The following is a 57,671-nucleotide window of genomic DNA, read 5'->3' as shown; positions in this document are numbered from 1 at the left end:
GAAAGCAAAAATGGCACAATCACCACACTTGCCGCTTTTACTCCAGCCAAAACCACTACGGTTGCAGCCAAAATAAGCATTCTTTTGCTGATCCCAGAAAAATTGGGTTGAACCATAATTATTCCTTGTTATAAAACTGCGGTTAAATCTAACTGCAATACAAAATAAATTTATAAATATCATGCTGTAACACATCATAATGTAAATTCAGTTAAAGCTCGATAAACAAACGCCAAATTGCGCTATTTTAATCGAAGCCGAGTTTGATCGACCCTATCGCTTACTACGTAAAATCAAACTAAGTACACCGTAATGCACAAAGATTAAAAAACAACCAAACATTAACTACACTTAGGGACAAATACCGTGGTAATAGAAGCTGACAAAATGAATATTCTCATCACTGGTGGTACAGGTTTAATTGGTAAAGAACTAATAAAATTTCTTAATAATCATCATAATGTCACCGTTTTTACCCGTTCAATTAGTAAAGCGTATAAATTAAATGGCCATCAAATTAATGCCGTGAGTGATCTCAATCAGCTCGATTTTAATCAGCTTGATGTCGTTATTAATCTCGCAGGAGAACCGATTGCTGATAAACGCTGGACTCAACAACAGAAAGAAAAAATAGAGCAAAGCCGTTTTAACATCACACAACAATTAGTTGACCGCATAAAACAGGCTGATACTCCACCTCATACCTTTATTTCTGGCAGCGCGATTGGTTTTTATGGCCGACAAGCACAAGCAGTCGATGAAAGCTGGGATAATTGTCATCCCGAATTTAGCCATTACCTGTGTAAAAAGTGGGAAGACATCGCCAATCAAGCACAAAGTGAGCGTACGCGGGTTTGCTTATTACGTACCGGCATTGTATTGAGTGATAAAGGCGGCGCACTTAAAAAAATGTTGCCCGCTTTCAAACTTTGTTTAGGCGGACCTATTAGTCATGGTGAGCAAATGATGTCGTGGATCCACATTGATGACATGGTGAGCGCGATTTTATTTATTTTGAACCAAGCCTATTTACATGGCCCAATCAACTTAACGGCACCAAATCCTGTTTCAAATGCGTGTTTTAGCCAAACCTTAGCTAAAACAATTCGCCGCCCAGACTTTTTTACCATGCCAGCAAAGGTGCTTACCTTACTGTTTGGTGAAATGGCTGACTTATTGCTACATGGTCAAGCGGTTAAACCAACTATCTTGCTTAATGCAGGCTTTCGCTTTCATCATCAGTATATTGAAGAAGCATTACGTAATTTATTACAAAAATAGCGCTATTTTTAAACGTTGAACATAAAAAAGGTGAGCCATGCTCACCTTTTTGCTCTTTAAACGAACACTCAGATTAGCTAAGTGCGCGTAATAACCCTTGAGTATTTTGGCGCATGGTTTTTGCCACCATACTATAGCCAACTAACGCTACAAATACCCCGCCCGATAACGGACCAAATAACCAAATTTTTGGGTGTAGCTTTCCAGGTAATTCAAAGACTTGCTGTTGAATAATTAAAAGCGTGACATCGCTTACTATCGCAGCGACTAAACCGGCAATTAAACCGAGTAATAAAAACTCATACAAGGTCGCTTGCTTAATTAAACTACCGCGCGCGCCTAAGGTTCGTAAAATAACAATTTCTTGCATCCGCTCAGCCAAACTTGCTTGTACTTGTGAAATCAGTACTAAGGTGCCACAAAGCACTACAATGGCCAATACAAAACCAATCGCTAGCGATACTTGGTTAATAATAGATTGGGCCTGTAACAATCTATCTTGAATATCAACTACGCTAATGGTCGGATATTGCATCAATAGTTGGTTAAATACTTTGTTTTGCTCACTACTAACATGGGATGCCGTAAAATAAGTAGCCGGAAAATGCGCTAATGCCTCAGGATTTAAAATCATAAAAAAGTTAGGTTGCATGCTGCCCCAATCGACTTTTCTAAAACTCGTGACCCTAGCACTTACTTCTTGATTATTAATCAGTAATGTCAGCTCATCACCTAGTTTAATTTTTAACCCTTCAGCCATGCCTTGCTCAACCGAGACTTGTGCACTGCCATCATTATTAAACCACTCGCCCTCTACTAAGTCGTTCGTAGCTGGCATTTCTTGCGCCCAGGTTAAATTTAGCTCACGCCCAACCCCTTGTTTTGCTTCTTCGTCTTTTTTCTCACCTTCTTGCAAAGACACATCACGGGCATATTTTTCATTATTTAAAGCTTGAACGCGACCACGGATCACCGGATAAAATTCGCTTGCCTCAATACCATGCTGCTCAAAATACGCCGAGATAGGAGCCACTTCGTCTTTAGCAATATTAATTAAAAAAGCATTTGGTGCATTTTGTGGCACTTGCGCTTGCCAATCGGCAATCATGTCATTTTTTAATACCACTAACAGCAACATTAATTTGATTGCTAATGCAAAGCTAATTAATTGCACCGCATTGGCATTGGCTCGTTTTTGAATCGTGGCCAATGCCAATGACCAACTATTAGCAGGGCTTAAACCTAAACGACGACCGCCGCCAAAAATAAGCCGTGAGATCCCAAACAAAACCGCAACAACTAACGCAGATGCGCCATACAAAATCACACTCACTTTTAAATTGCCGCTAAAAAGCCACATTAAGCCAAATACAGTTAATGCCGACATTGCCATGTGCATACGACCAATAGCCAGCGTATCACCTAAATTACGGCGCAGCACGCGAAGTGGTGGAATATCAAATAAATCGAGTAATGGTTTTAGCGCAAACATCACCGCACATACTGCCCCAATAAAAATTGCCATAAACCAAGGTTTCCAACCTGCATTTGGTAACGTTGTTCCCATCGATTGAGCTAGGTAATCTGCACCAAGTGTTTGCAAGCCAAAGCCTATTAGCAATCCTAAACTAATTGAAAAAAAGCAAATAAGGCTCAAATGTAAGAGATACATTTTACGAATAGTACTGCGCGACCCACCTAAGGTTTTCATCATAGCCACAGGATCGTATTGGCGTTCACAATAGCGTTTTGCCGAAACCGCCATTGCCACTGCGGCTAAAATAATGCCTAACAAACCCGCAATAAGTAGAAATTGGCTTGAACGCGTTAAATTATCACCTAACGGCGATTGGCGATCTTTAATGCCCTCCCAGGTTTGATTATCTTTTAATTGTGGTTTTATCCAGCTGTAATAATCGCTCAGTGTGGTTTCATCCCCAGCAAACAAGAAACGATAAAAGACTCGGCTTCCGGGCTGAATCACTTTCGTCGCCGCAATGTCATTTTGATTAATAATGATGCGACGATTACCTGTAAAGGAAAATAGTGCGCCATCAGGCTCGCGTACCAACACATGCGAAACCACAAAACGACCAGCCCCAATTTCAACCTCATCACCGACTTGCAATTTCATGCTATAAAAAATCGATTCACTCAACCAGACCTCACCTTTTTTCGGGCCTGAGCTCACTTCAAATGTGTCACCATCAAGAGTATTTTTTATAATGACTTTGCCGCGTAACGGATAACTTTCTGTCGCCGCTTTCACCGAAACTAACAACATGTCGTCGTTAGCAAACAGCATGGTATCAAAATAAGTCAGTTCAGCCGTTTGCAGCCCGCGCTGTTGCGCCTCATTCAAAAAAGCAGAGTCAATCGCATGATTACTGTCTAAACGACGGTCTGCTGCAATAAATTCCGTTGATTTTTGTTCAATGTTGAGCCGAATACGGTCAGTTACGGCTGATAAGGTAAACACAGTTAATACTGCCAAGGCGATTGCAGCACTAATAATGGTGAGTTCGCCACGCTTTAACTCACGCATAAATAATTTTAAGGCGAGCTTAACCCACATGAGCGCGTACTCCTTGGGTTAGTTTTTCAAGTTCACCCCCTTCAATGTGCAAAATGTGATTACACTTTTGCGCCAAATGTTCATCGTGCGTCACTAAAACTAAGGTTGTGCCATTTTGCTCATTCAACTCAAACAGTAATTTTTCAATCAACTGGCCATTTTTACTGTCTAAGTTTGCCGAAGGTTCGTCGGCAAATAAAATTTTAGGGCCACCAACAAACGCGCGTGCAATTGCTACACGTTGCTGCTCACCGCCAGATAATTGCGATGGGTAATGGCCAATACGATGCGAAAGCCCTACTTTTTCAAGTAATGCCAGTGCTTGTTCTTTAGCGTTGGTTTTTCCGGCAAGCTCGGCAGGCAACATCACATTTTCAAGGGCGGTTAAACTTTGTACCAGCATGAAAGATTGAAAAACAAACCCAATTTTTTGGGCACGTAGCGCTGCTCGGTCTTCTTCATCTAAGGTATGAAGTGGTGCACCATCTAAAAATATTTCGCCTTCGCTGGCCACATCTAAGCCAGCTAATAAACTTAACAAAGTAGATTTACCAGAGCCTGATGCACCCACTATTGCAACCGAATCGCCAGACTTGACATTAAAGCTGATGTCCTTGAGGATGGCTAAGTCCCCTTCTAAAGTGGTGACTGTTTTAGCTAATCCATTGACCTGTATTACATTAAGTTGAGAAAGCACTGACATATGACTCCTACAATGATCCGTATATTTATCTTATTAGTTTTCATTTTTACACCTTTAGGTGCATCGGCAAAGCAAACAATTTTAATTGTGGGTGATAGTTTAAGTGCCGCCTATGGCCTAAAACAATCTGAAGGATGGGTCAATTTGTTACAAAATAAGTTTGACCAAGAGCAACACGCTATTGAATTAATTAATGTCAGTGTCAGCGGCCAAACAACTGGTAACGCCCTACTGACTTTAAACGAGCACCTTAAACGCTATCAACCAAGCCACGTTTTAATTGAGCTTGGTGCTAACGACGGCCTCAGAGGCTTTCCAATCAAGCAAATAAAACAAGACCTAAAGCAACTCGTTGAAACAAGCCAGGCAACCGGAGCACATGTTGCCGTAATGGAAATCCAAATTCCGCCAAATCTTGGCCCGCGTTATACTTCGCTGTTTACAGCTGTTTTTAGCGAAACAACCCAGAAAACCAATACCACGCTGATGCCATTTTTTATGCTAGCAGTGGCAGGTAATCCCGAGCTCATTCAAAACGATAATCTACACCCAAACCTTCAAGCTCAGCCTATCATACGGGATTTTATGGCCAAGGAGATCACTATTTGGCTAGAGAAAACCGCACCTTAAGCGCATTTTGGTATAATTACTAGCCAAAGTGACTCCCAACTCCTTCGCTTTGGCTGGTAATTATAAAATTGAAAAAACAAATACCCTCTAGCAACTAATGCTTTGATACCTAAATGTTTTTAATTGAAATGATTAAACTACAGTAAGTCGTTCACAACTTTTAGTATTATATAAATAACTCAACACATCACTTATCAAGCTCAAAGAGCATAGCAACCTTGTTTGGTTTTTGTGCAAACGATTTTAACCGTATTGATTTTTATATAAAATTGAGTAGTATTGGCTTCGGTCGTCGGCATATAGCGCAGCTTGGTAGCGCACTTCGCTGGGGGTGAAGGGGTCGCAGGTTCGAATCCTGCTATGCCGACCATTTTCTTGATAATAGCGTTATGATTTGACAACAAAACTGTAATTTTCATTACATACTGTACTCTCGCCCTTCACTATAAAACACTCACTGATTAATATATCCCATTGTTATAAAAAACTTAACACCCCCTCAATGAAGCCATCAATTCGCATCAATACTAAGTAGAAATACACCTCTCAGATCCAAAAAATAATTGAACTGAACAAAAAATCTAGGCAAAAAATACCGCACCGAATATACTGTATATAACTACAGTATATGGTTGTTGTTATGTTTGTCATACCTATTTACATTGAAGCGGGGATCACAGGGTTTGAGTCTCCTGCTGCTGAATACAAAGAACTTGGCCTCTCACTTGATGAGCTATTAATAAAACACCCATCGGCGACTTTTGTTGGCTTGGCTTCAGGTGCCTCGATGCAAGACGTAGGAATTTTTGATGGTGATATTTTAATTGTCGACAGAGCACTCGATATTAATAATGGTGATGTAATAGTGGCTAGTTTTAATGGATCTTTTGTCTGTAAAATCATAGATAAAACAAATCAGTTATTAATTTCTGCTTCTCATAATTACGCTGCTGTGGCTGTCAATCAAGATGACAATTTTAAAATTGAGGGAGTAGTAACTTGCTCAATTCGCTTACATAAGCACACAACCGAGCTCACAAAATGTATGCGTTAGTCGATGCTGTTTCATTTTATGCCAGTGCTGAAAAAGTATTTGACCCTGCAATACGATTTAAACCCGTAGTGGTATTAACTAACAATGATGGCTGTATTTGCGCTGTATGCCCTATCGCTAAAAAATTAAGCATTCCAAAGTTCCAGCCGTATTTTAAAGTGAAACCTTTTTTAGATGCACATAAGGTAGTGGTTCGTTCTTCTAATTATGAGCTTTATGCGGATTTAAGTGAGCGCATGATGACGGTGATCAACCGATATTGTGATAATCATTATGTGTATTCTATCGATGAATCATTTTTACAGTTTACAGGTTTTCAAAATATCATCAGTGATTGGTTTACCTATGGCAAAACCATTCGCAGAGCTGTATGGCGTGAAACGGGCTTACCTGTTGGGGTTGGCTTTGGCCCAACACCGACTCTTGCAAAAGCAGCCAATCATGCCGCCAAAAAGCTGGCTGGGTTTCGAGGCGTAGCCGTGATTAATGATGAACAATCACGGAAAAATATTTTGTCACAAATGAGCGTAACCGATGTTTGGGGGATTGGCTCACGCCTTGGCAAAAAGTTAACGTTTTTAGGCATCCATTCTGCGCTCGATCTCGCCAATCAAAACCCAAAAATGATGAGACGACAATTTAGCGTGGTGGTAGAGCGAACCATCAACGAGCTCAACGGAATAACCTGCTTAAGTTGGGATGATGTTAAACAAAATAAAAAAGAGATTTTTTCAACTCGCAGTTTTGGTGAACGAATTTTTGATGCCCACACTTTAAATGCAGCACTGGTTACTCATGGCTCAATTGTTGCCAAAAAACTTCGAAATCAGCATTCGTTAACCAAAAAACTGCTGATTTTTGCATCCAGTTCGGTTCACGAAGACAACTATTATAAAAAATCCATTCTCTATGATTTTGCAGTGCCCACCTGTGACACTATTGTAATTGCCAACGCTATCGCCGAAGTATTGCCACAAATATTTAAAGCCAATACGCGATTTTATCGTTGTGGGGTTGGGGCGATTGAACTGGCCGATAGCAAATTTCAGCAAAAAGATCTTTTTGCAACAACCACAGATCAACCAGAACTCATGAAGTGCTTAGATTCGATTAATAAACGCTATGGCACAGGTACTCTTTCTCTTGCCTGCGAAAAAAAAACGCAGCACTGGCAAATGAAACGCGCATTATTATCGCCACAATACACCACCCGCTGGTCTGATATCCCTGTAGTCGACTGTAATTAGCATCAACCAAAAACAATTGGCGACCCTATACAATACTTTTTAAACCTGTCCTTGCCGCTCATCGCCAATGTTGCACTTAAAGCAGCTGCGGATATGGCACTGTATTTGAACTCGCCTTACAAAAAGGAGCACTCACACAAGCTCAATTATTCGACTCAAATTACCAGCCCATTCCTAATACCGATATGGAAGAAGTCATGCACGACTTCTCAGCACTTATTTAGGCACATAGCAAACATTGGGGAGGTTTTCGAATTGGTTAATAAAGCTGAAATAATTAAAGAATTACGTTTATTTAGCTCAAAAACGCTGCCTTAATCTAAACGACCTTCAATAAAAAATGCTAATTTTTCAATTCTCTAGTGTGTGGTACAATTTTTACTTAAGTGATGCGCTATTATCAACTAAACTAAAAATCACGATTGAAAATAAGGTGACAGAATGCGACATTGGATGTTTTTGCCGTTACTACTCGCGCTTTGCCCTCTCCTTTTTGCTGATGAAGCCCGTTTAACGCCCTCAACATCGGCCGATACAATTGACATTATTTACCCAAGACCTTCACGGGATGAAGATTTAGAAACTTGGTATCCATTAATTTTACTCAAAAAAGCACTTAGTCATAGCCAATTAGATTATTCATTACGCCATACCAACAATGTGATGGTACAAAGTCGCGCACTTAAAGAACTCACCATAGGTAAAAATCTCACCGTAACTTGGACCATGACTAATCAAGAGCGCGAACAAGATTTGTTACCGGTACGAGTACCAATTTATAAAGGCTTATATGGCTGGCGTTTATTATTGACCCAAGCCCAAAGAATTGAAGAGCTTCAAGGTTACAAAAATCCCGAGCGATTTAGCAAATTAGTGTATTTACAAGGCCATGATTGGCCTGATACCGAAGTTTTAAAAGAAAATGGCTTTACTGTAAGCACGGCTGTAAGTTATGAGGCCTTATTCAATATGTTACTAAAAGGCCGAGGAGATGTATTTCCCCGCAGTATTATAGAAATCAATTGGGAGTTAGATCACCGCAGTGATAAAGACGAATTTGCTGTGGTGCCACACATTGCATTGCACTACCCCTCTGCGATGTACTTCTTTTTTAATAAAAAAGATAAAGACTTAGCTAAGGCTGTCGAGCAAGGCCTGATGTTAATGCATGAAAATGGTGAATTCACACAGTTATTTGAACAATTTTTTGCCAACGAAATAGCCAAAGCCAAATTAACCGAAAAGCACATAATCAAACTCGAAAACACACAATTACCGAGCTTGACACCCCTTAATAATCCACAATTATGGTTTTCACCTTACGCAGCGGCTAATAAATCTTAAACTCTTGATATTGCTTTAACTGCACATAATCCCATGCAACAGTTAGAACATCAGCAGTTTTAGGCCCTTCTTCAAGATATTGAGCAAAATTAACTAATTGAGATTCTGTACCTGTGGCTTCAATTTCAACCTCGCCATGAGCTAGATTTTTCGCATACCCACTTATTCCATGGTTCAATGCATAATGCTGTGCTCCAGCACGAAAACCAACCCCTTGTACTTTACCGCTCACAATCACTCTAAATGTTCTCATTGTCATAACACATTAGCCTTTTGATGATTATTTAAGCAAAGCTAGCTAAGTAATGTAAAAGTACCAAGTGTAAGCACGGATATTATAAAAAACAGTTTCCATTTGGGGGATTTTTCATTAACCTAAACTAGGTAATCTTTAGGATTAAAACCCTATAAATTTACACTCTCTTTTAAATGAAAAGGATATTCTATGCGCACATTATTTATCATCGGTTCTTTGTTATGCGTCCCAGTAATTAGCCAAGCTAATACATATTTTGGTGATGTTAATTTTACGCATATAACTCCCTCTAGTGAGCAAGCAATTTGGCAAGCAAGCAGCCAACTACCACTTAAGTACCCTGTTGAATTAGCAAAACAAATGATTATCGGCTGTGGCATTTTTAATGTTGAAATTTCAGCCGAGGGCAAAACAAACAAAGTGAGCTTAATCTCAGAGGTAACGAACAAAAAATCATTAGCTAAAGAGACGATTAAAACGTTAAAACGCTTTAAGTGGCAACCTCAAGCAGGCCAAGTTGCAGCAGCGAGCGAGCAAGTTATTCGTTTAGATTATTGTTTGGGGGGTGATAGCATTGAAAGCGCTCAAGCTCGGTGTCAAACACAAGCAAAGCTACCTTGTTCAAAAACATGATCGTTCACCTTACTCCTCTTACATAAGTTCCAAGTATAATTAACCTCAATTCTGGATAAGATATTTACCAATACTTTGAATTAAAATTAGATATCTAATTTTAATTCATCTCTAGCAAGCGGCTTTTCAAGGGTAACGAGGCGGATTGGTGCGTCAATAGCGGATCTATTGCAAGCGAATTCAACGCTGTTAGCGTTAAAAATAGCTGCCTGAGATAGATTTATACCCAGTATTGAGGTTAATTAGCGTTATATTATAACAGCTCGTCGCAGAGCCATTGACGTCAATAGCGCAATACACGTACCCTAAATGAGATATAACAATAAGGAACAAAAAATGCGCTTAAAACCTCTTGTTGCAACGCTATCGCTTGCACTTTGTGGTACAGCTATTGCCGATGAAGGCATGTGGCAACCACACCAACTTCCTGAGCTTGAATCAATATTAAAAGCTAAAGGGCTTGAAATTGATGCTAAATCAATTTCAAAACTGACTGAATTTCCAATGAACGCCGTTATCAGCCTAGGTGGTTGTACTGCTTCATTTGTATCACCACAAGGGTTAGTTGTCACCAACCATCACTGTGCTTATGGTTCAATTCAATATAATTCAACACCTGAAAATAATATTTTAGAAAATGGATTTTTAGCCAAGTCACCTGCAGAAGACTTACCTGCAGCACCTGGCTCGCGTGTTTATGTAACAGAAACTGTGACTGATGTGACCGATAAAGTAATTAAAGGCACACAAAAGCTCAATGCAAAAGCTCGTTATGATGCCCTAGAGAAAAATGAAAAAGCCTTAGTGGCAGAATGTGAAGCCGATAAAAACTACCGTTGTAATGTGTATTCATTCCACGGCGGATTAGAGTTTTACTTAATTAAATCGCTTGAAATTAAAGACGTACGCTTAGCGTACACCCCAGCAATGGGTGTAGGTAAATATGGCGGCGATATCGATAACTGGATGTGGCCGCGCCATACCGGTGATTTTGCCTTTTACCGCGCTTATGTTGGCAAAGATGGAAAACCAGCTGAGTTTAGCCAAGATAACGTCCCATATGTGCCAGCGTCTTACCTCAGTGTGAGTGCTAAAGGTGTACAAGATGGTGATTTTGTTATGGTAACGGGCTATCCAGGTCGCACCAATCGCTATCGCATTGCGGCTGAGGTTGATTACACCTTTAATACCAGTTATCCAAAATCACGTGAACATAACTCAAAATATGTATCACTGATTGAAGAAAACTCAGAAGATGGCAGCAAAGCTCGTATTGCTTATGAAAGCACTATCGCAGGCTACAATAACTACATTAAAAACTACGGCTCAATGATTGAAAGCTTTAACAAAGGCACCATGTTTGAACGTAAAAAACAGTTTGAGCAAGAGCTAAGTGCGTGGATCAATAGCGACCGAAAACGTAAAAAACAATATGGCAAAGTCTTAAAGGAATTGTCAACGTTAGTGGCACAATCACAAGAGCATAATGAACGCGACCGCATGTTAGGGTATGTTCATCGTTCACAAATGATTAGCACAGCCCGTGGTTTATATCGTTTATCATATGAAATGCAAAAACCTGATGCCGAACGTGAATCAGGCTATCAAGAACGTGATTTACCACGTTTTGAAGCAAGTTTAAAACGCATGACTCGCCGCTTTGATGCGACAGTTGACCAAGCTATTTTACTGCACTTTTTAGAGCTATATGCTGCGTTACCAAAAGAAGAGCGTTTTGCTGAAGTCGACAAAGCGTTTAAATTAGAAAACGGTTTTGATAAAACAAAACACAGTGAATTACTTGCACAAATGTATGCCAGCTCAGCACTTAATGATGAAGCGGCACGTTTAGCCTTGTACCAACAGCCATTTAATGAGCTTAAAAACAGCCAAGATCCTTTCATCCAATACGCAAATGCAATTTTTGCGGTAATGAAAGCTGAGGAAGATAAAGACAAAGCACTTGCAGGTAAATTACAAGCTGCTCGCCCACAGCTTATGTCGGCTATTATTGCCTTTAACAAAGCACAAAATAAACCTGTCTATGCCGATGCCAACAGCACATTACGCGTCACATACGGCACCGTGGGTGGCTATTCGCCACAAGATGGTTTAGTTGCCACTCCATTTACGTCTTTAGAAGGTTTATTAGCCAAAAACACCGATGTAGATCCATTTAATGCGCCGAAAAAACAGCAAGATTTGATTAAAGCAAAATTATTTGGTGACTACACCGGTGGCATGAACACCGTACCAGTGAACTTCTTATCAAACGTAGATACAACCGGTGGTAACTCAGGTTCCCCAACCTTAAATGGTAAAGCTGAACTTGTAGGCTTACTGTTTGATGGTGTGTACGAAAGTATTATTGGCGATTGGGATTACAATCCTGAATTTAATCGTTCAATCCATGTTGATTCACGCTACATGCTGTGGGTGATGGATAAAGTAGATAATGCACAAAATTTATTAGATGAAATGAATATCGTTAAATAACAATAAAGGGCGCACAAGCGCCCTTTTTAATTTCTGTAAGCCAAATACGAGCACAATATAACTCGTGTTGGCTAAGCTAAGCTAAAGAATTACAGCTGCTTTGGCCCTTGTAGCTTTAAATTCATTTTAGGGTCTTTTAATAAAATCCCCTTTTTAAAAAGTAACTTATGCAGTTGTTTTTGTAATTTAGTTTCAACATGGCTATCAAGTGCAATACGCAATGTTTGTGTATCCGTAAAATGATAATGCACTAATAAACTACCCGGAAAACAATCAAACTCAACGGTATGGCTTAAATGGCTAAAACCCTCTATTTGTTTTGCCTCTTCGCTCATGTGTGCAAGTACCGCTAATAGTTTTTCGTTTAAACGCTGGCAAATTTTACTCATTTTCATCTTTTGGACTCACAACTTTAATCACTAATTTATCTATGCGCAGTGTAACCTGTTTGCCATCTATTTACTGCATAATTCCAATTAATGCCCCCTTTTTTCACCATGATGAGCATAGAACTAAGTTCATATTGAATGAATTAAATTAATAGTAGCAGCATCAAAAAATGATGATTTTAAAAACACACTGGATGATAACCAGGTAATAATTGCACAATAAATACGCCAAAAAGGCTATTTTTAAGAGCATTTAATGTCACAAAAAACTCGCTGTTGTTTTTGGATACAGTTGGTTTGAAAACAAAGTTTTACGGGACATCAGCTAAGGATTAAAAATAGGTAAATCAATTGTAACCAACCATTTTTATAGGACTTTTATTATACCGATTACATTTGATTACATATCAAGTTATAACTATTACACTTGTTTCAATTGCCATTTAAAAATTATCTAGTATGATGAATCTAAAGTGTTTTTATTTGTACAAATAATTCACATTCAAACTAAAAACCACTTTAATTGTGTAAAACAAAATAATAAGAACAATAAACAACCTACCATTCATTTGCCGTTCAGTTTCAAAATCCTACTTTGCGTGTCGTCTCCAACAGTCTCTCAATAAAATCACACTCTGTTGGCTCTGTTTTATTAACAACAAGTAGGTCCAAATGAACAAAACGTCTCTGAATTTAGCAGTGCTTGCTGCACTTCCCCTTTTTTATAGTACCGTCAGTGTTGCAGAAACATCGTCTCTTGATGCCATTGAGACAATTCAAGTAACAGGCTCTCGCATTAATCGTACGGATATGGAAACCGCAAGCCCTGTAACAGTAATTTCAGCTGAGTTAATCGCACAAAGTGGTTATGCATCTGTTGAAGAGATTTTATCAAAGCAACCTGTTGCGGCAGGTATGAACCTAGGTGCTACATCAAATAATGGTTCAGGTGGCTCTGCCACAGTTAACCTTCGCGGTATGGGCACTAATCGTACCTTGGTATTATTAAATGGCCGTCGTATGGTGGCATCAGGCACAGGTGCTGATTCATCTGTTGATTTAAATACCATTCCTGTGGCGATGATCAAATCAATCGAAATATTGAAAGATGGCGCATCTGCGGTATACGGCTCAGATGCTATTGCTGGTGTCGTTAATATCATCACAAAACAAGATTTTGAAGGCACTAAAATCGCCGCGGATGTTAGCGAAACAGCTCAAGGTGATGGTACAAGTGGTGGCGTGAGTATATTGCATGGTGTTGAGTTTGCCGGTGGTAACTTGGTCATTGGTGCACAATTCTCAGAACGTGGCAAAATTATTCAGGCCGATCGTGATCATGTTGAACCTGGTTGTTCATCATTTATACCTGAAGGTACATTAGGTGGCAAAACACCAGATGGTCAAGGTGGCTTTAAAAAACGTCAACACTGCTATGACTTTACTCAAGATAGTTACGCTCAAACACCTAACGAATTATTCAGTGCATTTTCAAGCTTCACCACTGAATTAGACGCAGATACACGCATTAATGCAGACTTAATGTACACTCGTCGTGAATCAAATCAACAAATGGCACCACAACCAGCCAACATCGATTTATTAAGCGCTAAACTTGCCGATAAATACTCGCAACTTTTTGCAGACACCGATGGTAATGTAGCGCAAGAATTAAACTACCGCCGTCGCATGACCGATGCAGGCCCACGTATTTCGGAGCAAGTAACCGATACATACCGTTTCTCTTTAGGTATTACAGGTGAGCTAGAGTCAGATGCAAGCTGGGATGTATCTGTCACCTATGGTCGTAATGATTCTGAAGATAAAGTACAAAACTCAATTCACGCCGGCAACATGGAAAAGAGCATTTATGCTAACCAAGATTTATGGTTCAGCGGTGATGCACTCTCGCGCGACTTTTTAGCCAGCCAAGGTACCATGTACACCGAAACCAACAAAGGTGGCAATGAGCAATTCATCATGGCAGCAGGATTAAGCGGTGTGACTTCATTTGACTTAGGCTATGCCGTAGGTATTGAAAACCGTTTTGAAAGTGGTTTTTATACCCCTGATTTAATTACTCAAGCAGGTGAAAGTACCGCAGCACAACAAGACCCTACTTCAGGTAACTACTCGGTACAGTCTGTTTATGGCGAAGTATCAATGCCAGTGAACGATCAATTATCACTTGAAGCGGCAACTCGCTTTGATAACTACTCAACCTTTGGTACAGCAGTAACTTGGAAAGTGGGTGCAACATACCGTTTCAACGATGAGTTTATGATGCGCTCAGTTGCAGCAACAGGCTTTAGAGCACCAAATGTTGCTGAACTTTACGGCGGTAACTCAGGTTCGTTCGATTACTTAGACGATCCGTGGGGCAATGCACCCGATGCACAAATTTTAGTGAACTATACGGGCGATTTAAACTTACAACCTGAAGAAAGTGAATCATTCACCTTTGGTATGGTGTGGGAAATCACTGATGGTTTATCAAGCACATTAGATTACTGGTCATTTGATATTACCGACGCTATCAGCCGTTTAAATGTACAAAACCAAATGAATAATTGTTTTGCCGGTCAACAACAAGCATGTGATTCAATTAACATCACACCTGCTGGTGATTTATCGGATATGACATCGGTTTTAACCAATGTTGGTTCGCAACAAACATCTGGGATTGATTGGAACATCGGCTACCGCCAAGATAGTTACCGTATCACGTTAGATACTACTTATTTAATTGAATTTAAAGAAGATGGTATTAATTATGAAGGGACTATTGATGGCAATATGGGTGGATACTCAAAACTAAAAGCCAACTTTACGGTTGATTACAATCTAACTGATGCAGTGACGCTTGCCTATAACGCGCAGTATATTCAAGGTATGGATGGCAATAACGATGGTGATAAATACACTACCGATGATGTGGTTTATCACAACGTAAGTGCTGCCTACGAAGTGAATGATCAATGGCGTATTAACGGGGGCGTTAAAAACCTGCTTGATACCGATCCTGAATACGTTCCAGATGGTAACGATATGAATACAATCCCAAGTTTATATGATGTTGTGGGTCGTACTTTCTATCTCAGCACCAGCTACCGTTTTTAAGTAATTTATTTAAAAAACGATACCTTTAAAGACGACTTCGGTCGTCTTTTTTATAAACGACAAAAAATAATAATCCATAACAAACTATTTTCAGCTCCTGCACGACTAACTGATAAACGGCCTAACACCATTAACCACACAGGATAGTCAGCATGAAACACTTTAATCCATTACTAATCGCACTCCCGTGCATCCTCATTGCGCTTGCGGCAACAGCATCAACGACCTATCACACTGCCAGTGATACGGCAACCGAATATCGGATACAAGCCTACAATAATTGCAACCAAGTCGCCGATATACCAATGACAGCACCTCAAATTACGCTCTATCAAAAACTGGAGACAGCACAAAAAGCGATTGAAATAGCTCAGTCGCCAATTGAAAAAATTGAACAACAAATAAATGCCTACTCAACTGAAATATCAGCCATAACCGAATTAGCAGTTGTTGAAAATGAGCATACGCTCACCATAAATAAAACTCTGCTGGCAAAACAAGAACAGGCCGCTAAGCAACTAGAAAACTTCATAGCACAGCATCAAGCTGATTTTGATAGGTTAGAAAAAACAGCAAGCCAAATAGAATCCATAGCACAACAGTTCGAGGAAAGTATCAAACCCACTCTAGGTGGTATGAGCTATCAATACCTGCAAGTTGTTGGACCAAATACACCTAAAAACAACAATACATGCAACGATAGCTTAGCCTATCGTATGCACTAACCTCACACACTTGCTGTTGCTGTGAGCAAGGCCATTGCTTTGCCACAGCGCGATTAAAGTCCAGTTACAATTTATTACTGCAAAATAATACCATAGCCTTTAAACTGGCTACTCCTCGATTGTTAAAAAGGTACTGTTTTGAACTATAAGTGGATTTTATTTGACGCCGATGAAACCCTGTTTCATTTCGATGCATACGCGGGCTTACAGGCCATGTTTAGCGAGTTTGGCGTTGCGTTCAGCCAAGAAGATTTTACCCAATATCAAGCAACAAACCAGCCTTTATGGCACGCCTTTCAACTTGGGCAAATCAATGCAGAGCAATTACAACATCGTCGGTTTGCGCAATGGGGAAGTAAACTCGATATTGCACCAGCCACATTAAACAGTCGTTTTCTGCAATCGATGGCCAATATCACCCAGCTTATTGAAGGGGTTGCACCGTTATTAAGTGCGCTAAAAGGTCAGGCTCAGTTAGGTATTATTACCAATGGTTTTGAAGCACTGCAAAGTGTGCGCTTGGCAAAACTTGGCTTAACCGACACGTTTAAGATTGTCGTCTCTTCTGAGCAAGCGGGTGTTGCTAAACCTGATATTGGTATTTTTAATTACACCCTTAATTTGATGGGCGATGTCGCTAAAGAAGAAGTACTGATGGTGGGTGACAACTTTGTACCTGACGTCATTGGCGGTCAAAAAGCAGGATTTGATACCTGTTGGTATAACCCAAAACAATTGGCCATACCTCAAGAGCCTGCGCCTACGTTTAATATCAGCAATATGGCGCAATTAATTGAAATCTTAAATCTTAAATCTTAAATTAATAAGGCCGTATCAGTACGGCCTTATTGTTACTGCTTTGCAAACAAAGCTGGATGCAAAAATGGCGCCAATGCAAGCAATAATGCATGGTGATAATTACCTTCTCGGTTCGCAAGCCCATTGGTTAATAACCCAATCGCCCCACCTTTTTGCTTAATATTGTGTGTATTAAATAACTCATCCATCAGGGGTCCGAGCTCTTTCCCTTCAAGCAAGGATTGATAAATCGCGGTAGGCAGTGGCAAATTTGCGCCTCTGCCAACATGTTGTTCGTTTGCGTTAGCAATCACAACATATGCAAAGGTGGCAGCACCGTAACTAAAATGATCCACTCCGCCTTCAATAGCAACATAATAATCGGCCGCAAATTGCTGACAAAATGCCACACGATTAATGGCGCCTTGCAAGGTTTCTTGCTCTGTCATTGGTTGAGCAGCAACATCTGAAGGCGCATCAGTCGCAATACACTCGATAATATGATCAACAAATGCCGCCGAAAACGCTGTTTTAACTGCGTTAACTTTGACCGGATTGGTAGACCCGACTCTAACTTGAATTGTGGGAAACATGACTTAACCTAAAAAACACCCGATGTGTAATTGTGCCACAATTAAAGAGCACAGACATCCCTAATCAAGCGTTTAGATATCGTGTGAAGCGTGTTCTGAAAAGCAGTTTTTGATTTCAAGTAATAAGGCATCGGTTGCCAATACAATGTCAGCCTCACCCTTTTCTTTTATCGTACTTTCAAGCAGACTGGCTAGTTCACTGATGTGTTCAAAGCCGAACATGCCAGCAGCCCCTCGAATAGCATGAGCGTTTAGCGCCAAATCTTGCCAACTTTTAGAGCGCATTTGTAACTCTATCGAACTAATGCTTTCTTGCAGGCTTTTGACAAAATTAGCTTTTAACTTAGCAAGTTCCGCGGGAGATAACTCAATGTCGTCATCTAATTCGACTTGCAAATAATGAGAGATTTTTTTGACAAAAATCGTTCTATCAATCGGTTTAGCTAAATGATCACTAAAACCAAGTTTTAAATAGCGCTGCACTTCATGATCCATCGCATTAGCAGTAAGGGCAATAATTGGTGTAGTACAACCAGTTGCTAAAATAATACTGATGGCCTGAATCCCGTCCATCACTGGCATTTGAATATCTAACAAAATAAGGTCAAATTCGTCATCTAGCGTTGCTTGTACCGCATCTTGCCCGTTTGCCACTGCCGTAACCTGCAGACCCATTCGCTCTAAAATACGTTTTACCAATGCTCGATTATCGGGGTGATCTTCTGCCAGCAATACTGTCCCTGTCAGTTTTTGTGGCGCCTGCTCTACTTGATAACCCGTATCAGGCAATTTAATCAAATCAAGCATATCTTTGATCATGCGATTGTTATGGGCCAAGCGACATGTCAACGTCACAATAAACTCCGAGCCTTTACCTATCTCACTTTTAACCGAGATATCACCACCTAACTTATGAGCCAAGTTTTTAGAAATATTCAACCCTAAACCTGTACCACCATATTTGCGCGTAGTGGAGGTATCCGCTTGCGAAAAAGCCTCAAACAGCTTTTGAGTTTGTTCTTTAGTCATACCAATACCGCTGTCTCTGACTCGAATAATCAACTTTTCGTCTTTAAAAGACACGATTAAAGTGATTGCGCCATAGTCTGTAAATTTCATTGCGTTATTAGTCAGATTCAGCAAAATTTGCCGTAAGCGAGTTGGGTCAATAATAATTTTATTTGGTAGAGGAAACTCATACAGCACTTTAAATTCAAGTCCTTTATCACGAATTTGCTTACCTAAAATAGACTCAACATTGGCAATGGTGGCAAACAAATCGGTTTCAATCCACTCCACTTCCAACTTGTTCGCCTCAATTTTCGACATATCTAAAATGTCATTAATGATGCCAAGAACATGATTGCCATTTTGCGCGATAACTTGCACAGCTTTAGCATGATTTCGAGGTTCAATATCCCCTAAAATAATGCCGTCGGCATAACCGATAATTGAGGTCATAGGTGTGCGAATTTCATGACTCATATTCGCTAAAAAGCGGCTTTTTGCTTCATTTGCATCACGTAGCTCATGGGTCATTTGTTCAAGCATTTGAGTGCGCAAAAAGACTTTTTCTTCTAAATTTTTTGTCAGTTCGAAATTTTCATTATTCAATAACCGCAGTTTATCTGCGACAGCAAATGCCAATAACAGCGCATCTAATGTAGTGCCAATCAATCCTAATAAGTACAAGTTAAAATCAATCGGCGGCAATACGCCAAGGTTAGTCATATTGGCAAACATGTTCGGTAAAAACATCGCCAAATAGGCCATAATAAAATATTTAGCAGGCTTAAATCCTCTTAGCCAGGCACAGACACCAACATAAAAACCAAACATCATGGCAATGCCTGTCACTAATGAAGCCCAGATAAAACCAAAACCTGGCGAATACATTACAAATGGAATACCGAGCGCCGCAACCCAACCTATGGTTAATGAAATATTAGCTTGGCGTGGTGCAGCCTCTCTTAACTTTAAAAAATGATTATAAAACAAAATATTAGTGATAGGCGTTAAGGTAAATCCAACCCAATGCAAGCTTGAATTATGGATATCAAACAACTCTTTGGGTAAGTGAAAAAAGAATACCCAAGCAAAAATCCATGTCACCGTAAAAATAGCATAATAGAGGTTGGTGATATCTCGCGATCCAATATAAATCAGTAGATTATAAAAGCCTAAAGCTAAACCAAAACCTAAACAAAGCAATAATATAACGGTTTCATTAGTTACTTTTTTCTCAAACTCTTGCTCTGGCACTAATACAAGTTTTGCAGGAGTGTAAAAATATTCACTGGTGAATAAGGTGACAATATAATGAGGCTTATCTTTTGCAACAAAAACACGGTTACCGTAATGATAATCAAATTCTGTTTGAAACTGAGCACCGGTTTCAACTTTTTGGGTAAAACTGGGAGAGTAAATATGAGATTTAATACTGTCCATCACAGTATTATAAGGATAAAACACCATATCCTGTTGATTGGTTTTGTTTTCTAATTTAACAATGAACCAGTATTGCCCACCAAAATAACTGATTTCCTCCAACGGCTTTTTAGTGGCAAGCCATTCGTCTATTGTATCAAAATCGCTCGGGAATTGATTATCGGTGGCGCTAAATAACTGCCCTTCAACTAATAAATTATCTTGCAAAGTATCGGTGGTCAAAATAAAGGTTTTTAAAGGCTCAACTGCATTTGCCACTGAAAAAAAACTCGTGACAAAAAACAGCAATAAAAATACTGCCGATAATATTTTCCCGCCCTTAAACTCGTACTTCACTTTTACATTTACCGCCTAATTAGCTAAATTCCCTCGAAGCATTTAAAAATGATATTGGAATACCATACCATAACGACGACCTTCGCCTTTAAAGTCTTCAAGCATGCCCAAAAAACTACTTAAATCAAACTTCAAGTTACTGTAATGCTGGCCAAATAAATTTTTACCCCATAAAGATACATCCCAATCATCACTTTCATAACGGATAAAACCATTCCATAGCGTATAACCTGTCTGCTCTGCATATGGGTTTTCGTTTTGATCGAAATAATAATCTGATTGGTAATCAAAATTTAATTGTAAAACCAAGTTATGACTCAATAATGGCATTTCATAATTAGCTAAGCCACTGATATTCCATTTAGAAGTAAAAGGTAATCGATTATCCGTAAGCTCCCGTCCTGTGGGGTCGATAAATTTATCAAAATTAGCCTCAGGTAAATACCCTAACCCTAATTGAAAATAAAGTTGTGCCGTTGGAGTGTAAAACAGCTCGATTTCAGAACCATAAATAGTAGATGAGCCAACATTTTCAAGCAGTTGTAGTGGAGGAGTATTTGGCACCGTCGACGCTTGATTCATAAATACTTGCTGATCTTGATAGTCGTAATAAAACGCCGCCATGTTGATAGCTAAATCTTGATCGAGCAAAGTCAGTTTAGCACCAACTTCATGCGCATTGAGGGTTTCTGCGCCATAATCAGCCAGCTGAGCTTGTTCAAGCGATGATAAAAAACCGCCGTTATAGCCCCCACTTTTAAAGCCATTTGAAAAACTATAATAGACTGAATTATTGCTATCAAGCTGATGATTTACCGCCAGTTTTCCTGACCATTTATTATCATCTTGCGACCCAGATACCTGATAAAAAGGAATGGTTAAACCAACATAATCATTCGGATCCGTGCCTACATTTAAATGAGTAATACTTTGATAATCTGTTGATTCTGCAGTATAACGCAGACCCACGGTGAAAGTAGTTGCAGGACTATAGCGATAATCATACTGAGCAAACAAGGCGCTAGAATCTACATCAATTTGATTGTCATAAATAAAAGTAACTGCTTGAGAAAGTACACCACGAAGATCACGAAAAATATCATTGTAGTTATCTTGCACTATGCTTTCATCAAGCCAAAATGCGCCAGCGATCAAGTAATGCTCACCTAGCTGGTGATGAAGTCTAAGCTCTTGAGTGATCACTTGATTTTCAAGCCCTAAATTGCCTTCACATAAACGGCTAGGTGATCCATCACAATTAAAAGCATGTTGTCTTTTTAATTTATCCCAACTAGTGACAGAAATTAAACTAGTATTGTCAGTGAGTTGTCCGGTTAAATTAAGGCTTAAACCTTTAGAATCTGTTTTATGTGGACTGTTATTATTTACTTTTACATCATAAAAATCATTACTGCCTGAATTATAACCAAATAAATCAAAACAGCTGGTTGAGCCAGCCTCGCTAACCGAGCAAGGCGCTTTAGTAGCAGGATTTTTGAACAAACCAATGCTTCCAACAGGCTGAACTATCCCACTCCAATCCTCAAGATGTGCTTTGAGCAGCACATCAAGCTTGCCAAAATCGCTGCTCAACAAAAAGCGATAATTATCTTGTCGCATGCCGGCTTCTGGTGAACTTTTGAGTAAGTTATTTGTTGAATAATCATAATCTTGGTGACTAAAAGCAAAACGTGCTGCGCTATCATCAGTCAAGGGCAAATTAATCGCACCTTCTAAAGTCTGATGATCATTATTTGCAAGTCCCGCTGTAATATAACCACCAAACTCACTATCAGGGCGAGTTGAACGTAAAATAATTGCGCCACCCGTACTGTTGCGACCAAATAAGGTGCCTTGCGGGCCTCGTAATACTTCAACTTGCTCCATATCAAATAAATTAACAATTTGATTATTTGCAGAGCCAGCTACCACATCGTCTATATAAAAACTGACCGGTGACGTATTAGAGGTATTGTAATCGATGAGGCCCACACCACGGATATTAATAGCAGGAGGTGTGCCTTCTGCAGCGTTTTGACTAATTTTCACATTGGGGGAAAACGAAGCAAGCTCAGTGGTATCTTTAATCCGTTGCTCACTAAGTGCAGCACCATTAATTGATGTAACTGCTACACTGACATCTTGAATTCGCTGTAATCTTTTTTGTGCATAGACTTCAATCACTTCAATATCTTGCATTGCACCATCATTAGCTTGGGCAACATTCACTGCAGTATTGAGTGCAAGAGAGAGCGCTGATAAAGCAAAAAAAACCGGATAGGAGGTCATAAAAAGATCCATTATTTTATTTAGCAAAGCAAAAATTGAATTCCAAGCTGCAGTATAGTAGATAAAAAGAATATGCCATCAAATAGACGCAATAATAACAGCCATTTAGCCATCATTATTGCGTAAAAATCATCAATTAAAAACATTTTTCGCCGAAGTTTAAACAAAAAACAAAAAACTCAGCGACATGTGATTAACAAATAATCAGTTAATCGGGGTCAAAGCCATTTTCTCCATCAATATGAGTAGGATAACCACTAATTGCACGTGATGTTTGCATGCCAGCCATCACCGCCGCTTCAACACATCCTGCATTCACACCGGTTTTAATCCAATCACCAGTTAAATACAGATTTTGAAAAATACTACCGTCTGTATCTAATCGATAGGCGCTACTCCCCGTAACCGACAAGACATAGCGCTCTGATGGGTCAACATTTGCCCGCCAATATTGGCTGTCAAAGCGGGCTTCACCGCTGCGATTTTGCGGGTCGATTAAATGTTGCCATGCAAACTCCCCTACACTTGCGACATCAGGCCAAAGTTCAAACATCTGATTTTTAAGTTTAAAAATTGCGTTATCTTTCACTTTATCAGTACAAATGTCGGGAAAGTCGGTTTGAGATTGAGGCGGATAATTGTCCACAGGCAACGCACTACAAAAATAAGCGACATTTTTAGGTTCAAGTTCGGGTGACCAAGTTTCGCGGCAAATGAGTTGATCCATCGAAGCCCACGTATCAAAAGGTTCACTAAAACCACTTAAAATTGGCTCTTCACCAGAGTCGGGGATATCTGTCCAACCCAATTGCTGTAATGGCACATCAAGCCACAGTTGAAACGCTTGGGTGGCAACCGTTTTGACTTGATCTGAAGTTTGTTTTAGTGCCACGTCAATATCCAGTAATTTTGCCGCCACATGCGGTAAACCACCCACTGAAATACCAAAAATAACCTCATCAAAATCAACCCCACGTTTCAAGGTTTTTGTTGGTAAAGGTTGGCCAAACGCCGCTTGATACACGTGTGGCCACGTCGACCAAAATGCTTCTAAATTAATGTTATGCTCAATGATTAAAGCCGCTTGGCTTGGGTCAATTTGCGCAAGTAACGGTGCACTTGGCCAGCATGCTAATCCTTTTACATCCACCAGCGGGACATATTCTTTGTCGGGGTTTATTAACGTAACTTGCTGCACTAAATTGATTTGTTCGATACAGTCTTGTTGCAATAAGTCTTTGCCTGGCACTAACTCGGTAACTTGATTAAAAAACTCAAACTTCACCCCTTGACGACTTAACAATTCATACATTGGACTAAAAATGGTATCGCCCATGCCCGCCTGCATTTTCCACATCACTCCACCGCGATAACACAATGCAATGCGCAGCATAGCTAAACACGCCACCCCAGCTTCAACATTTGGTTGGTCAAAGTTTCCATCTTCATAAGCAAATACTAAATCATAAAAACCACGTACTGGCGCCGAATGCACCGAATATTTATCATTCGCGCCACTTTTTAATAACCATTGCCTAAAATCATATTGATTTAGGACTCCAAAGCCCTTTTTATACACTTTGTCATCAAGCAGGCCAGTTAAAATCGCCAAACCTAAATCAACACAAATATAGATACGGCGAATATCATCGTGATCTTCAAGCAAATCATCGAATTCGTTCACCAGCCATTTCTTCATTTTGCGTAATAAAAATGCAAGCGCACTGTGATGTTTACTATTATTAAGCTCTTTATCATCGACCCGTTTTTGTAAGAACTGCCCAACTTGTAAACTTGATACCCGAATATGATCGCTTATTTGCGCTAATGATTCTTCAACATCATCTTTAAATTCGGCAAACTCATCAGCAATATCATCGACTTTGTCTTTAATTTGCTCATAAAAATGCGTGAGTAATCCTTCATGATCATCTTCATACACCGCCACTTTGCTGCTTTTTTTCAGCAATTTACCTTTGTACTCTAAATCATCAATAAACTTTTTCAGCCAAACATAAACAAATTGCACTATTTCCCAAAAATGAAATTCTAAAGTGCCATTTGCAGGATTTCCTGGAATTTGTGGAAAATCGATAGACCAGGTATCCCACTGCTCTTCAATCAATTCTTGTAGCACCACAAAGCTGTGAGGTTTAAAAGCATCTTGCCAGGTTGCAAGTGGCACTCCAGCAGGGCGTGCTAATTGATCATATACCGCTTCAATAGTTTTGAAGGAGTTAACATAAGCACCAAACCAAACATGTAAGCCATGCTCTTCAATCCGCTCGCCTAGCTGGGCGTTACGACCACTGGCCCCTTTACCACCTAAACGCCAACCTTGCTGATAGACTGTGATGTCATATTTGTCTTGCCAGTTGGCTTGCTGAGTCAAGTAAAAAGCAGATGTCATCGCAGAGACACCACCGCCTAAAATGGCAATTTTTTGTTTTGTCATTGGTTTGTCCTTAACATGCTGGGTTAGTTGCAACTTCAAAAGCGGGTTCTTGATCAAAATCCATCAGCACACTAAAAGGTAAAATCGCATCTTGAGTGCCTACTTTTAAACCAAACATTTGTTCCAGTGGAAACGTATCGAGCTGATGAAATGTTACTTGATATTCATGGGTTAAAATCGCAGCTTTATGGACTTTTTTAATCATTGAGGGTGAGTGCATCACCGCTTGATACACAGCTTTTTCACCTAGGCCATCAGGAAACTGTTTAAATAATATTTGATCCATTTGCGGATGCACAAAACCATCAAGCAGTTGCTTTAGCGCATTAAAATCTAAATCAAAAAAATCGTGTTCTGATTTTAATAATGCAAAGACTTCTTTCACTAAATCGACAAATTCAACAATGGGATTTTCACTGCCCTCAGCCACCTTTTTTACTTCAAGCAACATGTGTTCGGCCATTTTAGTTTCTAATGAAAACGGCTCAAATGCATCCACTGACAGCGAAAAATAATTGGCTTGCTCGCCAATGTTTGGCATCACGTATTGGCATAAATATTTGTTATAGCCCCATGTTTCACGTCCGTTGATCAGAGCATAAATATTGTTTACACAGATAAAAGCCGGATACCAATAAATATGATCAACCTTCTCTTTGCCCAACTTTTTAACCATTTTGGCAACCGGTAACCAAATAATCACATCGGTTTCTTGCATCCAACCTTGTTGCTGATATGGCGGCACTTTTGAAGCAATATTTTCTATATCTGTAAAGGTCAATAAGGTGTACGCCGACAAGGCTTTAAAGCGCATGTCACTGGTTGCAACTGTGTTTAATGTTTGGTCGATATAAGCTTGAATGAGCGCTAAATCACCTTTAACAAAAAAGCCGTACATATTGGCATTGAGCATGCGGCACGGCGGTTTAGCAATCACATTTCCAGGAAAATGCACATAGTTTGGGCGGATTGGGTCTGACATAACAATTCCTTCATTTTATTCTTAGACCCATAACTGTAATCGGCTTTTGTCATTTTAGGTACTTCCTTACGATGAATTTTTTAGTCTCTTTGAATTATTTTTTGCGCTATAAAGTTAAAAAACAGCTCCGCGGCTTGTAAATTATAATTTTGTGATGCCGGATTTATAACACCATGTAAATAAGCACTTTTAGTTAAAGTTAACTTGTCATTTTGTTGATGGGCCAATGACGCCATCACCTCATCAACACTAAAGTGGGGCTCGTGACTGGCAAATATAATCTCTGTTGGTAACTTAGGCGTTAAGGTCAGTTGATTGCGAATATGACTTGGATAAAAAAGTACCGTTTTTGGCAATGCGTTTGCAAAAGTTTGACTACAAAAATGCCATAGCGCAGAAGCGCCGGCACTAAAACCGATAATTAAATCGGCCCGCTGAAGTAATTGAGTTTGGTCTAATAAACGCTGTCGATAAACATCGTGGCCACCTTGCGCAGTATAATATTCATAAGCTAATTGGTCGTGTTCAAACTCTGGCGATGGATACTCATACGGGCTAATAATGTGGCATTTTGCGCCTAAGGCACTAAGACGTATCACCCATTCATTTAAATGAGTGGTATGACCAAAAATATCAGTCACTAAAATCACTTTCATAACAGCACCTTGAATTTATTAGTAAATTCTATTAGATAATAACCGAGCCTGAACAAAAGAGCAGCTCATTTTATGGCATGATCCTCGCAATCTCTCTGTATCCAATGACAACAACACGCTTTTCAGCCTCCTTTGCACCCATCTAGTGCAACGTTGCTTTAAAGCGCACAAGGACAGAGCAGCCCATGCATTATTATGAAGTTAATTTCGATGGCCTCGTTGGCCCAAGCCACAACTACGCAGGTCTTTCATTTGGTAATGTTGCCTCGCAAAAAAATGCCACCAACATTGCCAATCCCAAACAAGCCGCGTTGCAAGGCTTAGCAAAAATGAAAGCAATGCATGACGAAGGTCTGGTGCAAGGTGTATTTGCACCCCATGCACGTCCCGACCTTCGCACATTACGTCAATTAGGGTTCACAGGAACAGATAGTTATATTTTAAATCAGGTCTCGCGCCAAGCGCCGCACCTACTCAAAGCCTGTTATTCAGCCTCATCAATGTGGACAGCAAATGCAGCTACAGTATCATCCAGTAGTGATTGTGATGATAACAAGGTTCATTTTACCGCGGCCAATTTGGCCAACAAATTTCATCGTGCAATTGAGGCGCCAACGACCGAGCGTTTACTCAAAGCCATGTTCAATAATGAAGACTCTTTTGCTCATCACAGCGCGTTACCAAGTGGGGTGCATTTTTCTGATGAAGGCGCAGCTAACCACATGCGGTTATGTGATACTCATGGCCATCAAGGGCTAAACTTATTTGTTTATGGCACGAGTAGCTTTGATCCCAGCAGCCCAAAGCCGAGCCGCTACCCTGCACGCCAATCATTAGAGGCAAGTCAGGCCATTGCTCGCTTACATCAATTGAGTGAGTCGCAGACGCTATTTATTCAACAAAATCCGAATGTCATTGATGCTGGTGTGTTCCACAATGATGTGATTGCAGTTGCCAATGAAAATGTCATGCTCTTTCATGAACATGCCTTTTTAAATAGTGACGAGGTGATCAGCCAAATTACAAACGCCTTCCAAGGGCAACGACCGCTTCATTTAATTGAAGTCAAAGAGCATCATGTGGGAATAAATGATGCGGTGGGAAGCTATTTATTTAACTCTCAATTAGTCAGTTTACCTTTTGGTGGCATGGCTTTAATTGCACCAAGTGAATGCCAGCATCACGACCAAGTCGCTACGTATTTGGCTTTACTTCAACAAGCAGACAATCCAATTAGCCAAATTCACTATTTTGATTTAAACCAGAGCATGCAAAATGGCGGCGGCCCCGCTTGTTTACGTTTGCGTGTCCCTTTGTCAGCAAAAGAACTTGGCGCCGTCAATCAGCATTGTTTGTTTTCAACTCATCTTTATCATAGTTTATGCCAATGGGTTGAAAAGCATTATCGCGATAGGCTCACAGAAACCGACTTAGCCGACATCAGCTTGTTGAACGAGTGCCAAATTGCGCTTGATGAGCTGACGCAGATGTTACAGCTAGGCTCTGTGTATGATTTTCAACGAGAATAATCACTAACCTGTGCACTTAAATGGAATGATTGTCCAAAATACAGATTTTAGATTGTAACTTGGGGGGCGCTTCTCTAAAATTAGCGCCCTTATCTCTTTATTGGAATCTCTATGTCCTCTGCTATCTATCTTGAAGCCGGTCGCGAAAAAGCACTTAAACGCAAACACCCTTGGATTTTTTCAAAAGCCATTAAAAAAATGAAGGGAAAACCAGGCCTTGGAGACACAGTTGATATTTACGATGCCAATGGTCAGTTTTTAGCAATTGCTTCATATAGCCCGCATTCGCAAATTCGTGCAAGGGTCTGGAGTTTTGATCAAAACGAAACAATTGACCCTGCATTTTTTGAAAAACGCATTCGCCGAGCGCTTGATGCGCGCCAAGCAGTGATTAAAGCCGGTGGCTTAACAGGCTTTCGTTTAGTGGCTGCAGAATCAGATTACTTACCAGGGATCACTATAGATAAGTTTGATAACTATTTAGTTTGTCAGCTATTAAGTGCCGGTGCAGAACGTCATAAAGGTGATATCGTTATTGCGCTACGTGCTATTTTCCCTGAGTGTAATGTCTATGAGCGTTCTGATGTTGATGTACGCACCAAAGAAGGCTTAGAACCCACAGTTGGCGTATTACACGGCGTTGCCCCCACAGCCCCTGTTATCATCGAAGAAAACGGCCTCAAAATTGAAGTCGACATTATTGGCGGTCATAAAACAGGATTTTATCTTGATCAACGAGATAGCCGCGCTGCCCTCGAGCGTTTTTCAGAGGGCAACGATGTTCTTAACTGTTTTTGTTATACCGGTACTTTTGGTTTATACGCACTACGGGGCAACTGTAAAAGCGTGATCAATGTGGATGTGTCACAACCGGCACTTGATACGGCAAAACGCAATGTTGAAATCAATAATTTAGATTTAACCAAAGCAGAATTTGTTAAGCAGGACGTATTTAAACTACTACGCCAATACCGCGAAGAAGGCCGCTTATTTGATACTGTTGTAATGGACCCACCAAAGTTTGCTGATAATAAAGCGCAGCTTACTGGCGCATGTCGTGGTTATAAAGATATCAATATGATTGCGATGCAAATTTTAAAACCAGGCGGCACATTACTCACGTTTTCGTGCTCTGGTTTAATGGACCAAAACTTATTTCAAAAAGTAGTGGCCGATGCAGCGCTAGATGCAGGTAAAGATTTATTGATTATGGAGCGCTTAAATCAAGCGGCCGACCACCCGATTTCAGGCCCATACCCTGAAGGGTTTTATTTAAAAGGCTTAGTGTGTAAAGTATATTAACTTAAAAATCAGTAAGTTATACTTTTAAAATAAAGCAAACCTTATTTATTTAAGGTTTGCTTAGCCTTACAAACTACGACTCTTTTCACCCTCTATTGCACGATTATTTATTGGCTCTGATTTATTTTTAATCGGCTGTGTAATCCCACACCTGCTAGTGACTCAGCAATTGAATTAGTCACAATAAAAGTTAACTTGCTAAAAGAAAACTTGGTATTTCTCCTGTTAAATATGTTCACTGCCAAATGAAATTAATTGGTTTTATTCAGATTAAAAAAACATACCTACCCCAAATTCAGTTATAAAAATTGTCATTAATTCGCTACAGATAATGCATCCAAACAGACAATTTGGAGTAAATACTCTTGAGGTGATTCAGTGCTGTTACTGCAAAAAAGATCTGCTGTACAAAAATCGGTACGTTCGATTTTTGAATAAAAAATGCTTTATGTTGCTAAAAACATAAATTGACAGCGTTATCATTTGTTGCTTTTTTAGGTATGTGAACATTTTGTAACGTTATTCACTAAATCTAAAAAACCATAATTAATTAACATTGGAGTTGCAACAAATGAGCAAGTACAACACGGTTAACTTTCGTAAAAATGCCATTTTGATGGCGTTATTGGGCGGGGTTGGTTTTAATACCATCGCAACAGAGCAACAATTAGCGACGCCTGAGACTGAGCGTTTTATAGTGCAATACAAACTCAACCCTGTATTTGAAAGCAATCAAAGCGCATCATCACACCAGCTTACTACGCTTAAACAAAATATGGTGCAGACAATTGCGGCATCAGTGCAAGCCAATGTTATACAAGAACTCCCTTCCATAAACGCCGTTGCATTAATTTTGAGTGCCGAGCAAAAAGCGATGCTCGAAACTAATCCTGATGTGGCAAGCATTGAGGTCGATCCTAAGCGCTACTTACTGGCAGAAAGTACACCTTATGGTATCAATATGGTGCAAGCACCTTTGCTATCTGATGCCATGAGCGGTAATCGTAAAGTATGTATTATGGATACCGGCTATACGCTTAATCACCCTGATTTACCAAGTACAGGCATCACAGGCGATGACGGTTATGGTAATAACGATACCGGAAATTGGTATAACGATGGTAATGGTCATGGTACTCACGTAGCCGGTACCATCGCTGCAATTGGTGGTAATAACCAAGGTGTGGTTGGGGTTAATCCATCAGGACAGCTTGGTTTACACATAGTTAAAGTATTTAATGATCAAGGCAATTGGGCATACGGTTCAGATTTGATCAAAGCCATTTCACAGTGTCAGGCTGCGGGTGCAAACATTACTAGTATGAGTTTAGGGGGCTCAGGCTCGTCTACTGCTGAGCGCCAAGCGTTTGATAATAGCTATGCGCAAGGTATGCTCCATATTGCCGCTGCGGGTAATGATGGCAACAGCTCTTTAAGTTATCCTGCTTCTTATAATTCTGTGGTCTCTGTTGCGGCCGTTGATAGCTCAGAAAACAAAGCATCATTCTCACAATTTAACAATCAAGTTGAAATCGCAGCGCCAGGTGTTGGGGTTAATTCTACTTGGAACAATAATGGCTATAAAAGTATTAGTGGTACATCAATGGCTACACCGCATGTTTCAGGTGTTGCAGCACTTGTGTGGAGCAACAACCTTAGCTGTAGTAACCAACAAGTTCGTGACGCAATTAATAAAACAGCAAAAGATAAAGGCGCTGCAGGTCGTGATACTTCTTATGGTTTTGGTTTAATTCAAGCCAAAGCCGCTGCTGATTATTTAGCCAACGATTGTGGTACAGGTGGCGGCACTGATGCGGCCCCAATTGCACGCTTTAGTGCTAATGTAACCGGTAAACAAGTCAGCTTCACTAATCAATCAACAGATGATAAAGGCATAACCAGTTATGCTTGGCAATTTGGTGATAGTAATAACTCCACATCTACAGCGCAAAATCCAAGCTTTACCTACAATGCTGATGGCCAATATACGGTTCGTTTAACGGTAAAAGATACCGCAGGCCAATCTGCTTTCTTCACTCAGGTTGTTACTATCAATACAGATACTAATACAGGTTGTGATGGTTTAGCTTCATGGAACAATGCAACCTCATACAAAATTGGTGATAAAGTTGCCCACAATAACAAGATATATGAAGCAACCTGGTGGTCAACCGGCGCAAACCCAGAAGTATACAGTAACGTTTGGAAGCGCTTAGGCAACTGCTCTGGTGATGGCGATAATACAAATAAAGCACCTGTCGCAAACTTTAGTTTTAATACCAACCAACTTTCGGTCAGCTTTACTGACACCTCCAGCGACGATAAAGCTGTTGCAAGCTACGCTTGGTCATTTGGTGATGGCGCAACGTCAATGCAAGCGTCACCAAGCCATACTTATACTCAAGCTGGCAGCTATTTGGTATCGCTTACGGTAAAAGATGCCGAAGGACTTGAAGCAACAAAAACCCAACAAGTTCAAGTGAGTGAAAGCCAGCAAGGTTGCTCTGGTGTAGTTGCGTGGTCAACAAGCTCAGTGTATGTCGCAGGCGATCAGGTCGCATATCAAAATACCAAATACACCGCTAATTGGTGGACCAAAGGTGATAATCCTGCCGATAACTCAGGCCAATATAAAGTATGGACTGCTAATGGCAGCTGTCAGTAAGTTACACTGAAGAAACAAAAAAAGCCCTAGCAGTTAGCTAGGGCTTTTTTATTGGGACAAACACTAAGATTAATTCATCTCAATGATTTCTAACCCAAGTAAATATTCATTTGATTCTAACGAGGTACAACGCACAACTTTGGCAAGGGCTTCAAGGGATGGCACACTGTTATTCGATGATGCTATTTTTACTTTTAGTGTGATATTCATCTCAATCGGCTCATCAATTTCAATCGCCATACCAGTGGCACTTAAGTCACGGCACACACCATCAATTTGACGACCTGCTTCAGAATCAATTAAGGTTAACTGCACTTCGGCATTGACCATCATTCTGAAAAAATTCCGTTTATCTTCATATAACATAACAACCCCCTATCTCATCCTGTGTTATCTCGGTGCGCTTATTTGGCAACATAATGAGATATTTTTTCTATTAATTGTGGCAACGAATATGGTTTGACTATGTAATCGTCACAGCCAGCATCAAAGCCTGCTTTTTTATCTCGATCAGATTCCAAGCCAGTCAGCATTAGCACTGGAATGTCTTGGGTTTCTGGCGTGTTTTTTATCATTCTGCAGGTATCGTAACCGTCTAAACCGGGCATACACACATCCAATAAAATCAAATCTGGATGATCTGTAACAATCTGCCCAAGGCACAACTGACCACTGGCTAAGTACTCTAATTGAAAACGCTCAGGAATGACCCCTTTTAGCAACTCAAAATTAAAATACTCATCATCGACCAATAAAATTTTTGCTCGTTTTTGGCAAATATCCATTGCAGCTTCCTTGTTCATTCTACCCTCCATGATGATAGTCAAGTGCAATGTCAGTCCGTTGCGCATGACTATAAAGTAAAGCGGTTGATTTTTTTTGCAAGCATTTAGTACAACCATTATCCAAAGCCAAGACTAAGTATTTGTGTTATCACTAAATTAGCTCAAAATTATTTTAGTTCATTAATCGCATTTAGCACTCTTTTTGCCGAAACTGGATACGGGGTGCCAAGAGTTTGCGCAAAAAACGACACTCTCAATTCTTGTTGCATCCAAAAAATAGCCTGTAATGCTTCAGGTAACACATAGCCTTTTGGCACTTTATTCACTTCGCCTTGATAGGCCTCTGCCACTTTATTAAGTTCAAGTACACACAGTCGGTCGCGATTTGGATCAACGGGTAATTTCTCCAGGCGCCTTTCTATCGCTTGTAAATAACGTACCAAATCTTTGAGTTTTTCAGCACCAAATTGACACACAAACCCTTTAAAAACTAATGTTGAAAGCTGTTGTTTGATGTCACCATGAGCGGTGATCATACTCAAATCAACTTTACCTTTTAGGCGTTTATGAACCGCATTAGCAAGGCTCAGCACTTGCTCAACTTCCGTGGCAATTTGCACCACGGCATCGCCAAGCTCACCGCGCACTTTTTCTTTGGCACGGTTAAAGTCCGCTTCATCGCGGATCAGCGCAAAGTCAGGACATAAGGTATCAACCCCTGCGGCAATACAGTCATCAATTAAATCTTTAACTTGGCCAAAAGGATTAAAATAAAGCCCAAGCTTGGCTTTATTTGGCAGTTTTTGCTGTAAGTATTTAATTGGCGATGGAATATTGAGCAAAATTAAGCGGCGCAATCCATGTTTATGGGCTTGCTCTGCTTTGAGCTGAGAATCGAACAGCTCAACCGCCGCCGATGATTTTTTATCGACTAAAGCTGGAAACGCCTTGATTTCGTAACCAGCTTGTTTTTTTACATAAGCTTCGGGTAACGCACCAAAATCCCATTCGATTAGCTCGGTTTTTTCAATCCCTTTATCCGCCACTTTAGACAAGGTATCGCTGACTTTACCTTGCAACTGATCTTTGAGCGCCTGTAAATTGTGGTTACGCGCAAGCAACGCGCCTTTGTCGTCACGCACTTCAAACATTATGCGTAAATGTGATGCAAGCGCAGTGTAATCCCACTCGTTTTCATCAATGCGGATCCCACTCATTTTCAGCAGCTTTTGGCTCACCGCTTCAATGAACTTGCCTTGCATTGGCGCAAGGGTCGCCATCACCGCATCAGCAAAATTAGGCGCGGGTACAAAATTGCGGCGCGTTGCTTTAGGCAACGATTTAATTAAACCTGTAATAAGCTCGTGGCGAAACGCTGGAATATGCCAATCAAAGCCAATGTCCTCAACCTGATTCAGTAGCGCCAATGGGATTTGCAGCGCGACCCCATCGACCGCTTTACCCGGTTCGAAATGGTACTCAAGTGGCAACATTAAACGGTCTTGTTGCCAAACATCGGGGTAATCTGCTGCCGAAATATGATTCGCTTGATGCATCATCAAGTTTTCGCGGGTCATATTTAAAAAACCAGCGTCCGCTTTTTGCTGTTTTTTCCACCAGTGAGCAAAATCGTTACGGTTATTAACATGCTCAGGGATTTTTTTGTCGTAAAACTCAAACAAGGTTTGGTCATCAACCAAAATATCGCGACGACGCGCTTTATTTTCAAGGCTTTGAATATCTTCAACTAAGGCCAAATTATGCTTTAAAAAGCCCTCGTCTTTACCCAGCTCTTGATTCACAAGCGCTTCGCGAATAAATAGCTCACGGCTCAGTTTTGGGTCGATTTTGCTGTACACAGTGCGGCGCTGATTGACAATAATCAGCCCGTATAACGTTTGTTGCTCAAGTGCAATCACACAGCCGGGCTTTTTCTCCCAGTGTGGTTCTGAATAACTGCGCTTAATTAAATGCTGTGCTAATGGCTCAACCCACTTTAAATCGATTTTGGCATTAATGCGGGCAAACAAACGGCTGGTTTCGACTAGCTCCGCCGCCATAAGCCATTTTGGACTCTTTTTGAATAAACTTGACCCAGGAAAAACATGAAAACGCGAATTACGTGCACCTTTATAACTGTTATCTTCATCTTTAAAACCAATGTGGCTCAGCAAACCGGCCAATAACGCTTGATGAATAGCATCAAACCCCGCAGGTTCATTGTTTATCGCCACATTCATTTCTTGGCAAACTGTGGTCAGTTGATAAACCAAATCTTGCCATTCACGCACGCGCATATAGGCCAAAAACTCTTGCTGGCACATACGTCTAAATTGATTATTCGAAAGCGCTTGTTGTTGCTCTTCAAGGTAACGCCATAAATTTAAAAAGGCGATAAAATCAGAATCTGGCTCATTAAAGCGCTGGTGTTTTTCTTCGCTTTGCGCTTTTTTCTCACGTGGTCGTTCGCGCGGGTCTTGAATCGACATCGCCGCGACAATCACAATCACTTCGAATACTGAATTAAATTGTTTGGCTGCCAGTACCATTTTGGCCAAACGCGGATCAACGGGTAAACGACTTAATTCTTTACCGGATTGTGTCAGTTTTGGCGTTTTACCCGCTTGAACTTCTTCAACGGCTTCGAGTTCTTCCAGCAAACGTAAACCATCGGTAATATTGCGATTATCCGGCGGCTGAACAAATGGGAACTGGCTAATGTCGCCGAGCCCTAAAGCCAGCATTTGCAAAATAACCGAGGCTAAATTGGTGCGCAGTATTTCAGGATCGGTAAATTCTGGGCGACCTAAAAAATCGTCTTCTGAATATAAGCGAATACAAATACCCGCTTGTACACGACCACAACGGCCTTTTCGTTGATTGGCCGACGCTTGTGAAATCGCCTCAATCGGTAAACGTTGCACTTTGGTGCGGTAACTGTAACGGCTAATACGGGCTGTGCCGGGGTCGATAACGTATTTAATGCCAGGCACGGTTAACGAAGTTTCAGCGACGTTTGTTGACAGCACAATGCGCCTGCCTGAATGGCTGGCAAAAATTTTGTTTTGCTCTGCATTTGATAAGCGCGAATAAAGCGGCAGCACTTCGGTATGTTTGAGGTTACGTTTACCGAGGGCTTCGGCGGTATCGCGAATTTCGCGCTCACCGTTCATAAAAATCAAAATGTCGCCTGGGCCTTCTGCCATCAGCTCATCAACCGCATCAAAAATCCCTTGCAGTTGGTCGCCTTCGGCTTCCATTTCGTCTTTATCAACCTCGGTAATGGGACGATAACGCACATCAACCGGAAACGTACGACCCGATACTTCAATAATGGGCGCATCATTAAAATGCTTAGAAAAACGTTCAGGATCGATAGTGGCAGACGTAATAATGACTTTTAAATCGGGGCGTCGCGGTAATAGGTTTTTTAAATAACCTAAAATAAAGTCGATGTTTAAACTACGCTCATGGGCTTCATCGATGATGATAGTATCGTATTGATTTAAAAAGCGGTCGTGCTGAATTTCCGCCAATAAAATACCGTCGGTCATCAGTTTAACCGCGGTTTTATCAGATACCTGATCGTTAAATCGAATTTTAAAACCAACCTCTTGACCAAGTGGGCAATTAAGCTCTTCAGCAATTCGGTTGGCAACGGTACGTGCGGCTAATCGGCGTGGCTGAGTATGACCAATAAAGCCCGCTGCACCTCGGCCAAGCTCTAAACAAATTTTAGGTAACTGCGTGGTTTTACCCGAGCCCGTTTCGCCCGCAACAATCACCACTTGGTTATTGGCGATGGCCTCTTTGATGTCGTCTTTTTTCTGACTGACCGGCAAATTTTCGGGATAAGACACTTTAGGCAAATTGGCTAAACGCTGCGCCCGTGTGGCGATGCTTTTTTCAATCGCCAGAGTTACTTCAGCGAGTACTTTGGCTTGTTTTTCTTCATTTTTTATTTTTGCTATACCGTCTAAGCGACGTTTAAAGAAAAACTGATCTTTGTTTAAACACTGTTTTAATGAGCGATATAACTCACGAGTTGCCTGTGCCATACGACTTACAATACCAATTTGCAAAAGGACCGTGAGTTTATCAAACTCTGCAAGGGAGTGAAAACCTTTACACACTGCCTATTAGCAATTAAGTGGTAATAATTGAATGCCAAGTTATCACTTGGCAAATCAAGCAATTATTGTTAGCGTCAATTCTCGCTAAGTTTAAATTAGCGTCACCCTAGTTTCAAAAAGGACTCCACTTACATGGCCTCCACTTTTTTACAACGCTTTGGCAAGAAAGTTGCCAGCTACTTACGATTAGCCTTGTTTATGGCTGGGGTATTAATTGGCGTACAAGTACCGGGCTTTGTTGATCAATACGGTAAAAACCTCGAAGCTCGGTTACTCGAATCGAGCCAAGCCCTCAATCAATTTCAAGCCGATGCTGATAAATTTTTTGACGGTGATATCAATAAACTGATTGCCTACTACCAAGCCAAAAACGATGTAGTGATCACCGCTGGCGCAAATAGCATTACCGCCATCGCAACTCGCCAAGCGATGCTAAAAACGGCATGGCAAGCGTTTAACCAATCAACCTTGGCGCAATTTCAACACGTCGCCCTCGCCCCCATTAGCGACATTCGCAGCCAAGTATGGCAAAGCTACGATTACCTTATCGTACTTAAACCGATTGCGATTGGGATTGGCTTAGTATTCGGCATTTTGTTGGCAATGGTACTTGATGTATTAGTAGCGCTTATTGTAATGCTTGGACGCAGGGGTAAAACAGTGCAAAAGGTGATTTAAGGGGGTTGCCAACAACGGAACCAAACATTCGCGGCTCTCCAACGAGGGTCAATTTTGGATGATTAGAGCAGCAAAAATGTTGGTCATGCCGGTCTATTAACTCTTCGAGTATTTATCAGTAGTGTGTATCACATCAAAACACTCAGCCAGAAAAAACAGCTTAAAAAACACCTCCTTTTTTGATTTGAATATCACAATCATTGGAATATGTTTTTCTTTACAAATTAGTAACTTGATGATTTGAAACCAACTTATTACAATTCAGCCCCAATAAAAGAAATTACTGAATCTATAAGAACACAAATGCACAACCACATACCTACAGAACAAGACTGGGAAGGTTATCAAGACGACATTGATGCTCGTTATGCCTACGAATATTTTTTTGGTAAAACCATCTATGAGTTAACAGAGGAATTTCGCCAGTCAGTGATTGAAAGAGCAGACGAGCTGCGTTTTATGCCTGTTCGCCCCTTTCGTTATTATATTTTTGCCCTTAGTCACTTCATCATGGAGGATAATTATCTTGAAAACGAGGCGGACATGGCGATCGATTGTCTATTTACCTTAGTGCTGGAAAAACTTAATGAATACCCCGAAAATATTCTGCCGGTGATGGAAAGATTACTGCCATCGCTACAATTTATGGCCGATAATGTCGAACGCTATAATATCTCAGAAGAAATTTATGGCTCAGTGCCTAATCGCCTACAAACCATATTACAACGCTACCGAATGCTGCAACACTAAAGGTTCGAGGCAAGGAAGAAGCCAGCATTGCCGTATTGATTTCATATTTTTTCAACCGCGCTAAAAACAGTGCGGTTGAATAACCATCTCAGAGGAAAGTTGCGTTGCAAATACTGTCACTGGCAGCAACAAAACCAAAGGTAGCCGCGTTAAATTGTTAAGAGCAGCTATCCTTGTTTGCAATTTTTTAGCCTCGGTGACCATGCTGTTGACCATGAAAAGGCGTTTCATACTCAACCACTTAGGTATTTATTTTTAATTCAAAACGTAAATTACCCTCATCAATGCCAACTTCTTTAAAACCAGTCGCTATCAGCACCTTTTGCGAGGCTTCATTTTGTGGCCCAGAGTGCGCAATAATACATTTTGTTTTCGCAAAAGAAAAAGCATGTGAAACAAGCATCTTAACTATTTCAGTTGCATAACCAAGACGCTGCCATTGCGGTAATACTGAATAACCTATTTCAACCACCCCATTATTATCTGGTGGGCCAAAATAACCACCGGAGCCAACCAGAGTTCTTGCGCCTGACAAAGAGTCAATATCAATTGCATACCAACCGTACCAACCTTGGGCAGCATCTCCTCCCTCTTCAAAACAGGTAAGGAAAAACGCCATCGCATCTTGGTCGTATTCTCCAGAAGGCCAAGCACTTGACACAATTGCATTTAATTTTTCAGCAAGTAAATGAGGGGTTTCAAGCTCAATACGAAGATGAGCAGCCGAAGACGTTATCAATTCTATCCGATCAGATTTTATATTTTTTATAATTTTTATTTACTCCATATTGTTAAGACGTGTTGCGACTTAATTCGTGCCTATAATGACTACGCATTATAATAATGTAAACAGATACTTACTAACAAAAGTATCCTGCATTAAAGAACGCCATTTAGGAATGTAATGATATTAAAGAAAATACAGTAACTGATCTGAGTTCGATGTATGGACTCCACCACTCAAGTCCAGCTACAGTGGTGTCGACCAAAACCAAAGGAGTCCATACAAAATGAAGCATACAATAATTTCTCTCGATTTAGCCAAGAATGTTATTCAAGTTTAGGGGATATTTTATTACTGAGTTCATCATCAACAGTATTTGCACAGACTGATTTAACACCGCTTCTTTTAGGTGATTGGTGTTTAAATACCTAAACGTTTCAGGAGGATGTAAGTGTTGTTATAAAAATGGAACTTATACCATCAAACAAGCCTATACATCTACCGACCCTTATACAATTGAAGGTATGACGGTTAAGCTAAAAAACTTGGGTAACCTGCAAGTGCTAGCTATTTCTGATACTGAGATGACAGCTAAGGTTTACTCCCATTATCATTTTAGTAAAAAAATTGCCTCCCTATTGTTGATAAAGCAAATCAACTCACACTTTTAATCAATGCAATCATGTTTAAAGACATTAAGAAAGTGCAATCGTTGGTCGCAAAAGGCGTTAATGCGGGGCCAGGATGTTGAGTGTCGTTATTAGTCAAGGCGATAGCGGTTAAATCATCATCATGAAAATACACCATCCATGAAAAAAACCTGGCACCATGCCATCATGCTTGTAAGTTAATTTGTTACTTATTGGATAAACATTTAATCCCAAGCCATAGTGAATAAATTCACCATTATTAAGCTTGGTTTGAGTGGTCATTAAATGATAATTATGGTTTGAAATCACTTTGCCCGAGTGCAGTGCTATTTGCCAGCGGCTTATGTCTGTAAGAGTTGATGCAATTGCCCCTGCGGCAGAAATCCAACTACGATCTACCAACCATTTTTGCTCGAGCGCAGGCTCTAAGTAGGTATCAGGGGCGCTTTCACGGCGGGTGTAAGCGGTTACATTGCCTGCCGTTACGCCTTTTTCAATCACAAACGTATTGTTCATATTAAGCGGAATGAAAAAGCTATCACGTAGGTAATCGTGATAACTTTTACCCGATACCACTTCAATAATTTTGCCTAAATAAAGGTAACCTGAGTTTGAATAGCGATACTCACGGCCCATTGCAAACGGCGGTGACCCAGTGCTAATTGTTTTGATAAACTCATCGAGTATTGCATAGCGATGGCAAAGATTATTGACCGCTTCATCATTAACATAATCAGGCAAGCCTGCGCTATGGCTGAGAACTCGCTCAATGGTTAAGTGTTTTAACTCAGGGGTTGATGTCTGGAATATAGTTTCCTAAGGGATCACTAACTGAGAGTTTTTGTGCATCAACCAGTTTTAATATCGCCGCCGTGAATATTTTAGTCACAGAACCTAATTGAAAAACAGGTTGTTGCGGGAATATTTATGGCGCTACAAAATGCGTATTTCGTAGCGCCCAGATAAAAAAGCTCAAAAATAAAACAGCTAACTATGATTAAAAGTGAGTTTTTATCTGAATGACCATCATTTATAAGAAATTTAAGCCTTGTTTTAATAACGATGACGCTTGGCCATAACCGCTTTGCTCTAAATAACCTGTTAGCATCTCGGCCATAGGTAAAATAGTTTCTTTGGGAATGCCTAACTTTTTAAAGGCTTTATCTAAATAACCTAAGCTTGCAGCGGTTTGCGCTTCATCACTTGATTTGCCAAACATGGCACTTAAACCGGACATTTTAATACTTGGCGCTGATTGAATGTATTGTTTAGTATCAGGTAAGGCGCTGCTGATCATGGAAAAATTTTCTTTTGATACATGGTCTTGTGCCACTTTTAATAAGCTCCCCAAACCAGCTTGCGCTATCTCAGGGCTTAAGCCAAATTGGCTTGCTGCCATGTCTATTAAACCCGATGTCATTGCAGGCTGCGCAGTAGGTTGTGCTACGTCTTTAGCGACACTTTTAGCTTGGTTTTCGAGTGATTTAGTTAAATCAGATAAACCCGCGACCGCTGAGTGAGAAGCAAAAACGAGCGCACTGCTCATCACTAAGGTTGATAATTTCATACATTTTTCTTATTTCAATTGGGGATGGCGTAATCATAGCGGCAGAGCCATCACAAAGTAAAACACTGTTTTGTTATCCAAATAATCCAGTTCAATTTGGCTGATTAGGAATGAGTGTGTATTTAATGGTGTAACCAAGCTCTCATTGAACAATCACAAAAAAATTCAATTATGACGTCCTACCCTCTCTTTTTCACTAACAGCACAGCTAAAATGCCGCCAAGGACCAGTACACTGGCAACCATTAAACGTAACGTAATAGGTTCAGATACAAATATAACCCCGCCAAATGCAGCAATAACGGGCACTGAGAGCTGCACCACCGCAGCTTCCGTTGCAGACAAGTACCCTAGCGCGATAAACCAAATGGTATAACCTAACGCAGAAGCAAATGCGCCAGATAAAACGCCCAGCAATACACCTTGCCAGCTAATATCAAAACTTGGATACATAATGATGCTTAATAGCGCCACCAGCGGTAAGGTATAAGTAAAATTAACAGCCGTTTGTGTGCTTGGGGTTAACACTCCACGCCCACTCACGCTGTATAAACCCCATGCGATACCAGCGATGGCCATCAAGATAAATCCTGTCATACTCGGGGTTGCAAGGTTGGGCCACACGAGGTAGACCAAACCCAAAAATGATAAACTGATCCCACACCATTCAATTAAGCGCAGCCGATTTCCTGAGCGCAAACTTGCTAAAATCATGGTTAATTGCACTGCGCCAAACAATACCAAGGCACCTGTGCCAGTCTCAACCGATAAATATGCCCACGAAAAGGTGATTGCGTAAACGAACAATAAAATAGCGGGCCATTTTGTTGTTTTGTGCAACTGCGGCGTGCTGGGTTTTGCTTTTATCGAGTTAAAACCCAGTAATAAAGCAAACATCGCCACACCGGCAAGCAGGCGAATAACAGTAAAGCTTGAAGGGTCAATGGCGTGATCTTTGAGAGCTAAACGACACAATACCGAATTGGCCGCAAAGGCGATAAGCGCAATAAGGGTATAGCTGATAGTTTTGAGGGAGTTATTCATACTTTGCCGGTTACGTTAAGTTAATTATCAGGCTTGTTAATGGTTCGCACTTGACTCAGGTAGCAACGAGTAACACGCTGATACCTCATTCACCCCATAAATTAGCGTTCAATTATAAGTGTACAATCGATGTGTTTAAGCATGTGATTAACAATGTTTGGCACAGGTAATACCGTAGGCTCTGTTGATCCGTCAGACGATTGTAGCTTTTGCCCTGATATTACAATCTGACATTGTTCAACACTGAGTTGTTGTTTGATAAAAAAACTGATGATGTCGTCAATCTGTCCTTCATAAAGCGGGATCTGGCCACTAAACAACGCAGGCGATTGAGTTGTGCTGTTTTGTTGCAGATAGCGTGCTGATTGTACTTCTCGCTGTAAAGTGAGCGCTTGTAACTTATTGAGGTTATTAAAACAAAACATCACACTGGCCATTGCTATACTCATACACACTCTCATTATTGCCAATTTTAATTTCAGTGCCGAGTTTACCCGATTTTTATCAATAAGGTGGCATTAGTTGACGCTGTATTTTTACGGCCTTCGTCGCTGCCAGCAGATAACAAAAAACAGGCTCAGTTACAGGCCTGTTTTTTAGAGATGTTAAAAGATAAATAAGTAAATTTAGATAATTAAAAACGATATTCAACATCTAAAATGATCTGACGCCCTTGGCCTTGAATGGGCGATTGACTCCCCCGATACGGTTGAATCATGACATGCTTATTATTTAGCAGTCGCTCTACTCCGACATTAACAAGCCATTGTTGATTGTCAAACTGATAAAATACCCGCATATCGGTTTCGCTTGGCATGGCTTTTTCTTCCCCACAAACCCAATTAATGTCATCAATACAAGCGTAACGTGCTGACACCGATTGTGCTACCCAATGCAGTGATGACGAGCGATCAAACGAATAATGAGCATCTATTTTTAACATGTGATTTGGAATACCTAGCACATCATTTTCACTGCCAAGAACACGCAAAGCGCCAATATTATTTTGTTCTATAGCAAAATAACTGTAGCTGGCATTGAGTCCAAACTGATGGTAATGCCAATTAGCTTGTAATTCTGCTCCGTAAGTACCAAGGCTACCGAGCGTTGCATTTGATGCAGTTTGCGGATTAAAGCCAATGTAGTTATCAATTTGTTGTAAAAATACATTACTTACTAGTGCCAATGAATCACTCAATTGATAACCCAGTTCTATTTCCCAGCTTTGGGTTGTTTCTGCTTGATTGATGGGCGTATCTGCATTTTGGGCACTGGCAACCGTATCAAACTGAGGAATTTTAAATGCTTCGTTATAAACTAATTTTAAATGCAGCCGTTGCCAAAGCTTTGTAATTGAAATTCGTGGCACAAATTTACTACCTGCATATTCGTGACTTTCAAAGCGACCACCAAGCGTCAGATTTCCCCAATCAAACACGGTTTCATATTGTAAAAAAACTGCAGCATCATCAATGCTGGACTGTGAATCACCTTGATAACGAGTCGAGGGATCAAAGATGTAAGACTGCGTGACTTCGGCAGTTTCATGATAAATCGTGCTGCCAAATAAAATATTTGAACGCGCTGATAAGGTAGCCATTGCCGTTAAATCTAGCCGAGTTCTTGCAAGTTTTCGGGTCAAATCATGCTGGTATTGCCCTTGGCTATTCCAAGGCTTCTGACTGACATAACTCATTTTACTTTCAAGACTAAGTGCATCATTCAGCTGCCATAATTTACTAAGGCTTATAGCCTGATGCAAAAAAGATAACTCATTGGGCTGGGTATAACGACGATTTGGCGCATAAAACAAGCCTGAATCGCCAAATAAAAGTTTATCTTGTTGTTTAAATTCATTGTGTTGCAAGTGAAGCTGCCAACCTAAATAATCAAGATTTAAGTTCACTTCAATAGGCTTTGAATTACTATTATCACGTAAGTTAAACTGATAACCATCAAGTCCGGTCCATTGTTTATCGCTATAATCCCCCTGACCAACAGTAGCAGAAAGGCCTAATCTCATCGGTTGATTATTAACCGTTAATTGATGAGCAGTACGCATACTCACATTGGTTTGATGATTACCCCCTTGGCCTAAGTGGCTAGTATAAGAAACAGCATTTCCTAATTGGCTAGCACTTTTTGTAGTAACGCGGATCACAGCAAGCGCAGCTTGGCCACCATATCGTACTGAACCCGGACCGCGAATTATTTCAACTTTATCAATCAAGTTAGTTGGATAACGATTGCCAAGCACCATAGAACCAAATGCCAACTCATTTTGTTCTATTCCATCGATGATCAATAAAATTTTAGCTTCCATCCCCCAGACACCACGAAAACTGCTTGAAAATGTGCCGATGGTATCTGTACCCAGCCAAAAGCCTGGCACTTGCTTGAGTAAATCCATCAAATACATTGCACCTGTGTACTTGATTTGCTCGCTCGTAATTAAAGTGACTGTGCTTGGTTGTTCCCGTAAGGTGGTTTTTTTGTTCGAAGCGATATCAATTTCAACATTGATAAGGTCTTCGAGGCTTAACGCAAAAAAATCATCTATGGGCTCAGAGGAAGTTGCTTCTACTGGCCGTGTATAAATACAACAAAAAATACATGTTGCTAGTAATAAATACAGTGAGGACCAATGGAATTTCGAATCTTTTATCAGCATTGTTACATTAGCAATAACAGTAGTTAGACTTAACTGTAGCACAAATAAAATCCTTTTTATTTTTTGATTCAACCATTTAAAAGCTGAATTTTTTCTGATTTTTTAGATTTGACATCGAGTTAATTCATCGAGCTTGTTAAGGTAGTGAAAACGTTTAAGGAGGAAATATGAAACATCTTTTTGCTTTACTATTTTTAATCAGTTTTAACTGCATAAGTGCTAATTACGATGGCGCTTGGTACTTTATTAAAGGGCAATATACACTTGGCAACGGTGAGATTATTTATGCCGATAACAACACTGTGGTGGCCATAAAAACGGTAAAAGGTAATAAATTCGCGCTCACCAATATGAAAGCAGGCACTTTTAGTGGCTATTTAGCCGGTGACTTTACCACTGATGAGCAGCATTATTCAGAAGTTATCACCTCTGGCACCAGCGAAGAGCACTTGGGCAAAACGTTTACCTTTAAAGGCTGGCTTGAAACCAAAGAAATCGATGGCGTCAAAACCGTATTTTGGCATCATCAAGGTGAAGTGAACGGCGTACTTGAAACAGAAGTCTGGCGTAAAATTAAACCTTGATATTGACGGTTTAAAAACGGCACCTAAAGGTGCCGTTACTAAGCTTAAAAAACGAGAGTACACACTGGTTTATTTTAAACGGTCCATTAAATAAGCAAAACTTAGGCTACTGACCATGGCGCGCTGCTCATTATTGGCGGCCCCTGAGTGACCACCTTCCATATTCTCAAAATACAAGACGTCATGCCCCATTTCTTTCATCTTCGCCACCATTTTACGGGCATGGGCCGGATGTACCCGATCGTCACGTGTAGACGTCGTGAAAAATACTTTAGGATAAACCGTCTCTTTATTTAAATTATGATACGGTGAGTAGGTTTTAATGTAATCCCATTCCTCAGCAATATCAGGATTTCCGTATTCACCCATCCAACTTGCGCCCGCTAACAAGTGACTAAAACGTTTCATATCAAGCAGTGGCACTTGGCAAATCACTGCATTATATAAATCAGGACGACGAGTAAATGCAGCGCCTACTAACAAACCACCGTTACTGCCACCTTGAATGCCTAAATGTTTCGATGATGTCACTTTATGTGCAATTAAATCTTCAGCAATGGCTTCAAAATCTTCATAAGCTTTATGGCGATTTTGTTTTAAAGCCGCTTGATGCCAACGCGGGCCATATTCAGCGCCGCCACGAATATTTGCCAATACATATACGCCCCCTTGTTCTAACCAGTTTTTACCTGTGCTAGCAGAATAATAAGGCTGCATCGACACTTCAAAACCACCGTAACCATATAATAAGGTTGGGTTTTTACCATCGTGTTTCATGTTTTTTGCATGAACAATAAAATACGGCACCTTGGTGCCATCTTTTGAGGTAGCAAACCGCTGCTCTGCAACAAATTTATTGCCATCAAAATGCGATTTGGCACCTTTTAATTTAGTGATTTTTAAGTCGTCGCCAGAAACCAAAAACAGGCTTGCTGGAGTTAAAAAGTCGGTATAACTAACAAAGAAGTCGTCTTTATCTGTATCGGTATTAAATACCGAAATAGTGCCAGTTTCAGGAAAAGCAATTTGTTCGATTTGCCACTGACCATCTGGTTTTGCACGATAGCGGTAAACTTTACTTTTCACATCCTCCATCACAGAAACTAAAATGGCCGATTTAGTGAAGCTAAGCCCTTCAATCGAGACTTTATCTGTCGCTTTGATGAAGCTTTTAAATTTCGGTTTATTGGCAATTAAATCATTCACATCGGTGTAAATGACTTCAGCTTGGGCAAATCCCTGCCAAGGTGATTTTAGCTCAATAAAAATCTGCCCATTATTGATCCCTTTGACTGAGGCGTCGTTTGGGATCGCTAATTTAACTTGTTTATCATTATGGAGTAGATACATGTCGCGAGTGTAAAAACTAGTGCCATCAAAAATAAAATGATAAGCCGTACTGCTATCATAAGCGGTGTAACCTGCGGCAGAAACTGAGGTTTTATCGGCTGTAAATAACGTTTTAGCATCGGCAAGTGCAGTGCCGCGTTGCCATAGTTTCACCACACTAGGATAACCTGAATCTGTCATCGAGCCTGGACCAAAGTCTGTGCCAACAAAAACAGTATTTTCATCAAACCAACTAATGGCATTTTTTGCTTCAGCTAAACTGAAACCGTCTTTCACAAACGACTTAGTGGAAATATCAAATTCGCGCACCACAGTAGCATCGGCACCACCGCGTGATAAAGACAATAAACACCGTTGGTATTGTGGATAATGGCAACTTATGCCTTTATAGACCCAGTTTTCGTTTTCTTGTTTGGCCAGTGCATCTAAATCAAGTACGGTTTCCCATTTTGGTGAAGCTTTTTGGTATTCTTCAAATGTCGTCCGGCGATACACACCACGGGTATGAGTTTCATCTCGCCAAAAATTATAGTAATACCCAGCACGCTCAGAAGCATAAGGTATGCGCTCTTTATCGTTTAAAATTGCGAGCGTATTATTATAAATTTGCTGATAACTTGGATGGGCCTTTAATTGCGCTAAAGACAACTCGTTTTGTTGTTTAACCCAGTTTAACGCTTGTTCGCCTTCGACGTCTTCAAGCCAAATGTATGGATCTTCATTGGTTGCCTTTGCTACAAACGAAGTCAGTGTGGTGGCGAGCACCGCACCTGATAAAAGAATCGATTTTTTCAATGTTATTTCCCTAAATTATAAACTCCCCAATAGTATAAAACCTCTATCGGGGACGCAATGTACTTACTTTATTGATTTTTATAAAATGTAACGAATTTTCTCATTATACCTACACATCTAAATTACAATGGCTTTTGCAGATAACGCCGCTTCACGATGAGGTTATTCGTCTGCAAAGATACCCACATAAGTAGGTGATAAATTAGATTTGCTGGCGCGATACATGCCTGAGGTATTAAACGGCATGCTAATATTGCCTTTAGGGTCGATAATTATCACACCGCCCGTACCACCAGCTTGAAACATCGGGCCAAAAATCACCTCTTTACCCGCTTGCTCGATGGTTTTGCCTTGGTATTGCACCCGAGCACAAATATCTGCCGCAACATTATAACGAATAAAAAATTCACCATGACCTGTTGCTGACACTGCGCACGATTGATTATCAGCAAAGGTGCCGGCACCAATAATCGGCGCATCACCAATACGACCAAACCGTTTAGCTGTCATGCCTCCGGTTGACGTGCCAGCTGCAATATTGCCAAATTGATCTAACGCCACCGCACCCACAGTGCCCATTTTATATTCACTAGGTAACGCTTGATGCGCAGCTTGATAATCTTTAGTGTGGTTAGTAGCTTTTTCGAGTTTTTCTTTGGCTTTGAGCAAAGCCTCATAACGCTCTTTTGTATCAAAGAGGGTATTGTCGACCAGTGGCACACCTTGAGTTTGGGCAAACTGCTCTGCCCCTTCAGCTGCCAACATGACATGGACTGATTTTTCCATCACCAAACGCGCTAAATTAATTGGATTTTCGATGCGCTTAACCCCAGCAACGGCACCTGCTTGACGCGACTTTCCTTCCATAATGGACGCATCCAGTTCGTGCTGCCCATCATAGGTGTACACCGCCCCTTTTCCTGCATTAAAAAAAGGGGAGTTTTCTAATACATTAATAGCCGTGGTAATGGCATCAAGACTTTGACCACCTTTTGCTAAAACCGCATGGCCCGCTTCGACGGCTTGGCGTAATGTAACGCGATAGGCTTGTTCTTGTTCTGGAGTGAAACGACTTTTAGCTATCGTGCCCGCACCACCATGAATCGCAATCGCAAAAGGTACTTCTGCTTGTGCCTGTAAGGCTTGGCTAAATAAAGCGAAGGATAACGCACCCACGGATAATAATTGCTTCATAACACATCCAATTTTGTTATTAATTTTTATAAGTAAAAATCAATGTGCAGCGTTTAATGGTTAAACACAAATAAATTGCGATAAATGGAAAGTGTTGAGTATTTGTTCTAGATCAAGTTCTGAATTTCAAAAAGGCGTAATTTAAAACTCAAGCAATAAGGAGAAAACACATGGCAAATGACACTCTCTTACTCAAACTTGAGCAACAGCAAGCTGAGCTTATTAATCGTATTAACGCGATTGAAAACGATTTTAAACAAGGCCGCAGCGCTGATTTTGCCGAATATGTGAGTGAAACTGAAAATGACCAAGTACTCAATACCATTCGCAATGAAGCCAAAAGCGAATTGCAATTGGTTAATCAGGCGATTGAAAACCTGCACCAAGGCCATTATGGGGTTTGCCAGCAGTGCCTAAAAGCAATTGCCCCCGCTCGGCTTGAGGCTCTCCCTTATACCCAAACTTGTATTGACTGCGCTTAATAGGAAGAAAAATATGACTATCGAAAAACATGACATTCACCATGAGTTTCCTGAATTTAAAGACGAAATCCGTGATTTAAAAATGAATAACGCCCACTTTTCTCGTCTTTTTAAAGAATACCATGAGCTCGACCATGAGGTGATCCGCATTGAAGAAGGGGTAGAAAATACTGCTGATGATTACCTAGAGCATTTAAAGGTCAAACGCTTACGTTTAAAAGACGAAATTTACGCCATGCTGAAACAACATTCGGCCTGCGTATAAACCTACCTCAATTGGTTTGTTACTTGCACTCGAAGCGCCTCAGGGCGCTTTTTTTCTTTGGTTAACGACTTACCCAAGGGGAAATAACTAATCAATTGAATTTTAAGCATAAAAAAGAGCAGACTAGCTGCTCTTTTTTTAACTAAGTTAAACCTTTATTTTGGGTTTTTCTCAGCTTTAACACGTGCTAAACGGTTAACTTGGTGCATTGATGTTAACGACGAGAAGATTGGGCCTAAGAAACCGCGCTTGCGTAAATCTAAGAAATCTTCATCTGATAGCTCGTTTAATTTTTTCTCATCAACTAAATAGATACCATTGATATCGCGTTTTTCGCCATCAATTTCAATCGTTAGTGTTTGAGCTGATAACAATTCTTTATCTGCTAAATATTTAGAAAACGCAGCCGTTACTTGAGAGAACTCAAGGTAAGAGATTAAAGACTCTTTACGACGTTTTAAATAATCTGTCTCTTCGCCTTTTTCATCAAACAGCGCACGACCTTCATCTTCGCTCACTAAGTTGCTTGATTGCACAACAGCAACGATTAAACGTTGTTGATCTTCAGGGCTTGCAACAAGTGCTAACGGGTAACGTACTAATGCATGTGGTACGTATAAACCAGTCCAGCGATCTTCGTTGATAAATAAGTTTTCACCTGGCTCTAGACCTAGCATTGCAACTGGTTGGAACTCACCTGTTTCTGAGTTTTTAACAAACACAATTGGGTACTCATTGGCAACGCGAGAAAACTCGTGTGCAACGATTGGTACTAAGTGCTGGTTTTTCATGAATTCGATGTTAATGCCATTTTTAATTTTTGTATTGGCATGAGTTACATTATGTAACGGCTGAATATTAGAATCCGTCATTTTACTGCTCCAAAAAAATATAGTTTTTATACATTCAACTTACTGTTAAGCCCAAGGCTACTGGTTTTGACGCTAAAATGGAAGCGTCAATTTCCTAAAAAATCACTTTATAACTTTTGAAAACCATATTTTTTAACTTTATTGAGTAACGCTCGATTTGTTGTTAAGTGTTTCTCAAAATTTGACCGCATTTGACTGACTTGACCGAACAAATTTTCGGCGGTATCCAGGTTGGCATACCGACTTTGGCTCATGGCTAAATCAGGGTGATAACCCATGCCATAGAGTACATATTGATAACTCTCTTGTGGAAATGGTTCAAATACATGAGCAAAATCATATTTACTGATAGGTCGATGCTGCCACTGGTTGAGCATCTCAGATAACGAGCTAGGAATGCTCTCGGGGCGCTTATTGGCTTGCCAAAATGGTGCCGAGCGATTTGATAATACATAATGTAATTTAATAAAGTCGATGGTTTTGCGCCAACGATAATTAAATGAATCATTAAATGTCTGTGCGCTCGCTTGCATCAGCGCTTTATTAATTGGAAACAGCTCTGCCACCATATTGGCGGATGCTTCAATTAAAAAAATAGCGGATGCTTCTAACGGCTCAACAAAGGCTGCGGATAATCCAATTGCAACACAGTTTTTATGCCAGAACTTTTCACGATAGCCACAGTTCATTTTAATGTGTTTGGCTGGTAAATCGGTGGCTTTTGGCCCTAAATACTGGCGTAAAGTATGTTCTGCTTCATCATGACTGATAAATTCTGAGCTATAAACATGCCCTGTGCCACGGCGAGACTGTAAACCTATATCCCATATCCAGCCTGCTTGTTGCGCTGTCGATAAGGTGGCACTGGCAATATCGGCTTCATCATTTTCATAGGGCATTTGAATTGCGATGGCATTATCAACAAATAAAGTGTCTGCAATACTGTTAAATTTTACGCCAAGCGCTTGGCCAATTAATAGGCTTTTAAATCCGGTGCAATCAACATATAAGTCTGCGGCCAACATACCTTGGGTATCCGTTACAAGTGATGCAATGGCGCCCTCTTCATCTGTATTGACCTGCACCACATTTCCTATAAGGTGTTTTACGCCTAACTTTTCAATGCAGTGGCGTTTAAGTAACGTCGCAAATTTACCTGCATCGAGGTGATAAGCGTAATTTTGAATGCCTTCGTAAGGTTTGTTAGTAATGAGCTTAGGCGCAAGCCCTTTATCACAAAGAATATCTTGCGCACTGACCGCTTGAGCATATGAGGTGTGTTTATCTCCAAGCAACCAATAAGGCGCTAAGTTAAATTGCGCACTGTCACTGACGGAGCTAAACAAATGATAATAGGTGTTATTGGTACTGATTGGATCTGATTTCCAATTGACAAACTGGGTGGCTTGTTTAAACGAAGCATCCGTTTCTTTTATAAATTCAGCTTCATCAATACCGATACTCGCCAACGTTTTACGTATCGTTGGCCAGGTGCCCTCACCGACTCCAACGGTCGGAATATCTGATGACTCAAGCAAGGTTACTTGCACCCCATTGGGTTGATTAGCTGCTAACTCTTTGGCCAGTTTTGCGGCGCTCAACCAGCCTGCTGTGCCTCCGCCAACAATGACGATACGACTCTTATGATTCATCTAAACGCCTTAAATCTTTGTAAAACCAAACTGATAAACTTTTTTTAGTAAATCACGATGCTTAGGTAAATGCGTGACTAATTTATCGGCCATCATACTTACATCACGAAACTTAGCCTTGGCTTTGTCTGAATAAATAAAGCCATCTTGATTGTGAGCAAGACTCGTTTGGTATTTCATGCCATAAAGCACATAAAGATAACTATCTAAATTAAACGGCTCCCACGCATTATCAAAGTCATACTTTGTCGGTGGATGCTCTTTCCAATGCAATAAACGTTGCTGCAGTGCTTTAGGAATGGTTTTATTTGAACAGTTATCGCGCCAATAAGCACTGTCATCACGATCTGAAATACAATAATGTAACTTAATAAAATCAATAGTTCTGATCATCCGCATGTTAAACGAGCGATTAAATTTCTCTTCAACATATTGCATAGACTCTCGAGTTCGCGGAAATTGATCTGCCAACATTTTTGCCGCTGCGTCATAAAGGTAGATAGCTGATGCTTCAAGTGGCTCTACAAATCCAGCAGACATGCCAATGGCAACACAGTTTTTATGCCAAAACTTTTCACGATAGCCCAATTTTAATGGGATCACTCTGGCAGTTAAACCTTCGGCTTCTTGGCCTATGTAATCGCGTAGTTGTTTTTCCGCAGTCTTGATATCAGTGTGTTTACTACTAAAAACATGGCCTACACCACGACGGTTATATAAACCAATATCCCAAATCCAACCGTTGTCTTGCGCGGTCATAATGGTGTGTGAAGCAATGTCACGCTCAGGATCGGCGTACGGTACTTGCATGGCAATAGCGGTATCATTGAGGATGACATCACTAATATCAACCCAAGGAATGTGGTAGGTTTGCTCAAATAAAACCGGTGTTGTACCACTACAATCAACAAATAAATCGCCACAAATTGCGTCGTATTGCTCACTGTCGGTAGTGACAGAGGTGACATAATCATCGCCATCGCGATTTGCTTTTAATACATTGGCTTGAATGTATTTTACACCCAGTTTTTCAGTGCAATGTTTGGTTAAAAAGCGGGCAAATTTATTGGCATTTAAATGATATGAGTATTCTTGTACTGCTTGGTATTCTGGAGTCGTTTTTTCTTTAGGCCCAAGGCCTGCTTCACAGACTAAACTTTGGGTCGCAACCGCATGATCATAGCGTGAACGTTCGCTGTGACCTAACAACCAATATGGCGCGAGGCTAAATTCATACGATGAGTGAAATACGGTGTTAAGCGGATGATAATACTGATGAGTTTGCTCGTTTACTGACTTCATCCAATTACAAAATAATGCCCCTTGTTTGAAGGTAGCATCACACCCTTTCATAAACTCAGCTTCACTGACGCCAATCTGTTTAAGCGTTGCCCTAAGATTTGGCCAAGTACCTTCTCCGACACCTAAAATAGGAATATTTGGTGATTCAACAAGAGTTACTTGCACCGCTTCTTTATTTGTACTTTGTAGCTGACTCGATAAAACGGCAGCAGTTAACCAACCTGCGGTACCACCACCTATGATGACAACTTGATTTACTCGATGTGACATAACAACCTCAGACTATGTACTTATCACAATAATCTACCTCAAATTACTGTGATAAAAACATAAAAAAGAAAGGAAGGCATGCGCCTTCCCTTTTTTATCATCGAATTATTAGAAACGGTAAGACAATTTCAAATAACTATTACGACCATTTTCTGCTGCTAAACGCATTGCGTCATACGCACCATCTAAACGTTGCGTTGTTGTTTCTTCAAGCAAGTTAGTCATTTCTAGGCTTAAATCTAGGTTTTCATTGATATGCCACGTTGCTGATAAATCAACATAACCGTGCGCATCCCAAAGTGTTGTACCGCCAATCCCTGTGCTTTCAGCTAGGTATTCATCACGGTGATTATAAGCTACACGTACTGAGTACAAATCTGTTTCGTAGTAACCAGTTAAGTTCATGGTTAGCTTAGATAAACCCGGTAAACCTGCTTTAACGATTTGACCATTTGATTGTTGTAAACCATAACCTTCGGCATACGTTAAGTTAGCAAGTACACCAAATTCACCAAATGCTTGTTGGTATTGCAGTTCAAGGCCTTCAATTTGACCGCCTAGACCTTGTGCTGGAGCACTAACAAAGCGCGTTTGACCTCCAACCTGGATTTGTGACACATTCCCGCCTTGGATAATGAATGACTTAATATCTTTGCTAAAGAGTGACGCAGAAATCAATGACGACTCATTGAAGTACCACTCAATACCAATATCAGCTTGGTTTGCACGATACGGATCAAGATCAACCGAACCACGGGTATAGGTTTGCGTTGTTTCGTTATAGCTTGATGCTGGATTCATAAAGGTATAGTTGGGACGGCTCATAACTTTTGCCGCTGACATACGTAAAATTAAAGTATCATCAAGGTCTAAGGCTAAATTAAAGCTTGGTAACCAATCTGCATAATTACGCTTTTCAGTTGTTTTAAAATCTAGGGTAACAAAATCGTAGTATGTTGATGTGGTATCAGTTTGAACATAACGTAACCCTACGTTACCTCGGAAACCATCGCCAGAATAATCACTTTGCACATATGCTGCTGTAATATCTTCTGATACTTTACCCCAACCATCTTTATTTAAGGTTGAGCCATTTTTAAAGCTGTTAATATGTTTACGCAGTGCCGCGCCATCAGTTCGAGCAATATTAGTGGGTGAGCCTGCAACTAAACCAACTCCTGAGTGATCAAAATGACCATCAGCAAAATCTGCTTTAGTAAGTGGTTGGCCATTGGCACCTAGGTTAATTCCTGGTGCAAAACTCCATCTATTTGAGTAGCTTAAAAACTCATGATCACGTACTTTTAAACCTGTTTTGATATTGGTAATTGAGCCAATTTCAACAGCAAAATCAAGATCTAATTGCGCAAAAGTTTCTTCATCTGAACGAACACCTTCTGTCACTGCCGGCGTATTCATTACGTATTCAGCATGATTGCCAGCATCGGTATTGCTTGGTTTTAACAACATATCGTTTTTACGTGTCATATCAAACTCAATGGTTTGATTAGGATTAGTTGACGTCCAACCAATGTTATAGTTACCACCATCACCACCTGATGCTTCGGTTTTACCTAAGATAAACTTAGCGGTGTACGATTCTGCTGTATAATTAGCTTCGTACGAATACACTTTGGTATCAACCTCTGCATTACGGGTATTTTGATCATCAAATGGACCGCCTGTGCGTGTACCATTGAGTGCAAAACCTAACGGACCAAATTCAGTTGCACCTGAAACCGTTGAATTAAATCCTGCTACATCAGTACCTGCGATAATTAAGTAGTTTTGATTTGAGTTACCCGCATCTAAATCAACACCAAAATAGTTAAATGACATTTCTAGCGCATCAGAAGGCGCATATTGCACAACAAAGTTTACCGCATCACGCTTACGTGTTTGGTTAAACTCAGCAATACCGGCACCCGCCCAACCATCGTCCATGTAGTTTTCAGCTTTATGTGCCCGGCCAACTGTTTCAAGGGTAGAAAGTGAGCCTAAAATACCAAAATTGCTTTCTTCATTTTTCCAGCTAACAAGACCCGTACCGCCAAACCCATTGTCATCAGCAATGCTGTTATCTTGCATTTCTAATGAACCGAAGATGGTCATTGAGTCTAGCTCTAGTGGTTTGCGAGTACGCATTACCACGCTACCGCCCACACCACCTTCATCTAATGAAGCTGTTGGTGATTTATAAACATCTACCCCTGCAACCATTTCAGCTGGCATTAAATCCATATCAAAAGAGCGCGACATTGCTTGTTGAGAAAACCAACCTGTCGAAGCAACATAGTTCCCATTTAAAGAAATGGCCGTTAACTCGGGATTCGTACCACGGATTGAAACTGAACCGCCCTCTCCCGCAAAGTTACGAGTAATTGACACACCAGGAATGCGTTGAAGCGATTCAGCGATATTTTTATCTGGCATTTTACCAATGTCTTCAGCTGAAATTGAATCAACTACCGCGTTAGCGAAACGTTTCGTATTTAATGCAGCTTCTAACGAGCGGCGTATACCACGCACTTCAATAACTTCAACTTCTTCTTGAACTTTAACTTCATCAGCAGCATAAACAGTGCCCGTCATACCTGCGGTCAATACTAGACCGATGTTTATTGCTAATATGCTTTTTTTAAAATTGTTAGCTAACACAGGATTCCCCTTGAATCTATATTGTTGGTTTTATATCACTTCTACCCAGCGATCATGACAACGCTGTCATAATTACAACAAAACATACAACACAATTAACATAAAGACCACAAATTTTTAACCTTAATTCCGCGATATGACGTCTAGGCAATACCTAGTGACGATTATAACTAATAATGAAAAATACTTTTTGTTAACAATTGGTATTATGTGTGCTTTATAAATCAATATAAAAAATCGCTGATAAATACTTCCGCAATCAAAAATATTAATGATCAATAGAAATAAATAACGGGAATTGCCAGGCAAAAGGCTTAAAAGTAAAACATGTTTGGTTTCAAAAATTTACTCTCTATGTTCTTCAGTGCTTTAAACTACTTCTTTTAGCGTTAGTAAATCACGTTTTATGTTCTGGTAACCATAAACATGTTCGAAACTCAGTTTGGCTTATATTAACCTCAATACTGGATAATAAATCTATCTAAAGCTGCGATTTTCAACGCAACAGCGTAGGATCAACGAGCAATAAACCCCTATTAACATGACAATCTTCCTTGCTAGCCTTGAAAATCTCATGCTCGAGATAAATAATTTTAAGATTTAATTTTAATTCAATGAGTTAGTAATTTTCTTATCCAAAACTGAGGTGATTACTCTTTTTTTGCGAGTACTGTGTCTATCGTTGAATTTTTTGATTTAAATCCTAAAATAACGGCTCATTAATAGATTAAAAAATAACA

The 57,671-nt window shown here is 40.3% G+C and carries 46 protein-coding genes and 1 tRNA gene (1 of these 47 only partly in view); 20 read left to right on the top strand and 27 right to left on the bottom strand.

The features are described from left to right. Nucleotides 1-116, bottom strand: partial view of an AI-2E family transporter gene (locus tag PTUN_RS07190; protein ID WP_009839554.1) — the beginning only. 973 nt of this gene lie to the left of the window's left edge; only the first 116 of its 1,089 coding nucleotides appear in the window; the start codon lies at nucleotides 114-116; the stop codon falls past the left edge of the window. A gap of 271 nt (nucleotides 117-387) precedes the next feature. On the opposite strand from PTUN_RS07190, the gene PTUN_RS07185 reads away from it, so the two are divergent. After that, nucleotides 388-1,281 (top strand): TIGR01777 family oxidoreductase, encoded by an 894-nt coding sequence (locus tag PTUN_RS07185; RefSeq protein ID WP_009839553.1) that lies wholly within the window; start codon nucleotides 388-390, stop codon nucleotides 1,279-1,281. A gap of 73 nt (nucleotides 1,282-1,354) precedes the next feature. Here PTUN_RS07185 and PTUN_RS07180 read toward each other — a convergent pair whose 3' ends face one another. Both PTUN_RS07180 and PTUN_RS07175 read right to left on the bottom strand, forming a co-directional pair. Continuing rightward, on the bottom strand, nucleotides 1,355-3,856 hold the full coding sequence (locus tag PTUN_RS07180) for an ABC transporter permease (protein ID WP_009839552.1): 2,502 nt from the start codon (nucleotides 3,854-3,856) through the stop codon (nucleotides 1,355-1,357). Continuing rightward, entirely contained in the window at nucleotides 3,846-4,559 is a 714-nt protein-coding gene (locus PTUN_RS07175; protein ID WP_009839551.1) for an ABC transporter ATP-binding protein, read from the bottom strand. The genes PTUN_RS07180 and PTUN_RS07175 overlap by 11 nt, the downstream gene beginning before the upstream one ends. Here PTUN_RS07175 and PTUN_RS07170 point away from each other — a divergent pair, their 5' ends adjacent. The 5 genes from PTUN_RS07170 to PTUN_RS07150 all read left to right on the top strand — a co-directional run bounded on the left by PTUN_RS07170 (nucleotide 4,560) and on the right by PTUN_RS07150 (nucleotide 8,834). After that, the gene (locus tag PTUN_RS07170) at nucleotides 4,560-5,189 is read left to right on the top strand and encodes an arylesterase (protein WP_009839550.1); all 630 of its coding nucleotides are present in this window, start codon (nucleotides 4,560-4,562) and stop codon (nucleotides 5,187-5,189) included. It abuts the gene before it with no gap. A gap of 293 nt (nucleotides 5,190-5,482) precedes the next feature. Beyond that, nucleotides 5,483-5,559: transfer RNA gene (locus tag PTUN_RS07165), tRNA-Pro, on the top strand. Nucleotides 5,560-5,829: 270 nt separating this feature from the next. Continuing rightward, on the top strand, nucleotides 5,830-6,243 hold the full coding sequence (gene umuD, locus PTUN_RS07160; RefSeq protein ID WP_040644120.1) for a translesion error-prone DNA polymerase V autoproteolytic subunit: 414 nt from the start codon (nucleotides 5,830-5,832) through the stop codon (nucleotides 6,241-6,243). Continuing rightward, on the top strand, nucleotides 6,231-7,490 hold the full coding sequence (locus PTUN_RS07155) for a Y-family DNA polymerase (protein WP_009839547.1): 1,260 nt from the start codon (nucleotides 6,231-6,233) through the stop codon (nucleotides 7,488-7,490). Before umuD ends, PTUN_RS07155 begins: the two co-directional genes overlap by 13 nt. A gap of 441 nt (nucleotides 7,491-7,931) precedes the next feature. Beyond that, nucleotides 7,932-8,834 (top strand): substrate-binding periplasmic protein, encoded by a 903-nt coding sequence (locus PTUN_RS07150; protein ID WP_040644119.1) that lies wholly within the window; start codon nucleotides 7,932-7,934, stop codon nucleotides 8,832-8,834. Here PTUN_RS07150 and PTUN_RS07145 read toward each other — a convergent pair. Beyond that, the gene (locus PTUN_RS07145) at nucleotides 8,821-9,093 is read right to left on the bottom strand and encodes an acylphosphatase (RefSeq protein ID WP_040644118.1); all 273 of its coding nucleotides are present in this window, start codon (nucleotides 9,091-9,093) and stop codon (nucleotides 8,821-8,823) included. The two genes, PTUN_RS07150 and PTUN_RS07145, sit on opposite strands and share 14 nt — an antisense overlap. Before the next feature lie 186 nt (nucleotides 9,094-9,279). Between PTUN_RS07145 and PTUN_RS07140 the strand changes: the two genes are divergently transcribed. Both PTUN_RS07140 and PTUN_RS07135 read left to right on the top strand, forming a co-directional pair. Continuing rightward, complete coding sequence (locus tag PTUN_RS07140; protein WP_009839544.1) at nucleotides 9,280-9,723, top strand: energy transducer TonB; 444 nt, start codon at nucleotides 9,280-9,282, stop codon at nucleotides 9,721-9,723. Between the two features lie 336 nt (nucleotides 9,724-10,059). Further along, nucleotides 10,060-12,219 (top strand): S46 family peptidase, encoded by a 2,160-nt coding sequence (locus tag PTUN_RS07135; RefSeq protein ID WP_009839543.1) that lies wholly within the window; start codon nucleotides 10,060-10,062, stop codon nucleotides 12,217-12,219. A gap of 89 nt (nucleotides 12,220-12,308) precedes the next feature. Here PTUN_RS07135 and PTUN_RS07130 read toward each other — a convergent pair whose 3' ends face one another. Beyond that, a complete protein-coding gene (locus tag PTUN_RS07130; protein ID WP_096035241.1) occupies nucleotides 12,309-12,608 on the bottom strand; it encodes a hypothetical protein in 300 nt (99 codons plus the stop codon). A 672-nt stretch (nucleotides 12,609-13,280) separates the two neighbouring features. Here PTUN_RS07130 and PTUN_RS07125 point away from each other — a divergent pair. The 3 genes from PTUN_RS07125 to yjjG all read left to right on the top strand — a co-directional run bounded on the left by PTUN_RS07125 (nucleotide 13,281) and on the right by yjjG (nucleotide 17,272). Beyond that, the gene (locus PTUN_RS07125) at nucleotides 13,281-15,728 is read left to right on the top strand and encodes a TonB-dependent receptor plug domain-containing protein (protein WP_009839541.1); all 2,448 of its coding nucleotides are present in this window, start codon (nucleotides 13,281-13,283) and stop codon (nucleotides 15,726-15,728) included. A 152-nt stretch (nucleotides 15,729-15,880) separates the two neighbouring features. Further along, nucleotides 15,881-16,453: a hypothetical protein gene (locus PTUN_RS07120; RefSeq protein WP_009839539.1), complete on the top strand. Its 573-nt coding sequence runs from the start codon at nucleotides 15,881-15,883 to the stop codon at nucleotides 16,451-16,453. Between the two features lie 138 nt (nucleotides 16,454-16,591). Continuing rightward, nucleotides 16,592-17,272, top strand: coding sequence for a pyrimidine 5'-nucleotidase (gene yjjG / locus PTUN_RS07115; protein ID WP_009839538.1), 681 nt, complete (start codon nucleotides 16,592-16,594; stop codon nucleotides 17,270-17,272). A gap of 32 nt (nucleotides 17,273-17,304) precedes the next feature. Here the strand turns inward: yjjG and yjjX are convergent, their stop codons facing one another. The 6 genes from yjjX to PTUN_RS07085 all read right to left on the bottom strand — a co-directional run bounded on the left by yjjX (nucleotide 17,305) and on the right by PTUN_RS07085 (nucleotide 27,010). Then, entirely contained in the window at nucleotides 17,305-17,844 is a 540-nt protein-coding gene (yjjX, locus tag PTUN_RS07110; RefSeq protein WP_009839537.1) for an inosine/xanthosine triphosphatase, read from the bottom strand. A gap of 72 nt (nucleotides 17,845-17,916) precedes the next feature. Then, entirely contained in the window at nucleotides 17,917-20,628 is a 2,712-nt protein-coding gene (locus PTUN_RS07105) for a 7TM diverse intracellular signaling domain-containing protein (RefSeq protein ID WP_009839536.1), read from the bottom strand. Nucleotides 20,629-20,670: 42 nt separating this feature from the next. Beyond that, a complete protein-coding gene (locus PTUN_RS07100) occupies nucleotides 20,671-22,917 on the bottom strand; it encodes a TonB-dependent receptor (RefSeq protein ID WP_040644117.1) in 2,247 nt (748 codons plus the stop codon). A 208-nt stretch (nucleotides 22,918-23,125) separates the two neighbouring features. Then, a complete protein-coding gene (locus PTUN_RS07095) occupies nucleotides 23,126-25,372 on the bottom strand; it encodes an NAD(P)-binding protein (RefSeq protein WP_009839533.1) in 2,247 nt (748 codons plus the stop codon). 10 nt (nucleotides 25,373-25,382) lie between these two features. Further along, entirely contained in the window at nucleotides 25,383-26,354 is a 972-nt protein-coding gene (locus PTUN_RS07090) for an acetoacetate decarboxylase (RefSeq protein ID WP_009839532.1), read from the bottom strand. 80 nt (nucleotides 26,355-26,434) lie between these two features. Beyond that, a complete protein-coding gene (locus PTUN_RS07085; protein WP_009839531.1) occupies nucleotides 26,435-27,010 on the bottom strand; it encodes a dienelactone hydrolase family protein in 576 nt (191 codons plus the stop codon). A gap of 185 nt (nucleotides 27,011-27,195) precedes the next feature. Here PTUN_RS07085 and astB point away from each other — a divergent pair, with 185 nt between their 5' ends. The 3 genes from astB (at nucleotide 27,196) to PTUN_RS07070 (ending at nucleotide 32,506) form a co-directional block, all read left to right on the top strand. Continuing rightward, nucleotides 27,196-28,539 carry an N-succinylarginine dihydrolase gene (gene astB / locus PTUN_RS07080; RefSeq protein WP_009839530.1) on the top strand — a complete coding sequence of 448 codons (1,344 nt, stop codon included), beginning with the start codon at nucleotides 27,196-27,198 and terminating at the stop codon, nucleotides 28,537-28,539. A 111-nt stretch (nucleotides 28,540-28,650) separates the two neighbouring features. Next, nucleotides 28,651-29,841: a class I SAM-dependent methyltransferase gene (locus PTUN_RS07075; protein ID WP_009839529.1), complete on the top strand. Its 1,191-nt coding sequence runs from the start codon at nucleotides 28,651-28,653 to the stop codon at nucleotides 29,839-29,841. A 571-nt stretch (nucleotides 29,842-30,412) separates the two neighbouring features. Then, nucleotides 30,413-32,506 (top strand): S8 family serine peptidase, encoded by a 2,094-nt coding sequence (locus PTUN_RS07070; RefSeq protein ID WP_009839528.1) that lies wholly within the window; start codon nucleotides 30,413-30,415, stop codon nucleotides 32,504-32,506. 69 nt (nucleotides 32,507-32,575) lie between these two features. On the opposite strand, the gene PTUN_RS07065 is transcribed toward PTUN_RS07070, so the two are convergent. The 3 genes from PTUN_RS07065 to hrpA form a co-directional block, all read right to left on the bottom strand. Beyond that, nucleotides 32,576-32,872 (bottom strand): PilZ domain-containing protein, encoded by a 297-nt coding sequence (locus PTUN_RS07065; protein WP_040644116.1) that lies wholly within the window; start codon nucleotides 32,870-32,872, stop codon nucleotides 32,576-32,578. Nucleotides 32,873-32,910: 38 nt separating this feature from the next. Further along, nucleotides 32,911-33,309, bottom strand: coding sequence for a response regulator (locus tag PTUN_RS07060; protein ID WP_009839526.1), 399 nt, complete (start codon nucleotides 33,307-33,309; stop codon nucleotides 32,911-32,913). A gap of 149 nt (nucleotides 33,310-33,458) precedes the next feature. Next, nucleotides 33,459-37,349, bottom strand: coding sequence for an ATP-dependent RNA helicase HrpA (hrpA, locus tag PTUN_RS07055; protein WP_040644203.1), 3,891 nt, complete (start codon nucleotides 37,347-37,349; stop codon nucleotides 33,459-33,461). 207 nt (nucleotides 37,350-37,556) lie between these two features. Here hrpA and PTUN_RS07050 point away from each other — a divergent pair, with 207 nt between their 5' ends. Then, nucleotides 37,557-38,102 carry a DUF2937 family protein gene (locus tag PTUN_RS07050; RefSeq protein WP_009839524.1) on the top strand — a complete coding sequence of 182 codons (546 nt, stop codon included), beginning with the start codon at nucleotides 37,557-37,559 and terminating at the stop codon, nucleotides 38,100-38,102. Nucleotides 38,103-38,405: 303 nt separating this feature from the next. After that, a complete protein-coding gene (locus PTUN_RS07045) occupies nucleotides 38,406-38,852 on the top strand; it encodes a hypothetical protein (protein WP_009839523.1) in 447 nt (148 codons plus the stop codon). 241 nt (nucleotides 38,853-39,093) lie between these two features. On the opposite strand, the gene PTUN_RS07040 is transcribed toward PTUN_RS07045, so the two are convergent. After that, nucleotides 39,094-39,591 carry a GNAT family N-acetyltransferase gene (locus PTUN_RS07040; protein ID WP_009839522.1) on the bottom strand — a complete coding sequence of 166 codons (498 nt, stop codon included), beginning with the start codon at nucleotides 39,589-39,591 and terminating at the stop codon, nucleotides 39,094-39,096. A gap of 207 nt (nucleotides 39,592-39,798) precedes the next feature. Here PTUN_RS07040 and PTUN_RS21725 point away from each other — a divergent pair, with 207 nt between their 5' ends. Further along, nucleotides 39,799-40,008 (top strand): hypothetical protein, encoded by a 210-nt coding sequence (locus PTUN_RS21725; RefSeq protein ID WP_157579389.1) that lies wholly within the window; start codon nucleotides 39,799-39,801, stop codon nucleotides 40,006-40,008. 347 nt (nucleotides 40,009-40,355) lie between these two features. On the opposite strand, the gene PTUN_RS07035 is transcribed toward PTUN_RS21725, so the two are convergent. The 6 genes from PTUN_RS07035 to PTUN_RS07015 form a co-directional block, all read right to left on the bottom strand. Beyond that, nucleotides 40,356-40,997: a serine hydrolase domain-containing protein gene (locus PTUN_RS07035; protein ID WP_269725755.1), complete on the bottom strand. Its 642-nt coding sequence runs from the start codon at nucleotides 40,995-40,997 to the stop codon at nucleotides 40,356-40,358. A 16-nt stretch (nucleotides 40,998-41,013) separates the two neighbouring features. After that, a complete protein-coding gene (locus PTUN_RS22575; RefSeq protein WP_119081458.1) occupies nucleotides 41,014-41,151 on the bottom strand; it encodes a serine hydrolase in 138 nt (45 codons plus the stop codon). A gap of 105 nt (nucleotides 41,152-41,256) precedes the next feature. Next, complete coding sequence (locus PTUN_RS07030) at nucleotides 41,257-41,793, bottom strand: DUF2780 domain-containing protein (RefSeq protein WP_009839519.1); 537 nt, start codon at nucleotides 41,791-41,793, stop codon at nucleotides 41,257-41,259. A gap of 179 nt (nucleotides 41,794-41,972) precedes the next feature. Continuing rightward, a complete protein-coding gene (locus tag PTUN_RS07025) occupies nucleotides 41,973-42,836 on the bottom strand; it encodes a DMT family transporter (RefSeq protein WP_009839518.1) in 864 nt (287 codons plus the stop codon). Between the two features lie 101 nt (nucleotides 42,837-42,937). Beyond that, nucleotides 42,938-43,285, bottom strand: coding sequence for a hypothetical protein (locus PTUN_RS07020; RefSeq protein WP_009839517.1), 348 nt, complete (start codon nucleotides 43,283-43,285; stop codon nucleotides 42,938-42,940). Between the two features lie 185 nt (nucleotides 43,286-43,470). Next, a complete protein-coding gene (locus tag PTUN_RS07015) occupies nucleotides 43,471-45,549 on the bottom strand; it encodes a TonB-dependent receptor plug domain-containing protein (protein WP_119081455.1) in 2,079 nt (692 codons plus the stop codon). 125 nt (nucleotides 45,550-45,674) lie between these two features. On the opposite strand from PTUN_RS07015, the gene PTUN_RS07010 reads away from it, so the two are divergent. After that, complete coding sequence (locus PTUN_RS07010; protein WP_009839514.1) at nucleotides 45,675-46,091, top strand: hypothetical protein; 417 nt, start codon at nucleotides 45,675-45,677, stop codon at nucleotides 46,089-46,091. 69 nt (nucleotides 46,092-46,160) lie between these two features. On the opposite strand, the gene PTUN_RS07005 is transcribed toward PTUN_RS07010, so the two are convergent. Next, a complete protein-coding gene (locus tag PTUN_RS07005; RefSeq protein WP_232285037.1) occupies nucleotides 46,161-48,206 on the bottom strand; it encodes a prolyl oligopeptidase family serine peptidase in 2,046 nt (681 codons plus the stop codon). A gap of 192 nt (nucleotides 48,207-48,398) precedes the next feature. Continuing rightward, nucleotides 48,399-49,430, bottom strand: a complete 1,032-nt coding sequence (locus PTUN_RS07000; protein WP_009839512.1) for an isoaspartyl peptidase/L-asparaginase family protein — start codon at nucleotides 49,428-49,430, stop codon at nucleotides 48,399-48,401. Nucleotides 49,431-49,600: 170 nt separating this feature from the next. Here PTUN_RS07000 and PTUN_RS06995 point away from each other — a divergent pair, with 170 nt between their 5' ends. After that, on the top strand, nucleotides 49,601-49,912 hold the full coding sequence (locus PTUN_RS06995) for a TraR/DksA family transcriptional regulator (RefSeq protein WP_009839511.1): 312 nt from the start codon (nucleotides 49,601-49,603) through the stop codon (nucleotides 49,910-49,912). Between the two features lie 13 nt (nucleotides 49,913-49,925). Beyond that, nucleotides 49,926-50,177: a YdcH family protein gene (locus PTUN_RS06990; protein WP_009839510.1), complete on the top strand. Its 252-nt coding sequence runs from the start codon at nucleotides 49,926-49,928 to the stop codon at nucleotides 50,175-50,177. Nucleotides 50,178-50,332: 155 nt separating this feature from the next. Here PTUN_RS06990 and PTUN_RS06985 read toward each other — a convergent pair whose 3' ends face one another. The 4 genes from PTUN_RS06985 to PTUN_RS06970 all read right to left on the bottom strand — a co-directional run bounded on the left by PTUN_RS06985 (nucleotide 50,333) and on the right by PTUN_RS06970 (nucleotide 56,931). Further along, entirely contained in the window at nucleotides 50,333-51,049 is a 717-nt protein-coding gene (locus tag PTUN_RS06985) for a SapC family protein (RefSeq protein ID WP_009839509.1), read from the bottom strand. A gap of 107 nt (nucleotides 51,050-51,156) precedes the next feature. Continuing rightward, entirely contained in the window at nucleotides 51,157-52,701 is a 1,545-nt protein-coding gene (locus PTUN_RS06980; RefSeq protein WP_009839508.1) for a tryptophan halogenase family protein, read from the bottom strand. Nucleotides 52,702-52,710: 9 nt separating this feature from the next. Next, the gene (locus PTUN_RS06975; protein ID WP_009839507.1) at nucleotides 52,711-54,273 is read right to left on the bottom strand and encodes a tryptophan halogenase family protein; all 1,563 of its coding nucleotides are present in this window, start codon (nucleotides 54,271-54,273) and stop codon (nucleotides 52,711-52,713) included. A 108-nt stretch (nucleotides 54,274-54,381) separates the two neighbouring features. Then, nucleotides 54,382-56,931: a TonB-dependent receptor gene (locus PTUN_RS06970; protein ID WP_009839506.1), complete on the bottom strand. Its 2,550-nt coding sequence runs from the start codon at nucleotides 56,929-56,931 to the stop codon at nucleotides 54,382-54,384. Nucleotides 56,932-57,671 lie beyond the last annotated feature (740 nt).

Origin of the sequence: Pseudoalteromonas tunicata (assembly GCF_002310815.1) — a bacterium.
Taxonomy (GTDB): Bacteria; Pseudomonadota; Gammaproteobacteria; order Enterobacterales; family Alteromonadaceae; genus Pseudoalteromonas; species Pseudoalteromonas tunicata.
The sequence above is the reverse complement of the archived record's forward strand: the minus strand, read 5'-3'. Positions and strand labels throughout refer to the sequence as shown.

Coding starts and splice junctions, on each gene's coding strand:
- PTUN_RS07185 (WP_009839553.1), top strand. CDS start 388: ATGAATATTCTCATCACTGGTGGTACAGGTTTAATTGGTAAAGAACTA.
- PTUN_RS07180 (WP_009839552.1), bottom strand. CDS start 3,856: ATGTGGGTTAAGCTCGCCTTAAAATTATTTATGCGTGAGTTAAAGCGT.
- PTUN_RS07175 (WP_009839551.1), bottom strand. CDS start 4,559: ATGTCAGTGCTTTCTCAACTTAATGTAATACAGGTCAATGGATTAGCT.
- PTUN_RS07170 (WP_009839550.1), top strand. CDS start 4,560: ATGACTCCTACAATGATCCGTATATTTATCTTATTAGTTTTCATTTTT.
- umuD (WP_040644120.1), top strand. CDS start 5,830: ATGTTTGTCATACCTATTTACATTGAAGCGGGGATCACAGGGTTTGAG.
- PTUN_RS07155 (WP_009839547.1), top strand. CDS start 6,231: ATGTATGCGTTAGTCGATGCTGTTTCATTTTATGCCAGTGCTGAAAAA.
- PTUN_RS07150 (WP_040644119.1), top strand. CDS start 7,932: ATGCGACATTGGATGTTTTTGCCGTTACTACTCGCGCTTTGCCCTCTC.
- PTUN_RS07145 (WP_040644118.1), bottom strand. CDS start 9,093: ATGACAATGAGAACATTTAGAGTGATTGTGAGCGGTAAAGTACAAGGG.
- PTUN_RS07140 (WP_009839544.1), top strand. CDS start 9,280: ATGCGCACATTATTTATCATCGGTTCTTTGTTATGCGTCCCAGTAATT.
- PTUN_RS07135 (WP_009839543.1), top strand. CDS start 10,060: ATGCGCTTAAAACCTCTTGTTGCAACGCTATCGCTTGCACTTTGTGGT.
- PTUN_RS07130 (WP_096035241.1), bottom strand. CDS start 12,608: ATGAGTAAAATTTGCCAGCGTTTAAACGAAAAACTATTAGCGGTACTT.
- PTUN_RS07125 (WP_009839541.1), top strand. CDS start 13,281: ATGAACAAAACGTCTCTGAATTTAGCAGTGCTTGCTGCACTTCCCCTT.
- PTUN_RS07120 (WP_009839539.1), top strand. CDS start 15,881: ATGAAACACTTTAATCCATTACTAATCGCACTCCCGTGCATCCTCATT.
- yjjX (WP_009839537.1), bottom strand. CDS start 17,844: ATGTTTCCCACAATTCAAGTTAGAGTCGGGTCTACCAATCCGGTCAAA.
- PTUN_RS07100 (WP_040644117.1), bottom strand. CDS start 22,917: ATGACCTCCTATCCGGTTTTTTTTGCTTTATCAGCGCTCTCTCTTGCA.
- PTUN_RS07095 (WP_009839533.1), bottom strand. CDS start 25,372: ATGACAAAACAAAAAATTGCCATTTTAGGCGGTGGTGTCTCTGCGATG.
- PTUN_RS07090 (WP_009839532.1), bottom strand. CDS start 26,354: ATGTCAGACCCAATCCGCCCAAACTATGTGCATTTTCCTGGAAATGTG.
- PTUN_RS07085 (WP_009839531.1), bottom strand. CDS start 27,010: ATGAAAGTGATTTTAGTGACTGATATTTTTGGTCATACCACTCATTTA.
- astB (WP_009839530.1), top strand. CDS start 27,196: ATGCATTATTATGAAGTTAATTTCGATGGCCTCGTTGGCCCAAGCCAC.
- PTUN_RS07075 (WP_009839529.1), top strand. CDS start 28,651: ATGTCCTCTGCTATCTATCTTGAAGCCGGTCGCGAAAAAGCACTTAAA.
- PTUN_RS07070 (WP_009839528.1), top strand. CDS start 30,413: ATGAGCAAGTACAACACGGTTAACTTTCGTAAAAATGCCATTTTGATG.
- PTUN_RS07065 (WP_040644116.1), bottom strand. CDS start 32,872: ATGTTATATGAAGATAAACGGAATTTTTTCAGAATGATGGTCAATGCC.
- PTUN_RS07060 (WP_009839526.1), bottom strand. CDS start 33,309: ATGAACAAGGAAGCTGCAATGGATATTTGCCAAAAACGAGCAAAAATT.
- hrpA (WP_040644203.1), bottom strand. CDS start 37,349: ATGGCACAGGCAACTCGTGAGTTATATCGCTCATTAAAACAGTGTTTA.
- PTUN_RS07050 (WP_009839524.1), top strand. CDS start 37,557: ATGGCCTCCACTTTTTTACAACGCTTTGGCAAGAAAGTTGCCAGCTAC.
- PTUN_RS07045 (WP_009839523.1), top strand. CDS start 38,406: ATGCACAACCACATACCTACAGAACAAGACTGGGAAGGTTATCAAGAC.
- PTUN_RS21725 (WP_157579389.1), top strand. CDS start 39,799: ATGGACTCCACCACTCAAGTCCAGCTACAGTGGTGTCGACCAAAACCA.
- PTUN_RS07030 (WP_009839519.1), bottom strand. CDS start 41,793: ATGAAATTATCAACCTTAGTGATGAGCAGTGCGCTCGTTTTTGCTTCT.
- PTUN_RS07025 (WP_009839518.1), bottom strand. CDS start 42,836: ATGAATAACTCCCTCAAAACTATCAGCTATACCCTTATTGCGCTTATC.
- PTUN_RS07020 (WP_009839517.1), bottom strand. CDS start 43,285: ATGAGTATAGCAATGGCCAGTGTGATGTTTTGTTTTAATAACCTCAAT.
- PTUN_RS07010 (WP_009839514.1), top strand. CDS start 45,675: ATGAAACATCTTTTTGCTTTACTATTTTTAATCAGTTTTAACTGCATA.
- PTUN_RS07000 (WP_009839512.1), bottom strand. CDS start 49,430: ATGAAGCAATTATTATCCGTGGGTGCGTTATCCTTCGCTTTATTTAGC.
- PTUN_RS06995 (WP_009839511.1), top strand. CDS start 49,601: ATGGCAAATGACACTCTCTTACTCAAACTTGAGCAACAGCAAGCTGAG.
- PTUN_RS06990 (WP_009839510.1), top strand. CDS start 49,926: ATGACTATCGAAAAACATGACATTCACCATGAGTTTCCTGAATTTAAA.
- PTUN_RS06985 (WP_009839509.1), bottom strand. CDS start 51,049: ATGACGGATTCTAATATTCAGCCGTTACATAATGTAACTCATGCCAAT.
- PTUN_RS06980 (WP_009839508.1), bottom strand. CDS start 52,701: ATGAATCATAAGAGTCGTATCGTCATTGTTGGCGGAGGCACAGCAGGC.
- PTUN_RS06975 (WP_009839507.1), bottom strand. CDS start 54,273: ATGTCACATCGAGTAAATCAAGTTGTCATCATAGGTGGTGGTACCGCA.